General features: G+C 44.3%; 42 protein-coding genes and 2 pseudogenes. 25 read left to right on the top strand and 19 right to left on the bottom strand.

The window, feature by feature from the left end; translation table 11 throughout:
• The first annotated feature begins 88 nt into the window (after window positions 1-88).
• The 3 genes from ccoG to CTT30_RS00210 are packed head-to-tail and all read left to right on the top strand — an operon-like array spanning window position 89 to window position 3180.
• The gene (gene ccoG / locus CTT30_RS00220) at window positions 89-1507 is read left to right on the top strand and encodes a cytochrome c oxidase accessory protein CcoG (RefSeq protein ID WP_252035658.1); all 1419 of its coding nucleotides are present in this window, start codon (window positions 89-91) and stop codon (window positions 1505-1507) included.
• 53 nt (window positions 1508-1560) lie between these two features.
• The gene (locus CTT30_RS00215; protein WP_252035656.1) at window positions 1561-2547 is read left to right on the top strand and encodes a serine/threonine protein kinase; all 987 of its coding nucleotides are present in this window, start codon (window positions 1561-1563) and stop codon (window positions 2545-2547) included.
• A gap of 30 nt (window positions 2548-2577) precedes the next feature.
• Complete coding sequence (locus tag CTT30_RS00210; RefSeq protein WP_239838830.1) at window positions 2578-3180, top strand: thiol:disulfide interchange protein DsbA/DsbL; 603 nt, start codon at window positions 2578-2580, stop codon at window positions 3178-3180.
• Window positions 3181-3232: 52 nt separating this feature from the next.
• On the opposite strand, the gene yihG is transcribed toward CTT30_RS00210, so the two are convergent.
• The gene (yihG, locus tag CTT30_RS00205; RefSeq protein ID WP_252035653.1) at window positions 3233-4117 is read right to left on the bottom strand and encodes a 1-acylglycerol-3-phosphate O-acyltransferase, YihG family; all 885 of its coding nucleotides are present in this window, start codon (window positions 4115-4117) and stop codon (window positions 3233-3235) included.
• Between the two features lie 170 nt (window positions 4118-4287).
• On the opposite strand from yihG, the gene CTT30_RS00200 reads away from it, so the two are divergent.
• Window positions 4288-5274 carry a DUF2860 domain-containing protein gene (locus CTT30_RS00200; RefSeq protein WP_252035651.1) on the top strand — a complete coding sequence of 329 codons (987 nt, stop codon included), beginning with the start codon at window positions 4288-4290 and terminating at the stop codon, window positions 5272-5274.
• 31 nt (window positions 5275-5305) lie between these two features.
• Here CTT30_RS00200 and CTT30_RS00195 read toward each other — a convergent pair.
• A pseudogene (locus CTT30_RS00195) lies at window positions 5306-5920 on the bottom strand (magnesium chelatase subunit ChlI family protein); the annotation flags it as partial.
• Between the two features lie 585 nt (window positions 5921-6505).
• Between CTT30_RS00195 and CTT30_RS00190 the strand changes: the two are divergent.
• From CTT30_RS00190 to CTT30_RS00180, 3 genes are all read left to right on the top strand, one after another.
• The gene (locus CTT30_RS00190; protein ID WP_252035649.1) at window positions 6506-9487 is read left to right on the top strand and encodes an SIR2 family protein; all 2982 of its coding nucleotides are present in this window, start codon (window positions 6506-6508) and stop codon (window positions 9485-9487) included.
• A gap of 14 nt (window positions 9488-9501) precedes the next feature.
• The gene (locus CTT30_RS00185) at window positions 9502-10146 is read left to right on the top strand and encodes a hypothetical protein (RefSeq protein WP_252035647.1); all 645 of its coding nucleotides are present in this window, start codon (window positions 9502-9504) and stop codon (window positions 10144-10146) included.
• Window positions 10147-10648: 502 nt separating this feature from the next.
• The gene (locus CTT30_RS00180; protein ID WP_252035645.1) at window positions 10649-11638 is read left to right on the top strand and encodes a DUF4917 family protein; all 990 of its coding nucleotides are present in this window, start codon (window positions 10649-10651) and stop codon (window positions 11636-11638) included.
• A 42-nt stretch (window positions 11639-11680) separates the two neighbouring features.
• On the opposite strand, the gene CTT30_RS00175 is transcribed toward CTT30_RS00180, so the two are convergent.
• Entirely contained in the window at window positions 11681-12619 is a 939-nt protein-coding gene (locus CTT30_RS00175) for a hypothetical protein (protein WP_252035643.1), read from the bottom strand.
• Window positions 12620-13879: 1260 nt separating this feature from the next.
• On the opposite strand from CTT30_RS00175, the gene CTT30_RS00170 reads away from it, so the two are divergent.
• Genes CTT30_RS00170 through CTT30_RS00155 form a run of 4 tightly spaced genes read left to right on the top strand, consistent with a single transcriptional unit; the run spans window position 13880 to window position 18537 of the window.
• Window positions 13880-14338, top strand: coding sequence for a hypothetical protein (locus CTT30_RS00170; protein ID WP_252035641.1), 459 nt, complete (start codon window positions 13880-13882; stop codon window positions 14336-14338).
• Window positions 14339-14360: 22 nt separating this feature from the next.
• Window positions 14361-17189, top strand: coding sequence for a DUF4150 domain-containing protein (locus tag CTT30_RS00165; protein ID WP_252035639.1), 2829 nt, complete (start codon window positions 14361-14363; stop codon window positions 17187-17189).
• A gap of 2 nt (window positions 17190-17191) precedes the next feature.
• Complete coding sequence (locus tag CTT30_RS00160; RefSeq protein ID WP_252035637.1) at window positions 17192-17932, top strand: AHH domain-containing protein; 741 nt, start codon at window positions 17192-17194, stop codon at window positions 17930-17932.
• Window positions 17929-18537 (top strand): imm11 family protein, encoded by a 609-nt coding sequence (locus CTT30_RS00155; RefSeq protein ID WP_252035635.1) that lies wholly within the window; start codon window positions 17929-17931, stop codon window positions 18535-18537. Before CTT30_RS00160 ends, CTT30_RS00155 begins: the two co-directional genes overlap by 4 nt.
• Before the next feature lie 198 nt (window positions 18538-18735).
• Here the strand turns inward: CTT30_RS00155 and CTT30_RS00150 are convergent, their stop codons facing one another.
• Window positions 18736-18942, bottom strand: a complete 207-nt coding sequence (locus CTT30_RS00150) for a helix-turn-helix domain-containing protein (protein WP_252035633.1) — start codon at window positions 18940-18942, stop codon at window positions 18736-18738.
• Window positions 18943-19035: 93 nt separating this feature from the next.
• Between CTT30_RS00150 and CTT30_RS00145 the strand changes: the two genes are divergently transcribed.
• The 4 genes from CTT30_RS00145 to CTT30_RS00130 all read left to right on the top strand — a co-directional run bounded on the left by CTT30_RS00145 (window position 19036) and on the right by CTT30_RS00130 (window position 24913).
• A complete protein-coding gene (locus tag CTT30_RS00145; RefSeq protein ID WP_252035631.1) occupies window positions 19036-19584 on the top strand; it encodes a VspR family transcription factor in 549 nt (182 codons plus the stop codon).
• Complete coding sequence (locus tag CTT30_RS00140) at window positions 19578-20960, top strand: DEAD/DEAH box helicase (protein ID WP_252035630.1); 1383 nt, start codon at window positions 19578-19580, stop codon at window positions 20958-20960. The genes CTT30_RS00145 and CTT30_RS00140 overlap by 7 nt, the downstream gene beginning before the upstream one ends.
• Window positions 20961-21376: 416 nt before the next feature.
• Complete coding sequence (locus tag CTT30_RS00135) at window positions 21377-22357, top strand: AAA family ATPase (protein WP_252035628.1); 981 nt, start codon at window positions 21377-21379, stop codon at window positions 22355-22357.
• Window positions 22358-22369: 12 nt separating this feature from the next.
• Window positions 22370-24913 (top strand): S8 family peptidase, encoded by a 2544-nt coding sequence (locus CTT30_RS00130; protein WP_252035627.1) that lies wholly within the window; start codon window positions 22370-22372, stop codon window positions 24911-24913.
• Between the two features lie 292 nt (window positions 24914-25205).
• Here the strand turns inward: CTT30_RS00130 and CTT30_RS00125 are convergent, their stop codons facing one another.
• From CTT30_RS00125 to CTT30_RS00100, 6 genes and pseudogenes are all read right to left on the bottom strand, one after another.
• Entirely contained in the window at window positions 25206-26699 is a 1494-nt protein-coding gene (locus CTT30_RS00125; RefSeq protein WP_252035626.1) for a hypothetical protein, read from the bottom strand.
• Window positions 26700-26948: 249 nt separating this feature from the next.
• On the bottom strand, window positions 26949-28316 hold the full coding sequence (locus CTT30_RS00120; RefSeq protein ID WP_252036661.1) for a tyrosine-type recombinase/integrase: 1368 nt from the start codon (window positions 28314-28316) through the stop codon (window positions 26949-26951).
• The gene (locus CTT30_RS00115) at window positions 28316-28846 is read right to left on the bottom strand and encodes a hypothetical protein (protein ID WP_252035625.1); all 531 of its coding nucleotides are present in this window, start codon (window positions 28844-28846) and stop codon (window positions 28316-28318) included. Before CTT30_RS00115 ends, CTT30_RS00120 begins: the two co-directional genes overlap by 1 nt.
• An 11-nt stretch (window positions 28847-28857) precedes the next feature.
• Window positions 28858-31269 carry an integrase gene (locus CTT30_RS00110; RefSeq protein ID WP_252035624.1) on the bottom strand — a complete coding sequence of 804 codons (2412 nt, stop codon included), beginning with the start codon at window positions 31267-31269 and terminating at the stop codon, window positions 28858-28860.
• Window positions 31263-33605 (bottom strand): hypothetical protein, encoded by a 2343-nt coding sequence (locus CTT30_RS00105; protein WP_252035622.1) that lies wholly within the window; start codon window positions 33603-33605, stop codon window positions 31263-31265. Before CTT30_RS00105 ends, CTT30_RS00110 begins: the two co-directional genes overlap by 7 nt.
• 154 nt (window positions 33606-33759) lie before the next feature.
• Window positions 33760-34668 (bottom strand): annotated as a pseudogene (locus tag CTT30_RS00100) (YifB family Mg chelatase-like AAA ATPase); the annotation flags it as partial.
• Window positions 34669-35164: 496 nt separating this feature from the next.
• On the opposite strand from CTT30_RS00100, the gene ilvG reads away from it, so the two are divergent.
• The 6 genes from ilvG (at window position 35165) to acuI (ending at window position 42613) form a co-directional block, all read left to right on the top strand.
• The gene (gene ilvG / locus CTT30_RS00095) at window positions 35165-36811 is read left to right on the top strand and encodes an acetolactate synthase 2 catalytic subunit (RefSeq protein WP_252035621.1); all 1647 of its coding nucleotides are present in this window, start codon (window positions 35165-35167) and stop codon (window positions 36809-36811) included.
• Between the two features lies 1 nt (window position 36812).
• The gene (gene ilvM, locus CTT30_RS00090; RefSeq protein WP_008075516.1) at window positions 36813-37097 is read left to right on the top strand and encodes an acetolactate synthase 2 small subunit; all 285 of its coding nucleotides are present in this window, start codon (window positions 36813-36815) and stop codon (window positions 37095-37097) included.
• A 12-nt stretch (window positions 37098-37109) separates the two neighbouring features.
• Complete coding sequence (gene ilvE / locus CTT30_RS00085) at window positions 37110-38054, top strand: branched-chain-amino-acid transaminase (protein ID WP_239838825.1); 945 nt, start codon at window positions 37110-37112, stop codon at window positions 38052-38054.
• 13 nt (window positions 38055-38067) lie between these two features.
• A complete protein-coding gene (ilvD, locus tag CTT30_RS00080; protein WP_252035619.1) occupies window positions 38068-39909 on the top strand; it encodes a dihydroxy-acid dehydratase in 1842 nt (613 codons plus the stop codon).
• Window positions 39910-39912: 3 nt separating this feature from the next.
• Complete coding sequence (gene ilvA, locus CTT30_RS00075; RefSeq protein WP_252035618.1) at window positions 39913-41460, top strand: threonine ammonia-lyase, biosynthetic; 1548 nt, start codon at window positions 39913-39915, stop codon at window positions 41458-41460.
• A 172-nt stretch (window positions 41461-41632) separates the two neighbouring features.
• The gene (acuI, locus tag CTT30_RS00070) at window positions 41633-42613 is read left to right on the top strand and encodes an acrylyl-CoA reductase (NADPH) (RefSeq protein ID WP_095562062.1); all 981 of its coding nucleotides are present in this window, start codon (window positions 41633-41635) and stop codon (window positions 42611-42613) included.
• A gap of 62 nt (window positions 42614-42675) precedes the next feature.
• Here the strand turns inward: acuI and CTT30_RS00065 are convergent, their stop codons facing one another.
• Window positions 42676-43617, bottom strand: a complete 942-nt coding sequence (locus tag CTT30_RS00065; protein WP_252035616.1) for a LysR family transcriptional regulator — start codon at window positions 43615-43617, stop codon at window positions 42676-42678.
• A gap of 157 nt (window positions 43618-43774) precedes the next feature.
• On the bottom strand, window positions 43775-43960 hold the full coding sequence (locus CTT30_RS00060; protein ID WP_006957487.1) for a hypothetical protein: 186 nt from the start codon (window positions 43958-43960) through the stop codon (window positions 43775-43777).
• Window positions 43961-44095: 135 nt separating this feature from the next.
• On the opposite strand from CTT30_RS00060, the gene tusA reads away from it, so the two are divergent.
• Window positions 44096-44344 (top strand): sulfurtransferase TusA, encoded by a 249-nt coding sequence (gene tusA, locus CTT30_RS00055; RefSeq protein ID WP_038514221.1) that lies wholly within the window; start codon window positions 44096-44098, stop codon window positions 44342-44344.
• A 54-nt stretch (window positions 44345-44398) separates the two neighbouring features.
• Here the strand turns inward: tusA and CTT30_RS00050 are convergent, their stop codons facing one another.
• Together CTT30_RS00050 and CTT30_RS00045 are read right to left on the bottom strand one after the other, a co-directional pair.
• The gene (locus tag CTT30_RS00050) at window positions 44399-44659 is read right to left on the bottom strand and encodes a hypothetical protein (protein ID WP_045973962.1); all 261 of its coding nucleotides are present in this window, start codon (window positions 44657-44659) and stop codon (window positions 44399-44401) included.
• A gap of 208 nt (window positions 44660-44867) precedes the next feature.
• Complete coding sequence (locus CTT30_RS00045) at window positions 44868-45422, bottom strand: TMEM165/GDT1 family protein (protein WP_045973963.1); 555 nt, start codon at window positions 45420-45422, stop codon at window positions 44868-44870.
• Window positions 45423-45900: 478 nt separating this feature from the next.
• Between CTT30_RS00045 and glyQ the strand changes: the two genes are divergently transcribed.
• The 3 genes from glyQ to CTT30_RS00030 all read left to right on the top strand — a co-directional run bounded on the left by glyQ (window position 45901) and on the right by CTT30_RS00030 (window position 50383).
• Entirely contained in the window at window positions 45901-46824 is a 924-nt protein-coding gene (glyQ, locus tag CTT30_RS00040; RefSeq protein ID WP_006957480.1) for a glycine--tRNA ligase subunit alpha, read from the top strand.
• 2 nt (window positions 46825-46826) lie between these two features.
• Window positions 46827-48908, top strand: a complete 2082-nt coding sequence (gene glyS, locus CTT30_RS00035) for a glycine--tRNA ligase subunit beta (protein WP_252035615.1) — start codon at window positions 46827-46829, stop codon at window positions 48906-48908.
• A gap of 224 nt (window positions 48909-49132) precedes the next feature.
• Complete coding sequence (locus tag CTT30_RS00030; RefSeq protein ID WP_252035614.1) at window positions 49133-50383, top strand: valine--pyruvate transaminase; 1251 nt, start codon at window positions 49133-49135, stop codon at window positions 50381-50383.
• A gap of 93 nt (window positions 50384-50476) precedes the next feature.
• Here CTT30_RS00030 and CTT30_RS00025 read toward each other — a convergent pair whose 3' ends face one another.
• The 5 genes from CTT30_RS00025 to dnaA all read right to left on the bottom strand — a co-directional run bounded on the left by CTT30_RS00025 (window position 50477) and on the right by dnaA (window position 57501).
• Window positions 50477-50911 carry an Hsp20 family protein gene (locus tag CTT30_RS00025; RefSeq protein ID WP_252035613.1) on the bottom strand — a complete coding sequence of 145 codons (435 nt, stop codon included), beginning with the start codon at window positions 50909-50911 and terminating at the stop codon, window positions 50477-50479.
• Between the two features lie 497 nt (window positions 50912-51408).
• Window positions 51409-53826 carry a DNA topoisomerase (ATP-hydrolyzing) subunit B gene (gene gyrB, locus CTT30_RS00020; protein ID WP_239876662.1) on the bottom strand — a complete coding sequence of 806 codons (2418 nt, stop codon included), beginning with the start codon at window positions 53824-53826 and terminating at the stop codon, window positions 51409-51411.
• A 13-nt stretch (window positions 53827-53839) separates the two neighbouring features.
• Entirely contained in the window at window positions 53840-54922 is a 1083-nt protein-coding gene (gene recF, locus CTT30_RS00015) for a DNA replication/repair protein RecF (protein WP_252035612.1), read from the bottom strand.
• A 1-nt stretch (window position 54923) separates the two neighbouring features.
• Window positions 54924-56024 carry a DNA polymerase III subunit beta gene (gene dnaN, locus CTT30_RS00010; RefSeq protein WP_252035611.1) on the bottom strand — a complete coding sequence of 367 codons (1101 nt, stop codon included), beginning with the start codon at window positions 56022-56024 and terminating at the stop codon, window positions 54924-54926.
• A 70-nt stretch (window positions 56025-56094) separates the two neighbouring features.
• Window positions 56095-57501, bottom strand: a complete 1407-nt coding sequence (dnaA, locus tag CTT30_RS00005; protein ID WP_029235934.1) for a chromosomal replication initiator protein DnaA — start codon at window positions 57499-57501, stop codon at window positions 56095-56097.
• Between the last annotated feature and the right edge of the window lie 170 nt (window positions 57502-57671).

The following is a 57671-nucleotide window of genomic DNA, read 5'->3' as shown; positions in this document are numbered from 1 at the left end:
CCATAAGAAAAGACTAAAATATTAAAGAGCACAGTCGACAGAGCGAGATCACTCAGAAATCTCGCCTTTAGCCCAAGAAGGAAGCGTAATGAGTCAGGACAAAATTGAAATAAAAGACGTGACTCCTAAAACCTTTAACCCTAAGACACACAAAAACACAGGGGATAGGTTTAACCCAAGCAACCGCATCTACGTACGCGAGAGTAAGGGAACATTTCAGCAATTACGTCGTTATGGAGGTTGGTTCCTACTAGTCCTCTTTGCGATGGTGCCATGGATTCCTTACGGGGAACGCCAAGCGATCCTGCTCGACCTAGCGAATCAGCAATTTAATTTCTTTGGTACCACCCTTTACCCGCAAGATCTGACCTTGCTGGCACTGCTATTTATGATCTCCGCGTTCGGACTGTTCTTTCTCACCACATTTTTAGGCCGCGTTTGGTGTGGTTATCTCTGTCCGCAAACTGTCTGGACCTTCATGTATATCTGGTTTGAAGAGAAGCTGGAAGGTAGTGCCAATAAACGCCGCAAACAGGACTCAGGTAAACTCACCTCAAATCTCGCTATGCGCAAAGGGTTAAAGCACCTAGCATGGTGGGCCATTGCGCTAGCTACGGGCTTTACTTTTACTGGCTACTTTGTGCCGATCAAAGATCTCGTCCTCGGGTTCTTCACCTGGAACGCAGATTTCTGGCCCGTGTTCTGGGTACTCTTCTTCGCTGGTTGTACCTATGCCAATGCCGGTTGGATGCGCTCGATTATGTGTGTGCACATGTGCCCGTATGCGCGCTTCCAGTCTGCGATGTTTGACAAAGATACCTTTATCGTCGGCTACGACACAAAACGAGGAGAATCACGTGGACCTCGCCCACGCAAAACCGACCCAAAAGCCCTTGGTTTAGGCGACTGTATCGACTGCAACTTGTGTGTTCAGGTGTGTCCGACCGGTATCGATATTCGTGATGGTCTGCAATATGAGTGCATCAACTGTGGTGCCTGTATTGATGCCTGTGACAATACGATGGAGCGCATGGGTTATGAAAAAGGCCTGATCAGTTACACTACTGAACATCGTTTATCAGGAAAACACACCAAAGTCATGCGACCAAAGCTCCTTGGTTATGGCGCCGTGCTGCTAGTCATGATAGGTCTTTTCTTTGCGCAAATTGCTGCCGTCGACCCAGCAGGCCTAAGCGTACTGCGTGATCGCAACCAGCTGTTTCGTGTAAATGGTTCAGGTGAAATCGAAAACACCTACACACTGAAAATCATCAATAAAACTCAGCAGACCCAAGAATATAACTTAGGTGTCAAAGGGCTTACCGATGTCTCTTGGTACGGTAAGCAAACCGTTCATGTATCACCAGGTGAAGTATACAACCTACCAATGAGCTTAGGCGTCAATCCAGACAATCTCAACTCTCCTGTTGCGACAATTCAGTTTATACTGTCCGATAGCGAAGACTTTACAATTGAAGTAGAAAGCCGCTTTATTAAAAAGCTCTAACGGCACTCTACCTAAAATATGGAAAAGGGCTCAGCAATGAGCCCTTTTTATTTATGACCCAGCAAGCCTTTAACTTTGATGCTCTCACCCCTGACTTTATGTGGTATGCCTTGGAAAGCATCGGCATTCGCGCTGAATCCGGTTTTCTGCCACTCAACAGTTACGAAAACCGTGTTTATCAGTTTACCGATGAAAAGCGCCAACGCTATGTGGTGAAGTTCTACCGTCCAGAGCGCTGGAGCTCAGAACAAATCCAAGAAGAGCACGACTTTACACTGGAACTGATTGAAGCCGATATTCCTGTTGCCCCGCCAATTAAGATTAATAACCACACACTGCATCGCTATCAGGGCTACCTATTTGCTTTATTCGCCAGTGTCGGCGGGCGCCAGTTTGAAGTAGACAACCTAGAACAGCTCGAAGGTGTAGGGCGCTTTCTTGGTCGAATTCATAAGGTCGGCGCTCGAACTCCCTTTCAGCACCGACCTACTATCAGCCTCGAAGAATACCTGCATCAACCACGTAAGATTCTGCAGCAGTCATCGTTCATTCCATTTCATCTTGAGAACGCCTTTTTCAATGATCTGGACTTATTGATTGACTCACTACAACAGCACTGGGATGACTCAGCCAGTATTATTCGTCTTCATGGTGATTGTCATCCCGGTAACATTCTCTGGCGTGACGGCCCGATGTTTGTCGACCTTGATGACTCACGCAGTGGCCCAGCAATACAAGATCTGTGGATGCTACTCAGCGGGGAACGCGCAGACAAACTGATGCAGTTGGACATCATCTTAGAGGCCTATCAGGAATTTAATGACTTTAACACTAACGAATTGAAACTAATTGAACCTTTACGCGGTCTACGTATGGTGCATTATATGGCATGGTTGGCAAAAAGATGGCAGGATCCTGCTTTTCCTATCGCCTTCCCGTGGTTCGATGACCCAAAATATTGGGAAAGCCAAGTATTAGCTTTCAAAGAACAAATTTCGGCATTGAGTGAGCCACCACTCTCACTGATGCCACAGTGGTAAGAAGCCAAAATGACAAACATGGAGTCAATAATGAAAAAGCTGTTTGCACTTGTCGCAACTGTTATGCTGAGCCTTTCTGCTCATGCCGCTCAATTCAAAGAAGGTGAGCATTATCAAGTTCTTGATCTTGAGGCTTCAAAAAAGCCAACGGTAACCGAGTTCTTCTCTTTCTTTTGTCCGCACTGTAATACCTTTGAACCAATCATCCAGCAACTGAAAGCTCAGCTACCAGAAGGCGCTAAGTTCCAGAAAAACCACGTATCTTTCATGGGTGGCAGCATGGGCGAGTCGATGAGCAAAGCCTACGCGACCATGGTGGCACTGAAAGTGGAAGACAAAATGGTACCTGTGATGTTTAACCGCATCCACAACATGCGTAAAGCACCTAAAAATGACGAAGAGCTACGCCAGATTTTCTTAGATGAAGGCATTGAAGCGAAGAAATTTGACGGCGCATTCAAAGGCTTTGCGGTCGACTCTATGGTGCGTCGCTTCGATAAGCAGTTTAAGGACAGTGGTCTTTCCGGCGTTCCAGCGGTAGTCGTCAATAACAAGTACCTAGTGCAAGCACAGAGTATCGAAACGATTGATGAATACTTTGAACTGGTCAACTACTTACTAACTCAGAAGTAATACTTTGATTCTCACAGGGGGCCAAGGCTCCCTGCTTTTATATAGTTAGGCGCTACTTATCTTGATAAATCTCTTTTAGCAGTTCATCTTTTTCCTGCCATACCTTTCCCAACCACTGCTGAAACTGGCGCTTATAAGGCTTATCATTAAAGTAATCTCCACGTACACTGTCATCAACAGATAACACCTTAGTGCGCACAACAATCTTGGTCATTCGCCCCATCAGCATATCGCGAAAAGGTTTGTCGGTGTTTTCTGGGTATGCCAAGGTGACATCAATAATATTATCAAACTGCTCACCCATTGCCGCTAGTGTGTAGGCAATACCACCACTCTTAGGCTGCAGAAGATGTTGATAACCCGCCTTACTTTTTTTTTGCTTCTGCTCGGTAAAGCGTGTGCCTTCAACATAGTTCACCACCGTCGTCGGTGTATGTTGGAACTTGGCACAAGAGCGACGCGTGGTGGCTAAATCATGCCCCCTTTTTTCTGGATGGCGAATCAAGTACTCACGGGAATAGCGGCGCATAAATGGCATATCCAGCGCCCAACAAGCCATTCCTATAAATGGGACATACAGTAATTGTTGCTTAAGGAAAAACTTCGGCATAGGAATGCGGTCTTTAAACACGCAACACAATACAACGATATCAGTCCAGCTTAAGTGATTACTGATCAGTAAATACCAACCATCTTTTCTCAGGCTTTCACCACCTTCCACATCCCACTCAACATGATTGGATAAAGAAAGAATGCCTGAGTTGATGGTCGCCCATAACCACATTACTCGATTCGCCATTACGGTGCCTTTTGCTTGCCATTTACCGGTTGGTAATACGACTTTAATCAAAGCAATGGTACAAATAACGAGTGAACAGAAAGCTGAGTTAAGGATGACCAAAGCCACATTCAAAACAAGGAGTAGGTATGCAAACATAACGCTTTTAATGAGATCCCAGATAGAATTTATAACGTTTCATTTATGAATAATAAAACAGCGTGTAATTATACAAGGCCATAACCACATTGGAATCACTCTAATGATGGTCAGATTAGTTCGACAGCCACTTATTAAATGTCAAAAGGTTCATAACAAGGAGACCCTCAATGAAATCCAAACTCTCTCTAATAGCTCTGTCCCTCGTTGCTCTTCCAACGATGGCCCAGCTATCAGAACACGCAGGATTGAGTGGTGGAGTGTCACTCAGCGCTGGATTTGCCTCTACTACTTCAAACTTTAATACTGATGGCGACAAAACCATCAATGATGTGAATCAAACCGCATCTTCGGACAGTGGCTCTTTGGTGTTGCCATTGGGTAATCTCGCCTATACCTTTGGGACAAATTTAGACAAACAATTTTACGTTGGTATGGCCCGTGAAGATATTGCAGTCGGTACCCTAGCGTTAGAACTGGGTTATAAGCAGCAGCTCGCCTCTGGCATGGTGATTGATGCCTCTTTCCTGCCAACCATTATGTCGGGTGAAACTTGGTCTGATCCATTTTTAACTGGTCAGGAACGTCAAACCACAGACGAAACAGGCAATGCATTTCGTCTTAAGTTCAAAAACATTATGGGCTCTAACTTCAGTCTCGATACTGCGTACGCAACTCGCGATATTGAAGATGAGCAGTCTGGCGTTAGTGATACTTCATTAACCACCACTGAGCGAAATGCACTTCAGCGCGATGCGACATCGATTTACTTAAAAGGTGACTACCGTCTGCCACTGACCCGGACTTCTTTCTTACAACCATCGATTACTTACATCACAACGGATGCCAATGGTGATGCTAACTCTCTAGATTCAATAGGAGGTGAGCTAAGTTACTTCCATATTCTGAATCGCCATCAGTTAGCCTTAACGGCTGGATACACCAATCGCTCTTACGATGCGGAAAACCCAATATATAGTCAAACACGTGATGAAGATGAACTTAGCCTCTTCGCGGCCTATGAGTATCAAGACTTTATGGGCTGGAAAAACTGGTCTTTGATATCACTAGCTGGCTATTCCAAAACGGACGCCAACATCGACTTCTACGATGAAGATCAGTATCTAGTCTCTGTGGGGATGAGCTACCAGTTCTAAATACAGAGATAGCCCGCTTATGCGGGCTTTTTTATACCGCTTGCGCAGCCAGTTGTTTAAGCAGGCGATCCATCGCCCGATAACCTAAGGCTTCAGCAATATGATGCCGAGCAATCTGTGACTGACCATCTAAGTCCGCAATAGTGCGCGCGACTTTTATAATTCTATGGTAGGCCCGTATCGATAGCCCAAGCCGATGCAAAGCAGTTTCTAGAAACTGTGCGTCTTCCTTTTGAAGTGGGCAATAGTTTTCAATCTCACGGCTACCTAGCAACGCATTAACCTTATTCGAACGTTTCAGCATACAAACCCGAGCCTTAAGAACTCTCTGCCTGACGACTGCCGTTGGTTCTCCCCGATCACCGCCTTCGGCTAACGTTCCTTTAGGTAGAGCGGGAATTTCTAAAGACATGTCAAAGCGGTCCAATAAAGGACCAGATAGTCGACTCAGATAACGTAAAATGGTTTGTGGATTGACTCTCGACTGACTACCTTCATAGTAGCCCGTTGGGCTAGGGTTGAGAGCCCCTACCAGCTGGAAACGAGCAGGAAAACGAGTTTTACCCTGAGCGCGAGAAATGATGATCTCTCCAGACTCCAATGGCTCACGCAGCGAATCGAGTACTTTACGTTCGAACTCTGGCATATTCCTAATATCGAATCTAATCAAGAAATGTTGTCAATTAAAGGCTTGTAATATTGTCAGAGTTAGTGGAACGCATCACTTCAGGCGTTAGCGAAAAAGCAAGTTGTTAATTTTTGTATTTAGTCGAACAAGTACTTATACCACCTCTTCAATCTCGCTTCCTTATCTATCGCAATGAATGGATATTCATAAAAACGAATAAAACGTACCATCTTGATCACAGAGAGTTACTGTTCATCACAGCTTCATTCGCCTGTATTTGACCAAATATTGATGATGAATCAATATGTACCTAGTTGATTAATTGCCAAATTAAACCGTGTCTATTGACTTGGTGGCTATTCGCGTTGAGGAACAGGGTTGCCCCACACGAACCCATCTTTGGACATCCTACTCTTCATCAAATTTACCCACTCGTTATTGAAACAGTGAAATAGCACTAATCAAAAAGCTTGCATCATTAGAGTGAGCTACTGACTGAGCCAGTATCATGATGATGCTATAAATGAATTGCCAATAACTATGTATAACACCCAAAGAAATATAAATAACCACAAAACAAATTATCGGGAGCAATAGCAATACATGTCAATTAGCTTTTACGATGAACGTATCCTAAACATAAGAATCAAAAATAGTAGTAAGGGAGCTACTTTTTTGTTTGGTGCAGCACTAAGTCAAATAACTGATGGAGTCGGCATTCCAAATGTTGGAGACGTTCTTGAATTTATTGAAGAATATGCAATTGAGCAAGGGGTTGATGAGCTCTATTTCGAAGAAGCACAAGGCTTTTCAGAACAGGATAGATACCAACAAGCTTTTAGTCTAATAGCTGGGTTATGTGGTCAAGAGTCGGTAAATGAAATCATTAAACGAGTAGTGAAAAGTAATATCGACGAAAACGGCAGACATCGTATACCTAAAGCAATCAAAGACTTCGTTGCTAGTATCAAAAACGGTAATATCGTAGTGAACAACATCATTACAACCAACTTTGATACGCTACTTGAAGAGGAGTTCAGGAATCAAGAAATTCAGTTCAACTCTTTTAGCGTTGTGGCAGATACTCAGCTCCCAAACGATGTGAACGACAACATCAATATTTATCATTTGCATGGTAGCTGGGAGCGTGGCGACTCAATGCATACGACGAATCAATTGCAATCAAATAGAGACCGTATTGAAACATCATTGCAAAACCTAATTGGTAATCAAAGTTTGGTGGTTATGGGGTATGGTGGATGGGAAGATAGTTTTACTCGCTCTTTGGCATCCGCAGTTATCAACACTCAGTTGAACTACAACATCCTATGGTGTTTTTACGAAGGCAATAACGCAGTTATAGAACAAAGAGAAGCCCCGTTATTAAATAGTCTGAACGATGGTATGAGCCGAGGTCGAATACAGCTATTTAAGGGGATCGATTGCAATAAGGTGTTCGCGACCTTGGCACAGGTCAGTGCAATAAAAAAAAGACAAATTGAGCAACGTGACATCGAACAAAAACGTTTAGAAACGATTAACTACTACAGCATTCCAGAGCGACATTACAATAGCCAAATTCGTGGACGAACCAGAAACAAGTCAATACAAAAGTTGACAAAACACAACTCATTGTTCGTAAGGTCACCATTGGGGTTTGGTGTATATGACTTTATCTATTCGCTAATGAACGCAGTGTCAGGTAAAGACACTCACTGCGTTAGAGTGAACTGCTCAGAGGTGATTTCTCAAGCACAAATTGACCATCAAGTTCTTATGGATTCGGGTCAACCTCTGTCTCAGCTTTCTTACCTACTTAACCTACGTGAAGATGATGTCCATTTCATTATCTTCGATAAAATTCGTAGTGACATGGATGCGGAAGCTTTGATGTATTTGTTTAACCTTCCAAAGAATCTTAATGTTATACGCAAGAATGTATTTTTTATCTACACATCAAGCGTTGACATTAAACAGTTTGGTAAGGTGAAAGTTGAACTAAAAAAACTGGATAGGAATGATACTCAGCTTATTTTAGACAATCGATTTGACAAGCACTGCTTTACACATGCACAAATCTCTCAGATATACGAACACTCGGAAGGAGTGGTGGAGAAACTGGAACTAATAATGGACTACTTAAGTGTTAGCTCTGTTGAAGAAGTTCTTTCAGATGTCGAGATGTTCAATGATGCGTTTCACTCGGAGCACATTCCTAAAACCACGATGAATCAGATCAACTTGTTATTCGATGAACCGTCAAAAGAGCCAGTATTAAGATATCTCAAAATTCTTGCCGTTCTCAAGAATGGAGAAACGTTGACCAACATTCGTAAAGCTGAAATGGGAACAGGCCTGCATGCTAGGCATACAATGGAGCTCATTAGACTAGAACTTGCCACAACAGTGCAATTAGATAAGGACTCAAAGTTAGTCAAAATTAACCCTATTATCAAAGACTATATGCTGAGTAAAATGACACGTTCAGAGGTATTGAGAATATCAAACGAGTATTTGAATGTTACTCTCACCCGAACTAAAAGGGGTGTAAAGCTCAGCTCTATCAATCGAAAAATCTCACAGTCTGGGTACAATACTGAAGAAGATAATACCTGCACCCTGCTTCGCAACGCGTTCGAAGAGTGTCGAGATAATATTCGTAATGCTGAAATGACTGGAGAGCCAACAGAGCCGGCATTAAGAAGAATGAATAAGTTATGTTCTCTATGCGGAGCGTATGTGTATTTACTTAAAAGTACATCTCGCTTCACTGAAACAATTACAGCTGTAGATAGTTTATTGAGTGTGATTAAAGAGGTCGATAGTGACCAATTGCATCGCTATTATGCTCTAATGTCCAGTGCGTATAGAATGAAAGCCAACTATGATGAAGCAAAGAAGTATTTAGATTTATGCGAAGCGTTATGCCCAGAGTCGGATAAACGAACACAGGATATGATCTATAGAGAAAGGTTATACCTGCTTGAAAAAACGGACTTGGATATGGCAATTAAGCTCGCAAAATCGCGAAAAAATGACTTCCACAAGCAGTCTGTCGAGAACATTGTAACAGAGGCTCTACTTGCAAAGCGCAAACCATCTGACCTTCGTTTCCAAACCCTAGTTAAATTAGAGAAAAAAGCAAGAAAGTTCGGTCACTTCACAGCGGCAAATAACATTTTGTTCACTATTAATCGAGAACGTACACATAGTGAGAAGATTAATAATCTCAATAAAGCAATACAATCAGATCAAAGTGAGTATAACGTATGTCGCGCTAAGATATATAAACATCAAGCACATGTCGAAATGGGACTTTTTGAGCGCATTAAAGATAAAGATATAGGTGAACTTCTAAATATCTACGATTATCTATTCAGGCAAAATTTTGACTCACTTTTTAATCAATGCCACCAGTTACTTTGGGAAATAGCTGAACACAGGCAAATGCATGACGTGATTTTTTTGATATTTTTTAAAGGTACTATTGTATGGCGTTTAAATTCTGACAATGAAAATGAAGTGAAGTACGGTACAAAAATCAAAGAGATCCCTCAACCAAGGCTTCTGGAGTTTCAACCATAAAAAGTTAGGTAGAAATGACTAAAGAAGAACTTTACTTAATAGCCAAACTAACCAGAGCCAATACTGCTTCAAGAGCTTTTCTGGCGGCTGAAGATGTCCTTTTACATGGGCTAACTCAAACAGATGCGAGGCATAAGCACGATGTGTCTAAAAGTACTGTAAGTGATGCAGTTAAACGATACTCAGAAACATATAGTGAAATTTGCTCTGTCTATAAACTAGGCAATTCACTTGATAGTACGCCCCTAGAGGCGTACTATCATGATGATCGAACAAAACATAGACGGGAATATATGCTTAAAGATATTTTTTACGTGCATCCTAACAGTAATCGGGTCACTTCAGAAAAATATGGTGTTGTCTCACATAAGGGGATCGCCTACATCGCCATAATGGGTAATAAGATGTGCTCCCTATGGAACTCAGATGAAGCTAGGGATCTACTCCTTAATGAAGTGATACGCAGAGATTTGAGTTTAGTTACGCTCTCTAAGGTACAGCTACTAGTTTCGCTTGGCGAATTGACTCAGAAAAGAACACTACAGTTTGACTTATTTTGGCAGGAAAAGAGTAAACGCATCGTTCGAACGGACTTTGAGCAACGAATTACTCCCTCCCAAGAACTCTTGGACGTTGTAGCAAAAGAGTTTGAAGCTTAGTCAGAATATACACGGCACCTCTCAGTCCCATAAGTGCCTTCAACATAAGTAGCCACCTATAGAGCTTTGTAGTGCTGATCGAGACAGTTTTTAAACGGAGCGCAAGTGGCGTACAAGCAAGAAGTAACTGTCGGTGAACACCAAAGACTGAGAACATGGCGGAAAATTTCAAAACTATCACATTATGGAGCTTTTCTGTAGCTGCACGTCACAGCTACAGCTAGCTTCTGTTCTTGGCTCGTTTTTATCCAAGGCTTATCAGCGCAATATTAGCTAACAAAACCCTGCTCCATTGTTGGTTTCATATACATCCTATTAACACATATTTATCCTACAAAAGTTATCTGAATTACACGCATCTACGTCGACTGTTAGATGGTCGCTGTTGCTTAACACTGTCAGAGAGCATTACAGAACGTTTTTGTCTCTTGTGTGATTGCGTTATATAGACCGGATTGTTGTAAAAGAATAGAGTTGCATAAAACACACAAGAGATACGTCGGTGCCACTACAAACTTTTGAAGATACCCTAGAACAGTTAGAACTAGGGGAACAGCCATCAATACTACTTGCAAATGGTTTTTCTAGAGCATGGAGCAATAGAACATTTAACTATGAAAACTTGTTTGATGAAGCCAACTTTAGAGATAGCGACCGTGAGCTGAGAGAAGTGTTTGACCGTTTCGATACTTTTGACTTTGAAAAAGTGATGCATGCGCTTCAATCAGCAGAGCAAGTCTGCAAAACTTATGGCGTAAACAGGGGTATCATCGAACAGATTCAAGATGATCAAGAACAGTTAAAAGACTCGCTAATAGAGGTGATAGCTAATACCCACCCTCATCGACCTAGCTCGATTACTGATGATAGGTTTATCTCTACCAGAAGATTCCTTACCCGCTTTTCTAATATATTCTCTCTCAATTTCGACCTGCTTTTGTATTGGGCCGTAAACAAATGGAATCTACCTCCATTTAGACCAGATCGACGATGTGGAATGAAAGATGGCTTTAATGGGAATGAATGGCAAGAGCGCACGCAAAACTTACATTTTCTGCATGGTGGTCTCCACCTCTATAATAACGAGCAAGGTATTTATAAACGAGTCTACGACCAAGAGGATTGGGATGCGATCGTTGACCAAGTAAGGCGATGGCTAGATGCAGGAGAATTTCCCCTGTTTGTATCTGAACCCACTCATCAAAAGAAGCTCGAGAAAATTAAACATAGTCCATATCTAAATGCTTGCTATCAAGCATTAGGTGAGCTGCGAGGTACACTCTACATTCATGGTCATTCAATAGCAGAGAATGACCGTCATATATTCAACCAGATTAATAAAAGCAGAGTGAACAAGGTTTTCATCAGTATCTTCGGTGATAAAAATCAAGAATGGAACCGAGAGGCAATGGCGAATGCAGATAGATTTCTTGTCCGTGATATAGAAATAGAATTCTATGATGCAGCAACAGCACCAATTTGGCAGCAGTAAATAAACAAAGTGCCTCTGAACAGAGAGGCACTTTGTTTCTTGTTAGCGAATAGCCATTCCAATGATACTGCCCAACTGTGGCAACCAAGAATAGATGATATTGCCTGCAACCCCTTCAAGAGGTCCCTTTAGCAACGAGAGAAACTCAGCTGCTAGTTTCGGATTATCCATATGGAGCTGTTTAACTATTCGCTCTAATTCTTCTTTCTGAACATCCGCCGCACGCTCATCGAGCTTCTTTGCTAAACCTAACAACTCTAATTCAACAGCACTATTGCTACCATATTTATCTATCAGCTTAGACACCTGATCTTGAGCAACCCGATGTGAAGTTATGCTCTCACATAGCATGTGTTTAAGATCAGCAATCTGCTCTTCTAGGCTAAAGATTCGTTGGTCATAATTAGACTTGGTTAGCGCCAGAACACTCTGTTGGTGCTTCACTTCCATAGCTGCCATATCCAACTTATTTTGAAGCGACAGCAATTGAACTTGGTCTGTCATGAGTTGCTCTGGCTGACGAGTACCATTGAGGACTTCACCATACTCATTAAGTAAAGCTTCAACCTTCTGCTCAGTACCTGCATCAGACTTAATCCTAAGCCTAACTTTCTCACCATCTTGCTCAATGGAAACTTTGCTATTCGCTTCCGAGCACTTATGTTTAAGCACTTCACTAAAGTAAGAAAGCAGCCCCACACCGGCTTGTATCTGGTGAGGTTCAAATGTGATGGTTCTACGGATGACCTTATCTGAATCGATAACCTCAATATCAGAGTAACCATAAGAACAGCCTAGAATCAGAAAGCTATTTCCTTCAACAATATCAAGATACTGTATCCGCTGAACCACATAGTCGAAACTCATACGGAAAGAGCTGCTCTCTCCAATATCCAAGGGCATTATTAAAACAGGAATGAGGCCCAAAGAAGATGCTGATTTAGACCTAAACGTTACCCAACTATCTAAGCTTGTAGGCATATTCATTCCAATATCTATTGCAACCTCACCTTTCAAAGCTACCATCTGGATCATCTTCGGTTTAGATGGAACGGCTTTGAATTCCTTGAAACTAGCTGCTCCTCCTCCCGAATAGTTCCGACACCGCCACTCCATTTCGTGCAGTTTGTTTAAAACACAATCTCTCATGTTTATGATAGAGTCGACATCCCCCAAGTTAGCTAAAGCTACTTGCAACTCTGACAACTCGGTTGCGTTGTTTTCCCGCAACGCTTCCCAAGCACCACCGACATTAAAAACTTTATTAATATACAAGCGAATAAGCCAATTCAATTCATCCTTTCAAGCATGATAACCAACTGATTGAATAATTTGCTATCTAGTTCGGAATTATCAGCTCTGATTCACACTAAGATATGCTCTAAATTGATCTAAGCAATCCCCTATAAGCTTTTGTTTGCAAATGCGACTCTAGATAACAGACTGTTAGATCTTTAACCCTAAGGAGGTTTTGTCCAAAATTACTTAGGCTCAATCAGCTCCTGGTTGTTGATGGTTTCGAGTGGGGCATTACAAATTAAGCACATTAGTTTACATAGCAGCTGATATCCCGTTAAGAGAAGGCGATTAGTATTTAATTTAAATACTAAGGGTTAAATACTGAAGTGAGCTCGATGTTCAATAGAGACCAACACACTAAAATTGTTTACTGTATCTAGTGTCTTAACTCAACCTTACGGTTATTCAACCTAAACTCATAGATAGCTATTTCATCGATTGGAAATTGCAACGATACTGTACTTTTCGTTTGTTTAGGATGCTCAGATTAGCCTTGATACTCTCTTTCCTAGAATCACGTCAGAATCTAGTCCGTGAAATCAAGAACTATTTAGGTAATTGGGAGAACAACGTTAGTAATTATGCATGATAGTACCCTTGTTCCATCTTTGTTTTTGTATAGCCCAAAGCGATGTATCGGTCACATTGGCGGCTTCCCTTCTTCGAAATCTTTAATGTGGGACCTGAGCGGTAGTTGTATTAGGAGCCATTTTTCCAAATTCTTTGAGCTAGCTATCACATAATTGAGGTAGTGCCAACAGTCTGAAACCAGACAAACAAACTACCTAAAATTTCGAAATGATGGCGAAATCTACTTGTATGAATGCTAAGAGCTAATCATGTGCAATTCATATTGAAGGGAATCATATTTTTTTCAACATTACATAATCTTTCCCCTCATCAGTAAAATGATTTAATCATCTATTGTTATGTGATTTTTTAATGATACACGGATCTTTTACAGACTCCTTAACCTCAAAGCATAGTGTTCGTATTGGCTGGGTAAAAGAAGTACACCCTGAAAGCAATCGTGTAAAAGTCGATTTTTATGGGAATACCTACGGACAACCTGTCTGGGCAGCTTTAGGTCGTGGTTTCACTCGTTCAGAGATTCATTTGGCCATCGACAATCAGCTTGATTGCCGAATTGAGTTCGTCGGTGATGATATAGATGTGCCTGTACTAACAGACATTTACCTCTCGCTAGCTGAGCAACAAGAGTTTGTCATTAAAGCCAAACGTGTTGTTCTGGAAGGCAAAGAAGAAGTCACGATTAGATCTGGCGAGGTCGCAACTAAGTTCAGTGGCAATGATGGTCGCATTATGACGAAGGCGACACACATCTCAAGTCGTGCTGAAAAAGTTCACAAAATCCAAGGTTCAAAAATCACACTGAACTGACCGAGCTTAATAAGGAGTAAATATGTCAGTCACCATCAATGCGAACGGGCTGAGCATCGTTCACAAAGGCTCTGGCGGAGAGGCCAATGCCACGTTACCTGATGTGTGTCTTACAACCGTTGGTAATGCCGTAGTTCCTATCCCTTACGGAAACAACGCCAAGTCAGCGGATTTAGTGGAAGGTACCACGACCGTCACCGCAGATGGTGGCAACAGTATTGCTTTAAAGGGCAGTAAGTTTGCCAAGAGTACAGGCGATGCGGGTGGGGACAAGAAAGGCGTGGCATCGGGCACGATTGAATCCGAGGCTGAATTCATATCCGCGTCACCGAATGTCATCATCGAAGGGAAAGGTGTAGCAAGGCTTTCTGACCAAATGACGATGAACAAGGCCAACACTATGTGTCTAGGCGGAGTTCAAAACCCAGCCGTCACAGTCAATGAAGATGAAGAAGGGACTTACACCGTCTATGTTAAGGCCAGATACCCGGATGGCGTGCTTCTCATGAACGCCGACTTTGACATTACCGATGTCTCCGGGGGCGCTCTATCCCCCGGTCATTTTGATGACTCAGGCAAAAGCAAAGTGTCAGGCTTAAAACCCGGTCAAATCAAAATTCTTGCCAAAGAGAGCACCGATGAATTTGTGCCTAAAGTCGTTCGAATGAAAAACCCTCATCACCTTTCCACAGTGAGTGATGACGATTTCTTTGACCGAGCTGCGCAAGGACAACAAACTTTTTGGCACCCGACTCGTATCGCTCCGCCCGTTGAAGGCTGGGGTTTTATGGGACCAAGCCTCACCGCTGACCGATACTTTGCCGACATCGTGAAGTTAGAAGTCAAAACCCACTTCAGAAAACATCACCCAGAATTTCAGCTTGATGACTTTGCGGAATCAATCATTGCAGGCATAGAAAGCATGTCTGACGAGAGTATGGATAGCGTCATTTCATCTGGTTTGCCCATGGTGATGGAATCAGGAGAAATTCTTTCTGTCTTACTCAGATTACCCAAGCATGAAACCGTGGACCGCATGTTGGCCTACATGCGAGCTCGTGGTAAAGGTAACCCGCAAACCTACTTAAAACAATTCGACTGGAACGGCGCGCAAAAGACACTCGGTGACGAGCTGGAAGCGTTACTCAAGAAAATCAAAGGCCGAGTTGAGTCTCTCAGCGCGGAAGCAAACCGACTGAATTACATCTATCTGTCTTCGGATGTGTATGACACCCACGTCAGTACCATTAGCACCTATGCTAAAAAACTCACCGATAACCTGTCCAAAGCCTTTAAGCGTTTACAGTCAAAATCTGACCGACTATTGAGTGATGTATCGGGAGTGTCAGTCATTCAGGCGCCTGACAACGTCTACTCTGCGGAAGCGGGTAACATCGAAGTCGTGATCAACGCCATCTTAAAAATCGACTTGGAAGAACAAAAATGGGTCAAAGTGCAGCTCTTTTACGATGACCCATGGCAAACCCCTTTCCTTGCCGACAATCTGTGTATCAAGACCAATTCAATCGTCCATGCTGAGAAGGTCAACCTCAATAAGTCTGCCAATAAAAGTACAGAATCGGAGACCGCCATTCATGCTATAGAAACCAGTGAGAAGCAAGGCGGTGTCACAGCGTTCGATGACCTGAAGTCAAATACTGACGTGGTGACGGTAGAGATGGTCGGTGAGCCTGGTATAGAAAAACAGATTAAAGACTCCCAAGCGCTCATTGAGCGTCGCTTAGACAGCGTCTATGTTCAAGTCAGCAAAGCCATGCAGCCTTTTGCGTTACAGTGGCAAACACGTGGCATCGCTAGTTTGGCCGACGGTATTGATGACGGAATTGTCGATTGGGGCAAAGACTTCACAGACATGTTCAGCCAAGACTTCTGGAGTAGCTTTGGCAATACCGTTTGGGATGCTGGTGCGTCCGTGCTAGACACCGGCGCTGTCTACGCCTCTGAAGCGATCGACAATATACAGCAGTCCCTAGAAGAGCAAGTGAAAGCGGGGGCAGGATGGTATTTGTCGAATACGACGAAGCCTGTTGATGAACTGTCATTGGGTGATGTAGCTGACTTGTTTAGCAAAGCGATTGAAGACGGCGCGGAATCACTACGAGATATGATGTTAGACAATGGCGCTCGACTTAAAGAGAAGCTATTGGAGTTTTATGACGATGCTGAAGACGCGGTTGAACGTGCCCGACTGATTGCCAAGTATCACGAAGAGATCATTGCGCTGCCGAGATACATCGCGGAAAACGACGCAAAAGCACTGCAAACATTTATTGATACCGCACTCAAAGAAATTGCCCCGGATTGGGCGAAAGAAATCAACGACACTGGCGCTTTACCTAAAGCAATGGCAGTCATGCGTGACCCGTCATCGGCAATTACTTATAGCGCTTATGTTGTTCTTCTATTGGACGCTATCCCACCCAATTTCTATACCTACTACGGCGGTAAGCTAGGCATCTATGTCTTACTCGAAGTTATTCTGAATCTCATTTTAGGTTTCTTTACTCTTGGAGCGGGTGTTGCCGTTCGCACAACGGCAACGGCCGCTAGGCTCGTTGTTAAGGGTAAGCAAGCGAAGAAGCTTGTTGGGGCTCAAAAAGCCCTTGATACCTTTGGTGAGGCTTTGGATGAAATGGGCAAAATCATGGGTGACTTAGAAGGTTTAGCGGATAAGCTGGCGAAACGTAAGGGAGAGACGATACAAGGACGCCCTAACATGACTCTATCTAAGCAAGTGGAGAGCAAAAAACGAAAAGGAAAATGTACGGTGTGTAAGAGCAGTAAGCACCGAACACCAAAAGTTTATCGTGGTGAGCTGAAGAGGAAATAACAATGTCAGACACAATGGAATTAGAAGGGCTCATTAAAGGTAACATTACCAAAAAGCCTGAGCCTGGTGCGCCGGATTATCGTAAAGCATGGATTGCGAATGTTAACAAGTACAACGATAAAGTGAAGCCGCACCCTTTTTGCCATGGCATTCAAATGGATACACATCATCTTATCTCTGGTAAAGCACTCAGCGACATAGATAAGGATATGCAAGACGCTCTAATAGATAAGGGTTATAATATCAATAGCTTATCAAATCTTGTTGGTTTGCCTTCAAGTTACAAGGGCGCTTGCCATCTTGGAATTCAAGTACACAGAACACAGCATACATTTGGCAGTAACCAATTTTCAGAGACAAAAGCGTCCAATTACCACGATGAAGTCATAGACTATCTATTGGATATCGCAGAAGATATTTATCTTTGCAATGGCACCACGGAAGTTGTTGAGTCTAAAAGAGATATACATGACAAACATATGGACCCCATTAGCGAAAAATTGTTGAAGAGGGTTTTGAACTTCAGCTTGCCACTTACAAAGATTAGTGAGCATTTTAATAAAGAAAATAAGCCGTATATTGGATGTGCAAATAAAGGGAAAATAGGTGAATTATCAAAATCAATAACACCTTGTGAGAATAAGAAAAATGACCATTCAGGGGAGTGGGATGAATTTAAAAGTTACACTCCTGAAGTCCAGATAAGTTTTGGGACAAGTTGGTCACCAAAGAGGGAAATATGAATAACTACGAACAACAATACTACAAAGTGTTTGAAGTACCATTTCGAGAGACTTACCTTCATTTGAAGGCATCACAGGATACAGGTCGCCGTCGTTATAGCTTCACTAAATTAGATTTTGGCGATGGACCCATATTCTTTACGAATGCAGATAAAGGCGAAATGCCATTCATAGTCAGTGATTTTTTGCTCCATGGTTTTTTCCCTGTAGTTTCTAAGAAAATTGCCGAAATGATAACGCCTTATAACATTAATGGTTTTCAGTTGTTTCCAGCTGTGTTGATTGGTGATGATGAGAAGTGGCATGAAGATTTTTTCTTCTTTAATGCTTATGGCAACCTCGACTGTATAGACTTTGATAGCAGTGAAATACTCGATTATTCGCCTGAAGACAGTAGGCATGAAATCATCCGGTATAAATTTAAAAATGAAGTGTTAGATGCAATTCCATTAGAAAATCGTCTGATTGTACGCCCAAGTAAAGTTGCTGGCGGTGGTTTACTCATTCACGAAAGTATTGTGACCAAGCTTAGTAAGCATATCGACCCCAAAGCGTTTAAGTTCTTCAGACTGAGTGAATACAAATTAGGGGACAAATATAGTTAAAATTGCATTTTGGCAAGTTGGAGTCAGTTTGTTGAAACCATAGCTTTATAGGCGGCTTTTGAAGAAACCTAATCCGCTTGCTCAAATGTGCAGTGATTACTTGTCATCAAAAAATAGCGAAGGTGCTAGCTAAACTCGATATTGAAGCACTGCAGTTTGAAAAAAGAGATAGAGCCTCAGGTCGGGCTTTATTCAAAATCAAGGCAACAGTTCTCTTACATCACACTCTAGCACTGAAGCTAACATATACGCTTTTTCTAGTGTGATGTTGACCTCCCCTCGCTCTATCCGTCCAATGTAGCTTCTATCAATCTGTGCCATCAAAGCCAGCTTTTCCTGTGCAATAGATTTGCTTAAACGCATCTTACGCAGATTGTCTCCAAACCGTTTTGCTAAGTCTTTCATTTTATGTCGTTCTTAAAATCAAAGACTATCCGCTCTTGATGCGACCATATCCACGGACTATAATCCGCAACTTTCTGTTTTGATGGTGTCGTTATGACCGAAACCTATTATCGAATTAATCGTGATGTCTACAGGGCGATAACTCATCCTTCAATGAATAGCTTTCGCGTGACAGATGTTCGTAAACATATTCAGAGTTACTCTGATGCATATGGCAGCGTATCTAACGCTCGTCAATTTGTTGCAAGGCAGCTTGATAGACTTGAAAAGGCTGGATTTGTTGTTAGCCAAGGGGTTAGGCACAACAAGACTTACTCAAAAACAAGTGCCTTTAATGAGGTAAGGTTTGAGCTCAAAGAGAAGGGTTCAAAGGGTTCAAAATCAGCCACGACAAAGTGTCAGTCGATGCCTATTTATACCGCTCTACAACAAGAAAAATCTGACATTGAAGCTGAACTCACTATTACCTTGGAAGAGCTCAAAGAATACAAAATATTAATGAAGCGTTCGAATGAGCTGTGCAGACTACTCAATGAACCACACTTGAGCACAACTAAAAAAGCCGCATCACTTGTAGCAAAACTGAACGTTTGGTCAGAAGCACTTAAGCAATTGAGTAAAAGTGAGCCGATGCCATGTTAAGAGCATGGCAACAGCAATGCGTCAAGCTCGCGTACAATAAGTACAAAAGTGGTGGTTCTCATTTTTTGGCTCAGGCAACGCCAGGAGCTGGCAAAACAATTATGGCTGCTAGCCTAGCCAAGAAACTGCTAGATAAGGAGATGATAGACTTTATTGTCTGTTTCTCTCCTTCAAAAACCATTTCAAATGGAATCGAGAAAACATTCTCAAAATATTTGGAATGTAAGTTCAAGGGGCAAATTGGCGATAGGGGCATATCATTGACGTACCAGTCGCTTAGGTCGGTGAATACAGAGTTTTGGGACACACTCGCAAACTATCGAGTGCTTTGTGTTTTTGATGAGATTCATCATTGTGGTGGCGACAAAGACGACAACTACAATGCTTGGGGCTACCATACCTTGGCAATAGTCCAAAAGGCAGCAACCTATACACTTGCACTCACAGGAACACCTTGGCGTTCCAATCAGACTCCTGTGGTTCTCGCTACATACTCGGATCCAGATGGTCGAATAGTTTGTGATTACCAATATCCCCTTTCACAAGCAGTCCAAGATCAGGTGTGTCGACGCCCCAAGATTGCATTGATTGATTGTGAGAAGACCATTTTTTCCGATTCAAAAAACCACGAAGTGTTTAGCTCGATTCACGAGCTAGTATCTAGTGGTCATGTTGGTTATTCGGATGTAATCAAAAATATTGATGCGCTCAGCCACATTCTTGAAGAAAGTGTAAATCGATTAACTCTCATCCGAAAATCAAACAAACGTGCCGGTGGGCTAATCGTCGCTTCGTCTATAAAGCACGCAAACCAAATAGCTCAAATTCTGTCAGAGCGCTTCAATCAATCTGCGAATGTTGTTACCTATAAAACCCCAGACGCACAGTCTGTAATTCAGTGTTTTAGAAATAGCTCGCGCAGTTGGATTATTAGCGTAGGTATGATAAGTGAGGGCACAGATATTCCAAGGTTGCAGGTATGTTGTTACCTCTCAAACATTAAGACGGAATTATACTTCAGACAAGTACTAGGGCGGATCTTGCGAACCACTGCGGATAGCCACCAAGAAGCATGGCTGTATACGTTTGCTGAGGCAAAGTTACTTCAATTCGCTGAGCAAATCGAGATAGACATACCAGAGAGCTGTACTTGTATAAGTAAAAACACTCGGGGGAATCAAGAGCTAAGTGGACTCACAGAGAAAGACCCACGTTCAGATCCTAAAGGTGAAAAAGAACTAATGAACGAAACATTAGCATGGGAGACTTCAGCTAGAAATGAAACTCTCTTAAAAAGCGATAACAAGACCATGCCACAACACCTCTGCTTAGATGAGTTCAATCAAAGAGTGATAGAAGCCTTCCGCTGCATTTGACAATCAGGTACATGTGTAATGGTTTAGTAATATAGGGCAACTCTTTGCTCTTACACGAGCTTGTTTCCACAATACAAAACTCAATTGGGCTACCTTGTTACCCTATTCAGCTCAGGCCTCTTGCACAAACGTCAACGTGTTTACGTCCTGAGGTATGCTGGCTTAAGCACGCAATACAAAAATACCTAAAGCTTGTTACTCTTCTAAATACATTACAAATAGTCAGCTAGTGTTGATATACAAAAAGTAATGCGTAGCAAAATACAAGACCTACCCATACCACTGTGGATTCGAGGGGCAATGATATCCAGAATTTCTTTCTGTTGATGTGAGCCATAGTACTTCGGATCATAGAAGAAATTTCCGTTTCAATGTATGATTACACGGTAAACATTCACTTATTTTAGAAAGTATCCATGGCTAGCTCGACTCAAATTAAAGCTTTGATGCAATCGCACATCGATAAAGATGACGACAGATTTTTATCTGTCGCACTTCAGGTTGCCGCTCATGAAGCAAGAAATGGTCATGGAAAACTCGCGCAAGAGCTCAAGGGGTTAGTTGAGCAAGCAAAAAAGAATAGCGCTAAAAACCTACCTGTTTCGATTGCTAGCAGTGTTAAGGATACTTCGGGCCTATTAGCTACAACCCACCCACAACTACGCTTCTCTGACCTTATTGTCTCACTTTCTGTTAAAAGTAAGCTTGAAAGGTTGGTTAAAGAGCAAAAACACCTCATCACCTTAAAGAATCATGGTCTCTCCCCCCGTAGAAAGCTGCTACTGGCAGGTAAGCCAGGCACAGGAAAAACCTTTACTGCGTCCGTTTTGGCGGGCGAGCTAAACTTTCCGTTGTTTGAGGTTCGCCTTGATGCTGTTATTACAAAGTACCTCGGAGAATCTTCAGCTAAGCTACGCCAGATTTTTGATACTATTCGAGAGGTAAGAGGGGTTTACTTTTTTGACGAGTTTGATGCCTTAGGCTCTCATCGTGGCTCAAGTAATGACGTAGGGGAAGCTAGGCGTATTCTTAATAGCTTTTTGCAGATGATTGAACAAGATGACTCTAATAGTGTCATCGTTTGTGCTACGAACCATATTGAAGCACTAGACCACGCTCTTTTCCGCCGTTTTGATGATGTCATTAAATATCAACTTCCATCAGAAGAGGAAATTATCAAGCTTTTCAGAACGCGTTTGCATTCTTATGTCGCTAAGAATTTCTCTTGGAGGAAGCTTCCAGCAATTGCTGACGGGTTAAGTAATGCTGAAATTACATTAGCTGCAAATGATGCAATTAAAGAAATGCTTATTCATGACCACAACTCAATTACCATCACAATGCTTCAACAGGCAATTGAAGACAGAAAGAGTATTAGCCAGCACTTTATGGAGTAAGAAGGAACCTGAATGGCTCGCAACGAATTTGATAAACCCCACTTCTTTTTTAATTCTTCAGCTAGTTCTCATGAGTTTACCTCACCAAATCGAGGTGGTGGTGGGCCAGTAACCATTCCTGCTAAAGACAGAGCCATTCATAGCGCTCACCTACGCCAAAATATTCAATCTGTTGCGAGCGAATTTTCCGAGTTGAAACAATCTGTATCTTCTAATGAGTTGAGTATGGGGGTTGGTATTCAGGTTGAGTTTGAAAGTTTTCCTGATGTGGCGATGGCAGTAGAGAGTTTGGCGAATGACCCTCAGGGTATTGTGTTGCATAACGTCAAGACAGTAGAACTGGAAGAAGGCCACAAAACCACAATTGCCACTGCGTATGTTCCTGAAGGAAAACTGAGTTTTTACCAGAAGAAGCTCAATGAGTACGAGGAACGTAGGGTGCTATCTGGTGGAAGGGCTGGTGATCACCAGAAACTCATTGACTCAATAAAAAATATTAAGCGTGCCACTTTCTCTGCCATTTGGGCTGATGACGAAACATTGTTGCCTGAAGATAAGGATGAGAATGTATGGTGGGAAGTTTGGTTGGCTACACCTAGAAAGTCTCGCCAAACACACAATCACTACCAAGAAATCTTGGCTGACTTTACACACTTGGCAAGTATGGCTGAAATGGTTGTCTCAGAGCACAAGCTTCGATTCCCCGAACATACTGTCATTCAGTTGTATACAAACCAGAGAAAATTAGAAGAAAACGCCGCTTTATTGTTTCGAGTGGCTGAGATACGGTTCCCGAAAGTTACCGCTGAATTTTTTGCTGCAATGCCGAATGAGGAGCAGGAGGGGTGGACAGAAGAACTGCTACAGCGTCTTAACTCTAACACTTCCGATGAGTCACCTTATGTTTGTATTATAGATTCAGGTGTTAATGTTCAGCACCCATTGCTTGCTCCTTTTTCAACGCCATCTGACCAGAGAACTATAACAGAAGACAGCGACCCTACTGATGCTTTAGGTCATGGAACAGGAATGGCTGGCTTAGCTATTTGGGGAGATATGACCGAAAGGTTAAGCTCATCAGGAGTTGAGGTGGTTGGGCATCGATTAGAGTCGGTCAAAACCATGAGGTTTAATGGTGACAATGCTGACAAGCCTCTGGGTATCGTTACCACTAATGCGGTATCTGAAATGGAGATATACAAGCCTGAACGCTCTAGAGTTTTCTCGATGTCGCTGTCGTCAGGTATAGGTACAGATAGAGGGCGGCCGTCATCATGGTCTAGTGCAATGGATATGCTGGCAGTAGATTTTTCTGGAGAGGGCTTAACACCGCGCTTGTTCACAGTGTGTGCTGGTAATGCCCAGCTAGATGCCAATGTAGATTACCCTAATGCTAACTACTTGAGTAATGTTCATGACCCTGCTCAGGCTTGGAATGTTCTTACTGTTGGTGCTTTCACGGAAAAAGACCGGCTGTCTTTCTCTGCCGACTTAGTCCCTTTAGCTCCCAAAGGCGGGTTATCACCATATTCGACAACATCTCTAGGTTGGGATAAAAGTAACGCTCCATTCAAGCCAGAAGTCGTATTTGAGGGTGGAAATTTGGCGAAAGCAGAAGATGGATTTTGTGGTGATGAACCAGATCTTCATCTTTTAACGACGAACAGTGACTTCTCTCAAAGACAGTTTGCAACCACACACGCAACGAGTGCAGCTACTGCTTTGGCTGCTAGGTTCTCAGCGCAGATAAAAGCTCAATATAGTGATATTTGGCCAGAAACGGTTAGGGCTTTAACCGTGCATTCCGCAGATTGGACTGATGCAATGTATGCATTAATTTCTGCACGGCGAGGCGGCACCATTAGAAAAGCAGACATGGTGAAGTTGGTCAGAAAGGTAGGGTATGGTGTACCTAACCTTGAAAAAGCGTTAAGCAGTGCCGACAACTCGCTCTCGATGGTGATTCAAGATGAGTTACAGCCTTTTATTAAACCTCGTTCTAAAGATACAAGAACAAAAGATATGCACTTGCATAACCTGCCTTGGCCGCAAGAGGAACTGTTGAAAATTGGCGAAGCTGATGTTGAACTGACGGTTACACTCTCCTATTTTGTTGAACCTAACCCTTCAAGCCGCAATGTCTTAGATAAGTATAACTATGCTAGTCATCAGTTAAGGTTTGATGTGAAACACCACGGTGAATCTGATGCCCAATTTATGCGAAGAGTCAACGCACAAGCTGAGGGGGATAGGCCAGATGCAATCGAAGATAGTAATTGGCTCATAGGTAAACAGCAACGACATAAAGGCTCTATCCATAAAGATGTTTGGAGAGGCAGCGCTGCTGATTTGGCTGCTAGAGGTAAGATTGCAATATACCCTGCCAAGGGGTGGTGGAAAACTCGTAAAGCTCATGAGCGATATGATTCCAAAGCTCGATACGCGTTAGTGGTGTCATTATCTGTACCAGAAGTGGAAGTGGATTTGTATTCAGAAGTGCAAAGCATCATAGAAGCTGAAGTTGCCACACCTGCTTTGGTGGAAGTCTCTCATTAAGCGTATTAAACCAAGCGTGATGTTCCACTGAGCGTGATAACCGTTATAGTTAATTTAACACGGAAATGGCCAGAGCCGTCATAGACTGATTTTTGACTATAACTCGAATGTGCACCAAGACGTGTTTAGAACGCAACCATCATGAGATTTATCTGGGCAACAAGCTGTTGCCCAGCAGCCTGTTGGACAAACTCCAACCCCAATTTTGCAAGAGCCTCTTGCAAAAATCACTCTGAAGCACTTCTGCTCTAATGCAATTAACAGTCATAGAATCCATAACGCATGCCGTTAGTTACAGCGGCTCGTATTCTATTGAGTTTTGCATCTCTAAGATCATTCGATTAACTTTTATTTTCTTTTGAATACGTTCAGGCAAAAGAGAGGCATACTCTGCCGTATCTAGCTGTTTGAAATCTAGAGCAATACCGTTAATGATTTTGACATAATTATCACCGATTTCTTTAAGATCATTCAAACGATTTGTTTCCTTACTAATCGCCCTCTGCAAGTCTTGTTGTTTACTCCAAAGTCTATCTAAATTAACGCCACTCTCTAACTCAGCTTTCTTTTCCTCTAGACACTCCGTTTCTTGTTTCAGCCATTTGACACGGTTTTCTAACTCGGTCAACGCTTCATTTGATACACCTTTTCTAGCAAGTGCAGCTTCAAGCTCACTCGTGATTTTGTAATGTGCTCCATCCAATATTTGTTGCGCTGTTCTTTGAGCACTTTCAACCACTGATAACTCTTGCTTTAGAGCATTATCGGTAATCATTTGAGCATTCTTTCTAGCATCTTCTACTTCCGTAGCTAACTCAGCTAGAACGCTACCTCTAACTTCTATTCTGACCTTTTCACGTTGTTGTTCTGCTTCAACTCTCGCATTGTTAATGATTCTTCCCGCTTCTAATTTGCTAAGATAGATGGTTTGCTTGAGTTGTTCTAATTCTTGATTTAATGATGACTTCTCTTCTTCAAGCCGCAGTACCGCAACTTGAAGATCACTCGCTAGGGACTTTATCTGCTTATAGAGCTCTTTTTGCTCCCGCTCTTTTTCTTGCCACTTTTCAACTCTTTGTTTTATTCGGGCAACTTTTTCTTCAGCTTGTTCCTCACGCTCAGAAATGTTTCCAGTAATTCTTTGAACTTGTTTGCGATGCCTTGCTATCTTTCTCAACAACGTACTTCTTTCTTTGCTGATACTCATCGCAGCTTGCTGCTCAATAAAATCCCAGAATGGATTTAGAGGATTTAATGCTGTTATCTGAACTTTTACATTTTCATAGCTGCTCAGCAGCGAATCTGAGTCCAATCCAACTAGAAATAACTCAAGGGCACTCCTACCCTGCTTTCGAAAGTCAACTATTTTATCTGGTGGGGTTTCATGAGTATTAGTAACTTCCACGTAATACTCTTCCCTACCGATCTGGCAGACGATATCTGGAATCCTTCCGTCTCGATAGACTTCTAGACGAACATTTTTCACACCTACCATTTCACAATCACTAGAATCAAAAATGCCACTGGAATATGGATGAGGAATGAGCTTCTCCCGCTCGATGAACTCCTTTGCACTTAAATGCAACTGGGTTTCATACGAGTAGCGACATTCTGCGTTACTTTGATGGCGTAAGTAGCTAGCTATGCCTTTATTACTATGTGCGGCAACCATGAAGTCTCCACAGCAAGGACAGACAACGTCATCCTGAGTGCCACTTTCTAGCTCAACAACAGAAACAACTCTACTCTCACTTAGCTTCCACCCAAAAATAGAACGATTTCTCATGCACACCTCAACATTGGAAAAATAGTGATGGTTAAAAACACAAATATGGAACAAATCTCATATTAATTATCACAATATTATCAAGTCAAAGACAATGTGTGCTTGCTTCATGAGATCCTCATCATCAATGCCAGGCACCAAGTTAAGCGACTTTTCCATACTTCACTTAATTCATTACATATTAATGTTCTGATTTGCGGAACTAATTTCTGTCCAAAGACATGTTACATGACCGTTTGGTGATGGCTTTTACTGTGACGAAGATACAATGCTTTTATCTATATCAGATTGAAAAGCACCTAACAGTCTCTTCATCTCTCCGAGCGCTGCGGTAGGCGTTAACTCCTTCCTTGCTATCTGTTCTTCTAACAACTCAATCTGACGCTTTGCCAAGTCAACACTCGACTTAAGAGATACTGCATTATAAACCTCTGTGTAGCCGTGAATATCTGCAAATGCGAGGTCAATATAAGTATCTAAAGAGCTAAGATTTGTATGGCCTGTCCACTGCTGAAGTTGCATTTTAAACGTTTGTGTGTGCAGTAAATGCTTTCGGAAATCATCTTTATCATTCACTTCTTTAGAAGCAAGAATAAGCTCTTTGAGCTTATCTGTAATGAATGCATGCCTCCAAAGGTGCGGGTGCAATTCTCCCTCGATACCTAGCTCTTTTTTCCATAAGTTCATGTACGTTGTCCATGAATCGGCGGATAGGCGTAGACCTGTTTTTAAGCTGATAAACAGGTAATCATGTTGGACTTTTTTCTTCCTTACGACTTTCTTGCGAACTTTGATGTAATCTGCAATCACTGATAATAATAGGTGTGGAACTGGTATCTTTCGAGTTGTGTTCTCATCTTTACGTTTTAAAGTAGTAAGCGTGAGCATACCGGTACGCCTTGCTTCCTCGTAATCGGTCATTTTAATCAAATGAAGCTCAGACACTCGACCACCTAACTGCTCCATTGCAGTATATAGCGCCATGTCCCTTCTACGTTTATCTTTGTTTTCCTGAGTCTTTATATGCTCCCATACACGTAAAGCATCATCAGAAGAAACAGGGTGGCGTTTCTTAATCTCATCTTTCGTTGGTATAGCAGGGTGCGTAATTTTAGAGCCTTCAATGAAACCTTTGTAACCTTCCTGTTTGCGTCTGTAATACTTCTCTAGTATCTGAATTGAGTTACCTTTATCTTTGCCAATAAAAGCACTCAAATCATGAAACTCTTGGATAAACTGCAAAAAAACCAAACAGGTATGTGCAATCTTTATAACGGAGTTATTCTTACGCTTTAGTTCGCCAAGTTGCGTTCTCTCTGCCTGTAGTGATTGAACGAAAAGAGTGAATGTTGCATTAGTAAGTTGACTAAACCGGCTCAATAGTGGCTGTTTTTCAATAAAGTGAACCAAGTGGATGATGTCGTAGGCATAACCTCGAATAGTGTCACTTTTTAAGTTTCTCGCCATCAAACTGTTGATGTAGGCATTGGCTTCATAACAAGGAGTATGATTACTGTAGGTTACGAAAGGAATGTCCAGAGGCTTACGAAAGACAAGCTTGCCATCAAACCCAAGATGACTCCATTGCTCAAAGCCTTTAAGCTTACGAACAGCCATCATACCTCTCCATTCAAAGTGAAATTCATCTGCGCTTCAACCTTCCGATTGTGCTCTCGATAAAGCTCCCGTCGCTCTTCTACTGTTCCCTCATGATTCGCTAGTTGTTTTAACCTAGAGCGTAGCTCTGAGACCATAACTGTCAGTAGAGAATTGCTACGCTGTGCTGCATCCACCTCTGATTCAAGCTTTGCAACTTTGAACTTTAGGCCCACTACGGTTTGCTTGTTGCCTTTGGAAGCTTTCTCATCAAGATGTGTAGCCTCTATTGCCAGTTTTGCATTAATACGAAGCTCATCTAACGATAAGAAACCTCTCTCTAGAAGTGCTTCTGAGATGCTTTTTACCGTGTTTAATGAGCATGATGTGATATTACGCTCTTCATTCTGATATTTAGATAAGCCAGATTGTGATTTAAGAGCCTTTATAAGCTCTTCATCATCTTTAAATTCAGTGGGAGATGTGATTATTTCCCTTAACAGCTTTTCTGTTTCAAGTATCTTAGTTTGGTTTTTTTCTAAAACTTTCATCGTCCCAATCCTCAATCAAGGTCTTTGATCTTTAAAATTAGATTAAAGGTTTGAGTTGTATTTCCATCAGTATCTTCGATGGTAAAGAACTCAGGCTCAAGCGTGATTCGACCCTCTTCTAAAAGCTGAATAACCTCTGTTTCAATATCCTGCTCTTTTTGAAGCTGGCTTATATGAGGGACGGTTAGATAAGACTCATCATCGTAATCTTCTGCCGCTTCACTCAGTGACTCTATAGTGATTGGTGTTGAGCTATCATCTGTCAGGCGCTCTGCAATGATTTTACGAACCTCTTCGATCCCTTCGAGCTTCGCTAGTTCAGAAGAGGAATCGACCACACCACGAACAATTACACTGGCTTTAGCTCCGTTTAGTACAGCCCCTGTTTCCGATTCGGAGATATAGTGGTATAGATGTTCCATATCTGAATGTCCGAGAATCCAGCGCAGGGCGTCCATACCATCAGTACCCTTAGACCAGAAAAACGCCATAGCAAAGAAGCGTCTCAATTGGTGCTGACGAACATAATTACGGCGGTACTCACCGTTGTCGTACTCTACCAAGTCCGTTTCCATGTAATCACACAAATAATCAAGGTGCGCATTATAAGTCTTGTGATTAATCTCATTTAACTGAGTAACCATTGAATTAAGTTTGTTAAACAGAGATAACTTTCCTTTGCATAGATTCAACTCACTTGCTTTGATGTTAAATTGCTCCAGTTGCCAAATGAACCTTGCGATAGATAAGGGAATTGGTCTTTCTATTGTTGCGTTTATCCCTTTTGATCCAGTTTTTTTTACCTTAATTATCAGGTTGTACTCTGTTTTTACACCTTCTTCTGAAAAGGGATTAACACTAGGTGATAAATTGCCATGTGGCTTCAACTTGATTAACTCATCTTGTCTTCGTGCCATGATTGCCCCCACCAAGACCTGTATTGCGCCTTGAAGCACAGAGAACAAATCAAACAGGCTCTCATTAGCTCGAATCTTTTCGTGTCGATTTTCAGTACTTTTAGCAAAGCCTTGAACCTGTTTTATTCCTTTTTTCAAGTATTCACTACTCAGGCAATTGATCGCCTCCGTTTGAAACCAGTAACCTCGCTCTGTAGCAGACATATCTCGATGCAATTCTTCGTTCCAAGCTTTGGAGTATTCAGATGGACGGAGTGTGTTGGAATTATCTTCAACAGATTTGTTTCTTGCTTTAGACAGCAGCGTTAATGTTTCATCCAGTAAAGTAACATTACCTTCCTTTGTAGGTAGATGCTCTTTGACAAACTCATAGCACTGACGAATTAAATTAAACACAAAGGTAGGCGACAAGGTGCGGGTGCGCCCTGCTCTTTTTAAGCTAACTAACTGGTTAATGTGACCTGAACTGATACGCTCGGACAAGATTGGAGGACTTGCCGCATCTTTACGCTCAAGGTTGGTATAAATCAATTGAATTGCTTCAATGTAGCTCGAGATAGCTCGTTGGTTCGTGCCTGTTGAGATGTCTCTACTCTCAACTGCACGATACTCTGAGTTTCGCTTTAGCGCTTTGAGATGAAGCTCTGCGTAGTTGGGGAGGTTAATGTCGTGATAAAGCATCTTACCTTTAAATAACAGCTCACCCAGTATAGCACTGCTGCCAGTGTATTTTATGCTTTCTCTAGCGTGATAATAGCCTTGTTCAAAGAGCCAAGCGCACGCCTTTTCTCTCTCTACTAGAAATAAGAAACTTTCATCTTGCGCAATGTCTTGTGTAACGTAGGGGAACTTCTCTTTAAACGTTTGTGCGTCTGCATCAGAAACACTCTTAGAAGCGTTATCAAGTAATACCTGAGTGCGCTTATCCATCTCATACACACCTTGAAAACTTCCGTGTTTGGCGTATTTCGTCAAGATGTTCAGCCAGAAGTCATCATTCACATTCAGAAAGTAGTATTTTGCTAGCTTCAATTCTTCCGAGTGCAGCAAGATAGCATTGATGAGAGCGATAACTTTGTTAACTTTATGATAAGCCGTTATTGGACTAATAATCTTCCCACCATTTTCAAGTGGATTATCTGCTGCCGTAATCCAGTATTTAAAGCTGTTTAATAACTTTTGATGCTTTATGTCGGTGAGTTTCTTTCCGTCATCCAAGTAAACCGTGTCCCAATGTATCGTTTTTGGGGTTTTGCCAAATGTTAGTACCCATTTGTTTGCAGGAAAACTAGATTCTAACCATTCGGGTTGTCTGTCATCGTAACCGTAGATGCCTGTATGGAAGTTCGTAATGATATCTAAAGCTCGATAGTCATCATTTGATACTGAGAAATTGATAATTTCTTCAAGAATCTCGGCCCTTAGACCGTTCAAAAGCGAATGGTCTAGCACGATGCTCTCAATAAGGTTAGCTGTGGAGGAGTTGTCGATAGTAACACTTAACATAGCAGCACTCCCTTGATCGAGTCAGTGTCTAGTTTGTTATTGCTTGCAATATCAAGCATTCCCATTAAATCATCATCAGCATTATGCTTACCTGAAGTCAGGGTATCTAAAACAAACACTGCTGATTGATACCAGTGAGCCACAATATCTAAAAAAGATTCCTCATCATCACTTCTCTCAACAACAAGGCGTATTGCCATTAATAACTGCAAAAGAGGTGTCGAGATGGTGTATGTCAACTGGTCAAATTCTAATGATTCAGAACTTTCACTGTCAGTAGTTTGCTGAGTAAAACCATGATCGAAATACTCAGTAATATTACTTATGCCGTGGTTACTTAAAAACTCTTCGATATCTTGAGCATTCATATTCACAGCATCAAGTCGATGCACTGAATCTTTCATTGCTTCAAGTAAAATAGCGTTCTGAAACTGGCGTATCCAACGTGCATTAAAGAAATCCATGAGTGGTTTAGGAAGATAAGAGGTCAGTAGGTTTGCATCTTTCTTTTCATGTCCAAGCGCCTCGGCAACGGCATCCATTGAGCGTGTTTCCAAATAAATTTGAAAGCCTCTGTGTCGTCTGATTGAGCGTAGTGAATGAATATCAGAAATGGCTTTAGCATCTTTCAAGGTGATATCGCTGCTCTTATCAAAGAGTGATTTGTCTTTAAGCCAATCATAAAAGTCAATTGCCGAATGAAGAGTGGCATTGAGGCTACTTGGGTGCATCGCATTGGTAATGGTTGCAGTCAAAATCATCTTTCGCCAATTCACATCCCCTTTTTGCTTCAGGTATTCACGGCTCATACGAGTATGCTGTATCAGGAACTCCACTATAGATTTAGAAAACTCATTGAGCACTACTTCTTGCTGCGCATTGGTCGCTCCTTTGCGTGATTTGCAACTGACCGCAATGTGCTGGTTACCAACTTGCTTATAGCCCACCATATTGCCATTTACATCAAATAAGTCCCACTTTGCTAACCAAGAGGGTGTGATTCGAGGATGCTCCATCACAAGAAGCGTCAAAAGAACATTCAGTGTTGATTTGGTTGGGAGATTTAACTCGGTGTTGAGTTGCTTAGCATTACAGCTAAACCCTAAAAATGATAAATAATAAGTGTCTTTTGCAGCGATGCCGTGTGCATAAAAGGTTGCTACTGTATTGTCTAGCTTGTCTGTACCGACAAAGTTATTATATTCTTGGGTGCTGTTGTTACTGCTATCCAGTGGTTTGACGGAGCCTGTGCTCTGAAAAGCCTTATTTCTATCCTCTCGCTCTAAAAACTCTTCAAATTTCAAGAGACACACATGCTTGATATGCGCCATGTCTCTCTCTACACGTTGTTGAATAATTGAAACAGCCTCTTCGCCTTTAATTTTGAGCGGGATGTTAGCAAACCATCGAAGGTTTTCTGACTGCGTAGCATTTCCGCCGATTGAAAAGGTGGGCGCTGCATCTTTTGGGTCTTTCCAGGCTGGAACAATGAATGGTTTGTGGGGCTCAGCAAAAACACCCTTGTTGATAAAACACTCTGTATAATAGTTAATGGAATCTCGCCACTTATCATGAAAATTCTTTGGGCAGTTCTGAGCAGCTTGAGAGCGCACAAATAGCACTTTAAACACCTTGTGGAAGAATGGCTGCACATGATTACGACTTAGAAGGGCTTCTATTGTTAGTCTATCTCGGTCGTCATAAACAGTGGAGAAACCCACAAAAAGGTTTCTGAGTTCTTTTAACGCCTGATGCAGAGATGTGGATTTTTGTGTAAAAGCATAGTTTTTAAGAGCAAGATGAACCTTGTTTGTAAACGCTTCACCAAAATTAACATAAAGCGTATCAAGATAAGCCTCATATTCTTTGCCTTCTTTTGATAGCACCTGCCAACCTTCAAGGTAGTCAGCTTTTGATTTATCTATATTGAGCTTTCGAAACTGAGCCAGACAACTCGAAGCGTCTTCTGTGATTGTAACGCTCGAAAGCTTTATTTCATTCAAGGTTAAATGCTTATCTTGCGCAATGTAATGGAAGAGGCCTTTGAGTCGATTGCCGAAGTTATATCTGCGTTTGATAGTGATATCATCACAGCTATAAACAAAGCCAATTAACGACTGGAGGTGTGCATTAAGTGAGCTTGAATCATTCAGTATCCCCTGTGCACTGTAATTGCTTTGACCAACCAAATAGCAGTAAGCCGCATAAATATTCAATACCGCCTGTATAGAACGTGGGTGGACTGAAGATTCAGCAGCAAGTGTTAGGTAGTTAGTGTATTTCGCTGACAGTGCAGTTTTTAATAAAGAAAGCTCATTTAATGTTTTTACATTCATAACCAAATTTCATAAATTGACAACTAACAAGAACCATAATTGTCAATGTGATTATTATCAATGTTATTTTAGAGTATTAAATGGAATTTAAATCATTAATATTCAAAAACTTAACAGTATTTTGAGATTTTTTAATTATTGGGGTTAATAGCCTTTCATCAAGAAAGAGTAAGCCATTGTGTGCCAAAGAAATTTCACCCGGTCTTGGAATCGATCCTCCACCCACTAAAGCAGCCATAGAGCTTGAATGATGTGGGGCACGAAAGGGGCGCTGCTTCCAATTGAGTGCATTAATCTCTTGTTGAGTCAATGACGCCACGGACGCCGTTTCCATTGCTTCATCGTCACTCATTTCTGGTAATAAATCGCACAAGCGCGAGGCAAGCATGGTTTTCCCCGTCCCGGGCGGCCCCAAAAACAACAAGTTATGGTTCCCTGCCGCAGCAATTTCCAACGCTCGCTTGCCTTGCTGCTGACCAATGATGTCCTGTAAATCACGGCCATTCTCCACCGCTCGATACAGGTTTTGCGTTTGGTGCAGGCTAAGTTTTTGTTGGCCACAAAGATCAGCACACACTTCCAGCAAGCTATGAGCAGATTTATGCTGTTCTTCGCCCACTAAGGCAGCTTGATCTCCATTGTAATGCGGCACGACCAAGCTTCGCTGTGCTTTGTTGGCTGCGAGCGCCGCAGGCAATACCCCCTTAACTCCGCGCAGCTCACCCGACAGCGCTAGCTCACCAACAAATTCTTTTTCCGCCAATTTATCTATTGGGATCTGCTCTGAAGCAGCGAGAATGCCAAGTGCAATCGGCAAATCAAAGCGCCCTCCCTCCTTGGGCAGATCGGCGGGTGCAAGATTGACCGTGATGCGCTTAGCTGGGAACTCAAATCGAGAGTTAATGATCGCGCTGCGCACTCGGTCACGTGATTCTTTGACTGTGGTTTCCGGTAATCCCACCAGAGTGAAACCCGGCATGCCATTACTGATATGCACCTCCACCGTCACCGGGGGCGCTTCAACCCCAACTGATGCCCGACTGTAAATAATGGCTAAGCCCATAAATTCTCCCACATGGCCACTTAATATTTATCTGTTTGATAACACGTCAACTTTTTAACAATCTTGTTATATAGCTTGGGGAGATGATGAGAGAATGTGAAAAAAGAATGACTTTTTGCTTGTCATGTAACGGAATTCTATGTTACCACTAGTGACGCAAACAATTTCGTACCATATTACGTAAGCACAACATAAAAAGAATATGAATTTTAACGTCCGCATTAACGCACTGATTGTCCTGATTATCGTGGTCATTATTGATTCCGCGCGGGGGCTGGTGGGCGAAAAATAAACACCAAATTCAAAAAAACCCCCGCACTGAGAAGTCCGGGGGTTTTTTTCAACTTAAACGCTGAGAATCAGCGAAAGAATAAACACTGACAAAAGTCAGGTAGACACAAAATAAAAAGCTCAGCCGCGAGCGGGCAGGAAGAATGGGAGCGCACATGACGTGCACAACACAACATTGCTACTTAGGTAGCCAAGGAGGCTTACGATGACAGGTGCTGAATTAGTCGTAGCCGCATTAAAGCAACAGGGCATTAAAACCGTATTCGGCTATCCGGGCGGTGCTATCATGCCAATTTATGACGCCCTATATGACGGTGGCGTCGAACACATTCTCTGCCGTCACGAACAAGGCGCAGCCATGGCCGCTATCGGTATGGCACGTGCGACTCAAGATGTCGCAGTCTGTATGGCGACATCCGGTCCCGGTGCCACTAACCTAGTAACCGGTTTGGCCGATGCGTTTATGGATTCGATCCCAATGGTGGCAATCACAGGCCAGGTCGCCAGTTCCCACATCGGAACAGACGCTTTTCAGGAAATGGACGTGATAGGAATGTCACTATCCTGTACCAAGCACAGCTACCTAGTAACAGAAATTGAAGACCTGGCCCCAACATTAGCCGAAGCGTTTGAAGTCGCTAAAACGGGTCGCCCTGGCCCAGTGATTGTTGATATCGCTAAAGATGTTCAGCTCGCACAATCCCCCACTCATATTTTACCGCCTTTCACACCACCAGCTACTCCTGTTCCCCAAGCAGAAGCCGTTTCTGCCGCTCAGGAGCTTCTTTCACAGAGTACCCGCCCGGTATTCTATGTTGGCGGTGGCGTGCAACTGGGTAAAGCCACTGATACTGTCCGTCAATTCCTGCGTCTCAATCCAATGCCTTCGGTCAGCACCTTGAAAGGCTTAGGCACTATTGAGCGTCATGATCCACATTATCTTGGCATGCTGGGCATGCACGGCACTAAAGCCGCAAACTTAGTCGTTCAGGAATGTGACCTACTGATTGCGGTCGGCGCACGATTTGATGACCGAGTAACAGGCAAACTGGAAACGTTCGCTCCACATGCGCGCGTTATCCATATCGATATCGATGCCGCTGAGATCAACAAGCTGCGTCACGCCCATGCACCACTGCGCGGTGATATCAATACCCTTCTTCCTCAGTTAGAACTAACACAAGACATCACACCTTGGGTCAAACACAGTGAAAGCCTACGCAGCGGTTTTAAGTGGCGTTATGATCACCCGGGTGATCTGATTTTCGCCCCAGGCTTACTGAAGCAACTGTCTGATATGATGCCTGACAGCTCAATGGTTTCAACCGATGTCGGACAGCACCAGATGTGGGCCGCACAGCATATCCAACCACGTGATCCACAAAACTTCATAACCTCGGCTGGTCTCGGCACTATGGGCTTTGGTCTTCCTGCCGCGATGGGGGCTGCAGTCGCACGCCCAGATGATCAGTCTATCCTTATTACAGGTGACGGTTCTTTCATGATGAACATTCAGGAACTGGGCACACTAAAGCGTCGCCAAATTCCGGTAAAAATCGTTCTATTGAATAACCAGCGCTTAGGTATGGTACGTCAATGGCAGTCACTGTTCTTCGATGGCCGCCACAGTGAAACTATTTTGGATGACAACCCGGATTTCGTCACCCTAGCGAAGGCGTTTGATATCCCTGGAAAAACGATCACAAGAAAAGAAGAAGTCGAGCCGGCGATTCAGGAAATGCTGGAGAGTAAGACTTCTTACTTACTTCACGTACTGATCGACGAAGAAGAAAACGTGTGGCCACTGGTACCGCCTGGTGCTTCTAACAATGACATGCTGGAGAACACTTAAGATGGAAAGATATCTAATCGATATTAAAGCAGACGACAAACCTGTACTGCTAGAGCGTGTTCTTCGTGTGGTTCGCCACCGTGGTTTCATTGTTAAGCAAGTTGCAGGCACGCAAAACCATGAGAGTAAAATTGCCAGTGTAGAGATCATTGTCGACAGCGATCGTCCAATCTCCTTCCTGACCAATCAGATTGAAAAGCTCTGGGATGTGCGCACGGTTGAGGTAACACAAATCGCCCGCGACGAACTACCGAATAACAACCTACAACAAAAAATTTGTGCATAAAGGAAGGCAACAATGGCTACTAAAACAGCAGATTACATTTGGTTTAATGGCAAGCTAGTACCTTGGGAAGAAGCGAATGTTCATGTACTGACTCATGCGATGCACTACGGTACTTCAGTGTTTGAAGGTGTGCGCTGCTACAACACGCCTAAAGGACCAATTATCTTCCGCCACCGTGAGCATGCAAAAAGACTCAAAGATTCCGCCAAAATCTACCGTTTCCCTATCCCTTACTCTGTGGATGAAATCATGGAAGCGACGCGCGAAACACTGCGCGAGAACAAACTCGATAGCGCTTATATTCGTCCGCTAGGTTTTGTCGGCAATGTTGGCCTCGGTGTATGTCCACCGCAGGGCACCGAAATGGATCTGATCATCGCCGCTTTCCCATGGGGCTCTTACCTAGGTGAAGAAGCCTTGGAGAAAGGGGTCGATGCAATGATTTCCAGCTGGAACCGTGCAGCGCCAAACACCATTCCAACCGCAGCGAAAGCTGGCGGTAACTACCTATCTTCATTGCTGGTTGGCGGTGAAGCACGTCGTCATGGCTACGATGAAGGTATTGCATTAAGTGTTGATGGTTATTTGTCTGAAGGCGCAGGTGAGAACATCTTTGTGATTAAAGATGGAGTAATCACCACGCCACCAGCAACTAGCGCCATCCTTCCGGGCATCACTCGTGATTCGATCATGACTATCGCTCGTGACAAAGGTTACCAAGTACGCGAAGCAAATATTGCTCGTGAAGCACTTTACCTGGCAGACGAAGTATTTATGACAGGTACTGCAGCAGAGGTCGTTCCTGTTGCAACCATAGATAAAATTGACGTAGGCAGCGGTAAACGCGGCCCTATCACCAAAGAGCTGCAAGAAGCTTACTTTGGACTATTCAACGGCACCACTGAAGATAAGTGGGGCTGGTTAGATTACGTTTACCCAGCAGACGCGGCAAAATAAAGGAAGTAGTAAGATGCCTAAATACAGATCAGCAACCACCACTCACGGTCGTAACATGGCGGGTGCTCGTGCACTGTGGCGTGCAACTGGCGTAAAAGATGAAGATTTTGGTAAGCCAATCATCGCAGTCGTGAACTCATTCACTCAGTTTGTACCGGGCCACGTTCACCTTAAAGATATGGGCCAACTGGTCGCCGGTGAAATCGAAAAAGCAGGCGGTATCGCCAAAGAATTCAACACCATCGCGGTCGATGATGGTATCGCAATGGGTCACGGTGGCATGCTTTATTCACTGCCATCTCGTGAGCTTATCGCTGACTCAGTAGAGTACATGGTGAATGCTCACTGTGCTGATGCCATGGTATGTATCTCCAACTGTGACAAAATCACTCCGGGAATGCTGATGGCGTCAATGCGCCTTAACATCCCAGTAATCTTTGTATCTGGCGGTCCAATGGAAGCGGGTAAAACTAAGCTTTCTGACCAAATCATCAAGCTAGACTTGGTTGATGCGATGATCCAAGGTGCAGACCCGAAAGTTTCAGATGAGCAAAGTGAACAGATCGAACGCAGTGCGTGTCCAACATGTGGTTCATGTTCAGGTATGTTCACAGCGAACTCAATGAACTGCCTGACTGAAGCGCTTGGTCTTTCTCAGCCAGGTAACGGTTCAATGCTAGCGACACACGCAGACCGCGAAGAACTATTTATCAACGCGGGTAAACGTATCGTTGAACTGACACGCCGTTACTACGAGCAAGATGACGAATCGGCGCTACCGCGCAATATCGCCACTTTTGATGCATTCGAAAACGCAATGGCGCTTGATATCGCGATGGGCGGCTCAACTAATACTATTCTTCACCTGCTCGCTGCTGCGCAAGAAGGTGAGATTGACTTCAATATGGAAGATATCGATCGCTTATCTCGCAAAGTGCCTCACCTATGTAAAGTGGCGCCATCTACTCAGAAATATCACATGGAAGACGTACACCGCGCGGGTGGTGTTATGGCTATCCTCGGTGAGCTAGACCGCGCAGGTTTGCTTCACAATGATGCGCGCACCGTACTCGGCCTTTCAATGAAAGAGCAGCTAGCACAATACGACATCATCCAAACGGAAGATGCAGATGTATTGAAGTTCTTCCGCGCAGGCCCTGCAGGCATTCGTACTACCAAAGCTTTCTCACAAGATTGTCGTTGGGATCGTCTTGATTATGACCGCGCTGATGGTTGTATCCGTTCAATCGATCACGCGTTCTCTCAAGAAGGTGGCCTAGCTGTTCTGTCAGGCAACATCGCTCTTGATGGCTGTATTGTGAAAACAGCTGGCGTTGATGAGAGCATTCATAAATTCACTGGTCCTGCTGTAGTGTTTGAAAGCCAGGAAGACGCGGTTGAAGGCATCTTAGGCGGCAAAGTCAAAGCAGGCGATGTAGTAGTAATCCGCTATGAAGGTCCTAAAGGGGGCCCGGGTATGCAGGAAATGCTTTACCCAACCACTTACCTGAAATCAATGGGGCTTGGTAAAGAGTGTGCTCTGCTGACGGATGGTCGCTTCTCTGGCGGTACGTCTGGCCTGTCCATTGGTCACGCTTCACCTGAAGCGGCGAATGGTGGCGCGATTGGTCTGGTGAAACAGGGCGATATGATCGCGATTGATATTCCAAACCGTTCTATTTCTCTAGAAGTCTCAGAGCAGGAACTTGCTGAGCGCCGTGTAAAACAAGACGAACTAGGCTGGAAACCTGTCGATCGTCAACGCGAAGTTTCTTTTGCACTCAAAGCGTATGCAAGTATGGCAACCAGTGCTGACAAAGGGGCGGTACGAGACAAATCTAAGCTAGAGGACTAGCTTATGTCTGATTCTCTCTTTTCAGGGAAAGCTCTACAGACTGGCGCAGACTATCTGCGCCATATCTTAAGAGCCCCGGTTTATGAAGCCGCAACGGTGACGCCTCTGCAGGAGATGCCACGCCTGAGTGAACGAATTGGCAACAAGGTGCAAATCAAGCGCGAAGATCGCCAACCTGTTCATTCATTCAAACTACGTGGTGCCTACAATATGGTTGCCAGTTTGTCTGAAGCGCAAAAAGCAGCTGGCGTGATTGCAGCCTCAGCGGGTAATCATGCCCAAGGCATGGCGCTTTCTGGTACTAAGCTTGGTATCAAAACCACAATTGTGATGCCAAAAACCACACCTGACATTAAAGTCGAAGCGGTTCGTGGTTTTGGCGGTCACGTGGTACTGCACGGCAATAACTTTGATGAAGCCAAAGCCGAAGCAGAGCGTTTATCTGAACAGCATGGCTATACGTTTGTGCCTCCTTTTGATCACCCATTAGTGATCGCGGGCCAAGGCACTATTGGTATGGAGATGCTGCAACAGAATGGCCATCTCGATCATATCTTCGTCCCAGTTGGTGGCGGAGGTTTAGCGGCAGGTGTGGCAGTGCTGGTCAAACAGCTGATGCCAGAAATCAAAGTCATTGCAGTTGAGCCTGAAGATTCAGCGTGTCTTAAAGCCGCTTTAGATGCTGGTGAGCCCGTCGTTCTCGATCAGGTCAGCATGTTTGCTGATGGCGTCGCGGTAAAACGCATCGGTGAAGAAACCTTCCGCCTGTGTCAAAAATACCTTGATGGGCACATTACCGTTTCCAGCGATGAGATTTGCGCCGCAGTCAAAGACATCTTTGAAGATACGCGTGCTATCGCAGAGCCTTCTGGCGCGCTAGCATTAGCTGGTTTGAAGAAGTACGCTGAGCAAAACGAGCTTAAGAACAGCAACCTAGGTACTGTTCTATCGGGTGCAAACACGAACTTCCACGGTCTGCGCTACGTCTCTGAGCGTTGTGAACTGGGTGAAAAACGTGAAGGCCTGCTGGCAGTCACGATTCCAGAACGCCAAGGCGCTTTCTTTGAGTTCTGTAACCTGATTGGTGGCCGAGCGGTCACTGAGTTCAACTACCGCTACAACGATGACGATTTGGCCAACATTTTTGTTGGTGTCCGTCTACAAGGTGGGCAGGAAGAGCTGGAACACATCATTCACGATCTGCGTGAAGGTGGTTACCCTGTGGTCGACTTGTCAGACGACGAAATGGCCAAACTGCACATTCGTTACATGATTGGTGGTAAACCATCGAAGCAGCTTAAAGAACGCCTATACAGCTTTGAATTCCCAGAGTACCCAGGTGCATTGCTGAAATTCCTCAGCACATTAGGTACACATTGGAACATCAGTCTGTTCAACTATCGCAACCATGGTGCCGACTATGGTCGAGTACTGTGTGGTTTTGAACTGGATGAAGCCGACTTATCGCGCTTTTCCGCCCATTTGCGAGAGCTGGGCTATCAATGCAAAGACGAAACCAACAACCCGTCATATCAGTTTTTCCTTTCTTAATCATCAAAAGGCCAGTCACATGACTGGCTTTTTCTTTGCTGCCCAATACGACCTCCCACAATGCACTGTATGCATGTATATAATGCTAAAGTTTCATTTTAGTCATAGTGACTTTCAGTCTACACTCAATATCAGTTTTTAAATGTTTGCTACCGCGTAGTGGAGACCATCTATGTTTAACGCACTGATTCTAAACCAAGAAGAAAAACGCACCATCGCCTCTGTAGAACAAATCGACGAAGCACAGTTACCACAAGGCGACGTACTGATCGATGTCGATTACTCATCACTCAACTACAAAGATGGTCTGGCGATCACTGGCAAAGGTAAGATCATCCGCAACTTCCCTATGGTACCGGGCATCGATATGGCAGGCACCGTTGCTCACTCAGATGATGAACGTTACCAAGTCGGCGATAAAGTCGTATTAACTGGCTGGGGTGTGGGTGAGAATCACTGGGGTGGTATGGCTCAACGTGCGCGCCTAAAAGCAGACTGGTTGGTACCACTGCCAAAAGGGATCGACAGCAAAAAGGCCATGATGGTTGGCACCGCTGGCTTTACTGCCATGCTGTGTGTTCAAGCGCTTATCGACGCTGGTGTCAAACCTGAGTCAGGTGAAATTCTGGTCACAGGCGCCAGTGGTGGTGTGGGTTCAGTAGCGGTAACGCTATTGGCAACGCTCGGCTACAAAGTAGCAGCAGTGACTGGCCGCATTGAACAAAATGGTCCTCTCCTAGAAAAGCTAGGCGCAAGTCGCATCATTGATCGTGTCGAGTTTGAAGAACCCGCACGCCCACTGGAAAAACAAGTTTGGGCTGGCGCCGTTGATACCGTGGGCAGCAAAGTACTGGCTAAAGTACTGGCGCAAATGGATTACAACAGCGCAGTAGCTGCATGTGGTTTGGCTGGTGGCTTTGACCTACCAACAACCGTGATGCCTTTTATTCTGCGTAATGTTCGCTTGCAAGGCGTAGACTCAGTGATGTGCCCAACAGAGAAGCGTATCGCCGCTTGGGAAAAGCTGGTTGAACTACTACCTGACAGCTACTTTGAGCAAGCCTGTACTGAAGTAGCTCTTGCCGATGCACCAAAGTACGCAGAAGACATCACTAACGGTCAAGTAACAGGTCGCGTTGTGATTAAGCTGTAATTCTACGATTCAAAGTAAAAGAGCCAGCATTGCTGGCTCTTTTTGTATCGATCGAAATCGTGTTAATCCAATCCCATATCTGCGATACGTTTGGCAATCAAACGGCTACACTCTTCTCTCACCACAGATCGCAGCCATTCCTGTGCCGGTGAGTGCTCGCAACGTGCATGCCAGATCATCGAATAATCAAACGGCGTGAATTGGAACGGCAAAGGTTTAACCGCCAAGTCGTAACGCTCTGCAACCAGATAAGCTAAATCCGCTGGCACCGTAATAATCAGCGGCATGGTATCCACAATGGCCAATGCCGCTTCCAGATGATAAGCCCGCAGCACCATTTTTCGTTTTGGCTGATCGACCAGAGCCTGCTCAATTAACGTTTTGACGCCATCACTGATGGCGATCATCGCATGTGGATAGGTAAGGTAATCCTTTAAACTGAGTGATATGTTGGCCAACGGGTGCTGTTTAGATAAAAGGCATAAAACCCCTACACGCCCAAGAATTTCACTGCGTAGTGGATCTACTGGGCCAATGGGTCGGCATATGGCTAAATCCGCTCCCTCATACGTCAACTGATCAGCTAATCGGTCATGTTGCAGAGGCAGAAAGTTAATCGACACATTAGGCGCTTCCTGATAAATACGCGGCAAAGCAAAGGGCAGAATAGTCTGCATCGCATAGTCAGTGGTGGCGATATTGAAGGTGTTCTCAAAGCTTTGCGGTTCAGTTTGAATCGGAGACAACACCTGACGCAGCGACTCCAACGGCTCTCCCAGTGCTTTGTCGACCTCGAGCGCTTTTTCGGTTGGAATCAGATGCTGCCCCTGACGTGTAAACAAGGGGTCACCCAGCATATCACGCAGCCGACCTAACACTCGGCTCATCGCAGACTGGCTAAGATTAAGCCGATGTGCTGCTTTACTCACGCTGCACTCTTCGATTAAAACCCGCAACGCCACCAGCAAATTCAGATCACGGCGATAGATGTCTTCTAATTCCACAAATAGCCACTTAAAATGAAGGGTATATTTATTGAATTGTACTCTTTAGATAAAAAAAATCCCGCCTTTCAGCGGGGAAGCCCAAGAAAAATGGGGATAGTGTCGGAATGTAATTGAGCGTAGTTACAATTGAGAATGGTTGTTGGAAGTTCAACCATCAATTTTCTTGCTCTTCAGATGCGCTCGGCCAGCGATGCATCTCGAGCCAAATCCCTACAACCGTCGCAACCATGCCGAGCAAAGGCATAAACGACGATTCTGCTGGTGTACGTAAAACAAGTGCGCAAAAAGAAATAAAGCACAGCACGGAATAGATGGTTAGACGATCTAAAGCTGTCAACATCAGCGCTCCTTGTTTTAAATGTTACCAACTTGTTAACTAAGTTAAAACAATTTGATCGCTTTGCCAAGGGGTTATTGAATATTTTTTCTTCACCAGTATTATCTACCCCCTATTGAGGTAACCAAAGATATGACCATGACAATCAATTCAGAACAGGCGACCCAAACTTTAGAGGCAGAAGGACTGCGCTGCCCAGAGCCCGTGATGATGGTCAGGAAGACAATCCGTAACATGCAAGAGGGTGAGATTCTGCTGGTAAAAGCCGATGATCCATCCACCACACGTGACATTCCGAGCTTCTGCCGCTTTATGGATCACCAGCTAATTGCGGCTCAAACTGAAGAACTGCCTTATCAGTATCTGATCAAGAAAGGAATGGATTAGCGTTAACGCTAAACTCATTGAAATGAAAAACGGCTGCCTGGAGCAGCCGTTTGTTTATTCGTCATATTCAATGGTGTGGACTTCAGATTGTAATTTTCTCAGCTGTTTTCGCATTGCCCGCATTTCTTCATGCATGGGGATAATGTGCGCGACTCGAATCCAGGCCTCAACCGTCAATGCGGTCAACACAAATGAACCTGCAACAATCGGTAGCCACATGTCGGTCAGTACCATTGCCAGTAAACACAGTACCAAGCCGAAAGTGAATAGATAACTCTGACTTTTTGGGGTCATCCCCATATAACGTGTAAGCATAATGTTGCCCTCTCGCTATACTCTAGGTGTTTGAAGAAAAAACAGAATTCTTCTGACCTTGAGTAACATCATTCACACCGTTAAGTTAGCATGACAAGTACGACACTAATATGTCAACGATCACGCCCTTACACGAATTTAGCACAGAGTTTGATCTATCGCATTTCTCCACCAGATATCCGATTTTTACCACACTTTAGCGACATTTCTACAAGAATGCTGCACCTACCGCTAGAGCGATAAATAGCAGAGCGGTCAGCTTACGAATCAGGTTGAGCGGCATTTTATCAGCCGACAATTTACCAATCAAAACCACGGGAACATTGGCTGCCAGCATACCCAACGTAGTACCTATAATCACCAACGTCAGCGCGTCGGCAAACTGAGCCCCTAAGATAGAGGTAGCAATCTGAGTTTTGTCACCAATTTCAGCGATAAAGAACGCGATGAAGCTGGCAACAAACGGTCCTCGGTTGGAAATTTCATCGTCATCATCCAACTTATCTGGGATTAGCACCCAACCCGCCATAGCGAGAAAACTTGCCACCACGACCCACTTAAGCACCTCTGGTGATAAATAGTCGGCCACAACCACGCCTAACCAAGCCGCAAGGGCGTGATTGGCAATAGTAGCGAAGAAAATGGCGGCGATAATCGGTATCGGTTTTCGATAACGACTGGCCAACAGTAAAGACAATAGCTGGGTTTTGTCACCAATTTCGGCTAAAGCGACAGTGGTAATTGAAATAGCTAAAACGCTCACGACATGCTCATTGAGGCAGGGATAATTATTTTAAACCTAAGACAAACCTCGTGCCCCACCCCGGTTCACGATGTTTATCTAAGGTCTTGCTAAACCCATCAGGCGATGAGTTTCGAGCGCCATGGTGATTGTGCACCAATTATGTTGACGAACGAACCAAACAATCAGGCTGATTGTGTTGGTAAGCTACTCCCCAAAGATGGACGCAATTCTATCCAGCTCTATGTCATTTCTCAAGTAACAAAGTGGTCAAAAACTTCCTTTTAGGAAAATTTGGACGAATAAGCCATTAAAAATCCATTAAAGGAGAATTCTGACTAGGAATTAATCAAGATTAGCCCTACTCCCCTACGCAATATCTGGGTATACTTGATTGTTATTTTCATTATATTAATGTGCTGAAAGTGATAGAAATCGCCATGACTACGGCGAAGATTTGATCAATAACAGCAACAGAAGAATCGCGCGAACCTGACTTATGCAAAAATACGATATCAAAACCTTCCAGGGAATGATCCTCGCGCTGCAGGATTATTGGGCTCAAAATGGTTGTACCATTGTTCAACCGCTAGATATGGAAGTGGGTGCGGGTACCTCTCACCCAATGACTTGTCTACGAGCGCTTGGCCCAGAGCCAATGTCTACAGCTTACGTACAACCTTCACGTCGTCCGACCGATGGCCGTTACGGTGAAAACCCTAACCGTCTTCAGCACTACTACCAATTCCAAGTAGCGCTAAAACCATCGCCAGACAATATTCAGGAGCTGTACCTAGGTTCTCTAGAAGTACTTGGTGTCGATCCTCTGGTTCACGACATTCGTTTCGTCGAAGATAACTGGGAAAACCCAACATTAGGCGCATGGGGCCTAGGCTGGGAAGTGTGGCTAAACGGCATGGAAGTGACTCAGTTTACGTACTTCCAGCAGGTTGGTGGCCTTGAGTGTAAACCAGTAACCGGTGAAATCACTTACGGTATCGAACGTCTCGCTATGTACATCCAAGAAGTAGACTCGGTTTACGATCTCGTATGGAACATCGCCCCAGACGGCAGCAAAGTCACTTATGGTGACATTTTCCACCAGAACGAAGTGGAACAGTCAACGTACAACTTCGAGCACGCAGACGTCGATTTCCTATTCACTTTCTTCGACCAATGTGAAAAAGAAACCAAAGAGCTACTTGAGCTTGAGAAGCCACTGCCGCTTCCAGCTTACGAGCGCATTCTTAAAGCGGGTCATGCATTCAACATTCTTGATGCACGCAAAGCTATCTCGGTAACAGAACGCCAGCGTTACATCCTTCGTATCCGCAACCTGACTAAATCGGTTGCAGAAGCGTACTACGCATCACGTGAAGCTCTTGGCTTCCCAATGTGTAAGAAAGAAGGCGAGGAGAAGTAATCATGGCAAAAGAATTTCTAATTGAACTGGGTACGGAAGAGCTACCACCAACGCAACTTCGCACTCTAGCGGAAGCGTTCGCAGCTAACTTCGAAGCGGAACTTAAAGGTGCAGACCTAGCACACGAAGGCGTGAAATGGTACGCCGCTCCTCGTCGTCTAGCACTTAAAGTTGCTGCATTGGCTGAAGGCCAAGCGGACAAAGTGGTTGAAAAGCGTGGCCCTGCAGTTTCTGTCGCATTCGATGCTGACGGTAACGCAACGAAAGCGGCTCAAGGTTGGGCGCGTGGTAACGGCATCACTGTTGAGCAAGCTGACCGTCTCGTCACAGACAAAGGCGAATGGCTTCTTTTCAAACAGGAAGTGAAAGGCCAAGCAACGTCTGAAATCGTTGTCGACCTAGCAGCTAAAGCACTGGGTAACCTGCCTATCGCTAAGCCAATGCGCTGGGGTAACAAGACAACTCAGTTTATCCGCCCAGTTAAAACACTCACTATGCTAATGGGCTCTGACCTTATCGAAGGTGAAATCCTAGGCGTAGCATCAGATCGCACTATCCGTGGTCACCGCTTCATGGGTGAGCAAGAATTCACGATTGAATCTGCAGAGCAATACCCAGCGATCCTAGAAGAGCGCGGTAAAGTGATGGCAGATTACGAAGCGCGTAAAGCCATCATCCTTGCAGATTCACAAAAAGCAGCGGCTGCCGTTGGTGGTGTTGCTGATCTCGAAGATGACCTAGTTGAAGAAGTGACTTCTTTGGTTGAATGGCCAGTGGTACTGACGGCGAAGTTCGAAGAAGAGTTCCTAAAGGTGCCTTCTGAAGCGCTGGTTTACACCATGAAAGGTGACCAAAAGTACTTCCCCGTCTATTCACACGAGAACGGTGACGCAAACAAGAAGCTACTACCAAACTTCATCTTTGTTTCTAACATCGAATCGAAAGAACCTCGTTATGTTATCGAAGGTAACGAGAAGGTAGTACGTCCACGTCTAGCGGATGCAGAGTTCTTCTTTAACACTGACCGTAAGCGTCCTCTTATCGACCGCCTGCCTGAACTAGAGCAAGCGATCTTCCAGAAGCAGCTTGGTACTATCAAAGACAAGACAGACCGTATCACAGAGCTTGCTGGCTACATCGCTGAGCAAATCGACGCTGACGTTGAGAAATCTAAGCGCGCAGGCCTACTGGCTAAGTGTGACCTAATGACATCTATGGTATTCGAATTTACCGATACTCAAGGTGTAATGGGCATGCACTATGCGACTCATGATGGTGAAGACGAGCAAGTTGCACTGGCACTTTACGAGCAGTACATGCCTCGTTTCGCCGGTGACGAACTGCCAAGCACTGGCATCTCATCTGCGGTAGCAATGGCTGACAAGCTAGATACGATCGTCGGCATCTTCGGTATTGGCCAAGCGCCTAAGGGTTCTGACCCATTCGCACTTCGCCGTGCATCACTAGGTGTGCTGCGTATCATCGTAGAAAACGGCTACAACCTAGACCTAACAGATTTGATTGCTAAGGCAAAATCTCTGTTTGGTGACCGTTTGACCAACGACAACGTAGAAGCTGACGTTATCGACTTTATGCTAGGTCGTTTCCGCGCATGGTACCAAGATGCAGGTTTCAGCGTGGATATCATCCAAGCGGTACTGGCGAATCGTCCAACTAAGCCAGCTGACTTTGACCAACGTGTTAAAGCGGTTTCTCACTTCCGTGAACTGGAAGCGGCAGAAGCACTTGCTGCGGCGAACAAACGTGTAGGCAACATCCTAGCCAAGTTCGATGGTGAGCTAGCAGCAGACATCGATCTATCGCTTCTACAAGAAGACGCAGAGAAAGCACTGGCAGAAAGCGTTGAAGTAATGACAGAAGCGCTAGAGCCAGCGTTCGCAACAGGTAACTACCAACAAGCGCTAAGCAAGCTTGCAGACCTGCGTGAGCCAGTCGATTCATTCTTCGACAACGTCATGGTAATGGCAGATGACGAAGCATTGAAAAAGAACCGTCTAACGCTACTGAACAACCTGCGTAACCTATTCCTACAGATCGCGGATATTTCACTTCTACAGAAGTAATATCTCGAACAATATAGGTTCTACGAAGCCCAACTCCTCGGAGTTGGGCTTTGTTTTTATCAGTGACGGAATTTTGTGCTTTGCCTCGTAATCACATTAAGGTATGTTCAGGGATTACCCGATTATCCATAGACCACTACGCTCAAGGTGAGTCTTGGAATTACTAGCTTCGACTAGTAACTATTACACTTAAAGCAATCACAATGAATTAGGTATAACTACAAATGCAATTCTCTAAGTTTGGTGAAAAATTCAATCAGTATTCCGGTATCACGCGTTTAATGGATGACTTAAACGACGGCCTGCGCACGCCAGGTGCGATCATGCTCGGAGGTGGTAACCCAGCCGCTATTCCAGCCATGCTTGAATACTTTCGCCAAGCCAGTGAGGAGATGCTCGCCAACGGGGACCTCGTAGCCGCCATGGCCAACTATGATGGCCCGCAAGGCAAAGACGCGTTTGTAAAAGCTCTGGCTAAGTTATTAAAAGACACTTATGGTTGGAACATATCAGAAAAAAACATCAGCTTGACCAACGGCAGTCAGAGCGGCTTCTTTTATCTGTTCAACCTGCTGGCGGGTAAGCAGCCAGATGGCTCGCATAAGAAAATCTTGCTGCCTTTAGCGCCTGAATACATTGGCTACGGCGATGCAGGCGTTGATGAAGATATTTTTGTCTCCTACCACCCAGAAATTGAAATGCTCGACAATGGCCTGTTTAAATACCATGTCGACTTCGAACAGCTCAAAGTCGATGACTCGGTTGCCGCCATTTGTGCATCACGCCCAACCAACCCTACCGGCAACGTGCTCACTGATGAAGAGATCCATAAGCTGGATAAACTGGCGCGTGAAAACAACATTCCACTTATCATCGACAATGCCTATGGTCTGCCATTCCCGAATATCATCTTTGAAGATGTTCAGCCATTCTGGAACGAAAACACCATCCTATGTATGAGCCTGTCTAAACTCGGCCTTCCGGGTGTACGCTGCGGGATTGTGATTGCCAGTGAAGAAGTGACTCAGGCTATGACCAATATGAACGGCATCATCAGCTTGGCTCCAGGAAGCCTTGGTCCTGCGTTGGGTCATCATATGATTAAGAATGATGACCTACTGAATCTCAGCACCAATGTTATCAAGCCGTTTTATAAGCAAAAATCTCAGCGAGCGGTCGAACTGCTGCAAACCGCCATCACTGACTCACGTTTTCGCATTCACAAACCAGAAGGGGCTATCTTCTTATGGCTTTGGTTTGATGAGCTGCCAATCACCACTATGGAGTTATACCAAAGACTGAAAGCACGCGGCGTGTTAATCGTGCCAGGCGAGTACTTCTTTATTGGTCAGGAAGATGACTGGGAGCACGCACACCAGTGCCTGCGCATGAACTACGTTCAAGAAGACGAAATGATGCAGAAAGGTATCAATATTATTGCTGAAGAAGTCAAAAAAGCTTATCAAGAAGCCTAAGTTAACGGCTTCGGTTAGATCAAAAAAGAGCACCTAGATGGTGCTCTTTCACTCTAACTTTCAACACATACGCTCATCGGAGCGATAGATATTTTAGCCTTCTAACAGTTTACTCCCATTAATGGAAATTTTGCGTGGTTGCATCGCTTCTGGGATTTCGCGTTCTAGGTCAATGTGTAGCAGACCATTTTCCATGCTTGCACCGATAACTTTTACATAATCTGCTAGCTGGAATTTACGCTCGAAATCGCGCTCTGCGATACCTTGATACACGTATTGCTTCTCTTCTTCTGTTTTACGTTCACCCTTAACGATCAGCATGTTCTCTTTTTGAGTCAGATCGAGCTGTTCTTCAGCGAAACCTGCCACCGCCATGGTAATACGGTAGTGATTCTCATCTTTTTGCTCGATGTTGTAAGGAGGGTAACCGCCAGAAGAATTTTTCGATGTATTCGCTTCCATCATGTTGAATAGACGATCGAAGCCGATTGCGTTGCGGTAAAGTGGAGTGAAATCTACAGTTCTCATAATGCTATCCTCATAGTAAGCAATAGTCTTAGTCGTGAGTTTGCGCGGTTCGATTTTGTATTCGAACCTTGCCGACTAAGGGATTCATCCACTACTCCTCGGGTTTTATTAACTCTGGGAGCTAGTGTCGAATCAAGTTCAATGGTGTGCCTCTAAGATCATCCTCTCCTGAGCGATACCTTATCAGCGGTTAGTGAGGTTTGTTTCTTCTCTCTTGAGCAAGACAGCGTCCCTCTTCACAATTAGATATGTGGATAGCTCAAATTAGTTTCAAGGGATTATTTTCAATTATTTCGCAAAACCAATATTTTTCAATACCTTACAGGCATAAAAAAGCACCACCAATAGGCAGTGCTTTAAATACAATGAAGCTATCAATTTAATTGCTTCGAGGCTAAGTTAGTTCGCATTAGTTCAAGTGAAACGCACGCAGCATACAAGTGTATGTGAGTACGCCGAACGCAGAAATCATGCGAAATAACGACGCATCGTAGTGATTAAACGTCTAGGTTAGCTACTTTCAATGCATTCTCTTCGATAAAGTTACGACGAGGTTCTACTTGGTCACCCATTAATGTCGTAAACAGTTGGTCTGCACCAACGGCATCTTCAATCGTTACCTGCATCATACGGCGCGTTTCTGGGTCCATTGTGGTTTCCCAAAGCTGCTCAGGGTTCATCTCTCCCAGACCTTTGTAGCGCTGTAAGCTAAGACCACGACGAGACTCTTTGATAAGCCACTCAAGCGCATCAACAAAGCTTGTTACTGGTTGAGTGCGTTCACCACGCTTGATATAAGCACCTTCCTCGAGAAGACCATTAAGCGCTTCAGATAGATCGGCCAGTTTGCCATATTCTTTCGAATTAATCAGATCAATACTTAGTGCATACTCATGCGTCACACCATGAGTGCGTACGACAATCTTTGGTAGGTTTAAACCAAGCTCTGCATGCTGTTCAACTTCAAAGCTGTACTGACTTGCGCCCACTTCTTTTGCGTTTAACTGCTCAACAAGCTGCTTAGTCCACGCTTCTACTGCTGCCGCATCGTGGCACTGCTCTGCTGTTAGGCGAGGCGTATAGATGAGTTCATGCACTAGCGCACGCGGATAACGACGACTCATGCGATCCACCAGCTTAATGCCCGCATTATACTGCTGAACCAACTTTTCTAACGCTTCACCTGCTAGCGCTGGCGCTTCTGCATTTACGTGCAAAGATGCGTTATCAAGTGCTAAGGACACTTGGTATTGGTTCATTGCATCTTCATCTTTGATGTACTGCTCTTGTTTGCCTTTCTTCACTTTGTAAAGTGGCGGCTGAGCGATGTATACGTAGCCACGCTCGATCAGCTCAGGCATTTGACGGTAGAAGAAGGTCAACAGTAACGTACGAATATGTGAACCATCGACATCGGCATCGGTCATGATGATGATGTTGTGGTAGCGTAATTTATCTGGATTGTACTCGTCACGGCCGATACCACAACCAAGTGCGGTGATAAGTGTCGCTACTTCTTGCGAAGACAACATCTTATCGAAGCGTGCTTTCTCTACGTTGAGGATTTTACCTTTCAGTGGAAGAATCGCTTGGTTCTTACGGTTACGGCCTTGTTTTGCGGAGCCGCCTGCCGAGTCACCCTCCACTATGTACAGTTCAGAGAGCGCAGGATCTTTTTCCTGACAGTCAGCCAGTTTACCTGGCAGGCCTGCTAGATCTAGCGCGCCTTTACGACGCGTCATCTCACGCGCTTTACGTGCGGCATCACGAGCACGCGCAGCATCAATGATTTTAGTACAAACCGTTTTCGCTTCTGCTGGGTGTTCGATTAAAAACTCAGACAGTTTTTCACCCATTGCAGATTCAACCGCAGATTTCACTTCAGAAGAAACCAGTTTGTCTTTGGTTTGGCTTGAGAATTTAGGATCTGGCACCTTGACAGAAATAACTGCAGTTAGACCTTCACGCGCATCATCACCTGAAGTGGCGGTTTTTGCTTTTTTCGAGAAGCCTTCTTTGTCCATGAACGAGTTCAGTGTACGTGTTAACGCCGCACGGAAACCTGCTAGGTGAGTACCACCATCACGCTGAGGGATGTTGTTAGTGAAACAGTAGATGTTTTCTTGGTAGCCATCGTTCCACTGCATAGCCACTTCGACGGCAATACCATCTTCACGTTCAGCGTTGAAGTGGAATACTTTCTCAATAATCGGCGTCTTGTTAGTGTTTAAGTGATCAACAAACGCCTGAATACCACCTTCGTACATGAAGTGATCTTGTTTGTCTTCTTCACGCTCATCGCGCAACTTGATAGACACACCCGAGTTTAGGAAAGAAAGCTCACGTAGACGCTTAGCCAGAATGTCGTAATGGAATTCTGTGTTTGAGAAGGTTTCTTCACTAGGCCAGAAACGAATCTCTGTTCCTGTTTTGTCCGTTTCACCAATAACAGCAAGTGGCGCTTGCGGTTCACCATGATGATAGGTTTGCGTATGGATTTGGCCACCGCGGTGAATGGTCAGAGTCACTTGTTTGGATAATGCGTTGACTACCGATACACCAACACCATGCAGACCGCCTGATACCTTGTAAGAGTTATCATCAAACTTACCACCAGCATGCAGTACCGTCATGATCACTTCGGCTGCTGATACGTTCTCTTCTGGGTGCATTTCGGTCGGGATACCACGACCGTCATCGCGAACGGATACTGAACTGTCCTCATGAATAGTCACAACGATGTCTTTACAGTGACCCGCTAACGCTTCATCAATTGAGTTATCCACCACCTCGAAAACCATGTGGTGCAGACCGGTACCATCATCCGTGTCGCCGATGTACATACCAGGACGCTTACGTACCGCGTCCAGACCTTTTAGTACTTTAATACTCGATGAATCGTAATTTTCAGACATGAGTTATCTTCCACTATATATTTTGCTCTATTGTGCCATGTTCCACATGGAACATCTTACCATTTTCATCTGCCATATCAGCAATTTGGCTTTGCGTAATAGAACTTACAAAAACTTGTGCCCTCGTCTCTTTTAAGCAATCTGCAAGACGCTCACGACGTTGGCTATCTAATTCCGATGCAAAGTCATCAATTAAGTAAATACACTGCTTACCTGTTACTTTGGTCAAGTGCTGTCCCTGTGCAACTCGCAAGGCACAGACCATCAATTTAAGTTGGCCACGAGACAACACATCCTCAACAGGTGTACCATTTACTTTGATTTTTAAATCTGCCTTATTTGGGCCACTAAAGGTGTACCCCAGAGCCTGATCCCGTTCAAAATTCTTCTCAAGAATGTCTTGATAAGGGGTCTCTTTGTCCCAGCCTCGGTAGTACTTCAGCTGGATATCAAATTCGGGGAGAAATGTCTGACAGATTTCCTTGGCTTTCTCGGTCATCTGCACGACATATGTGGCTCGCCACTGGCTGATGTGTTCAGCCAACCTTGCCATCTCCTGATCCCAATACGACAGCTCACGATAGCTGGTGGCTGTTTTTAACAACGCGTTGCGCTGCTTGTTCAGACGCTTAAACCGCCCCCAAGCATCATAGAAAGCAGACTCGGTGTGAAACACGCCCCAGTCGATAAATGCCCGACGATGCTTTGGGCCGTCCGTCAGTAAATCAAACCCTTCCGGATGAATCAATTGCAGTGGCAGAACCTGCGCCAATTGAGCCAGTTTTTGTCCGGACTGACCGCCTATTTTAACCTCTGTTGAGCCATCACGCTGCTTATTAATGCCAATTGGTAGCTCAAATTGATCCGAGTTCAAAAAACGACCGTGGACAAACAGCTCATCACAGCCATTTTGAATAACACGACCAGTCAAAGAGCTTTTAAACGAGCGACCATGCCCCAGCAAATAGATGGCTTCCAGAACACTGGTTTTACCACTACCATTGGGCCCAATAAGAAAGTTAAAGCCTGCAGACAGGTTAATGTCACAGGCTTCAATGTTTCTAAATTGCTTAATGATAAGACGAGAAAGCGGCATGCTAGAGTCGAATTGGCATCACCACGTACATCGCGCTGTCGTCATCGACATTTTCGATCATAGCGCTGGCATTGGCATCCGACATAGAGATACGAACTTTGTTACAGCGAAGCGTGTTGAGCACATCCAGTACATAGCTGACGTTAAAACCAATCTCAATCGGCTCACCCTCAAAGCTCACATCCAGCATCTCTTCCGCTTCTTCCTGCTCCGGGTTATTGGCGGTAATACGCATTTCAGTATCCGCTAAGTTGACGCGTACCCCACGGAATTTTTCATTCGACAAGATAGCAGCACGCGAGAACGCCTGACGCAGCTCTTCACATTCCGCTTCAAGCGTTTTGGTCGTTGATTGCGGCATCACACGGCGATAATCCGGGAAACGGCCATCCACCAGTTTAGAGGTGAAGACAAAGTTGTTTACTTCTGCACGCACGTTTGAGCTGCCTATTTGTAATGTCACCGGTTGCTCAGGCGCATCCAACAACTTAACCAACTCCAACACCCCTTTACGTGGCACAATGATTTGCTGCTGAGCAAACTCCGACCCAAGTTGAGCCTGAGAGACGGCCATACGGTGTCCATCAGTGGCAACACTGCGCAGTGTCGTACCATCAATTTCAAACAACATACCGTTGAGGTAGTAACGTACATCCTGATTGGCCATCGAGAATTGAGTTTTCTCAATCAATCCGCGCAACTCACCTTGCGTTAGTGAAACTTCGACTTCACTCTGCCAATCTTCAATGTTCGGGAAATCGTTAGCAGGTAAGGTCGAGAGTGAGAACCGACTACGTCCAGAACGAACTTGAACACGATCGCCTTCAAGAACAAAGGTAATGACCGAATCGTCAGGTAATCCACGGCAGATATCTAAAAATTTACGCGAGGGAACCGTCACACTGCCCGCTTCAAAGTCGCCTTCTAAAGCGACACGGCTGATAAGCTCGACTTCCAGATCTGTTGCCGTCATTGACAGCATATTGTCTTCAACTTTCAGTAACAGGTTGCCCAGAATAGGAAGAGTTGGACGACCACCTAATGCGCCAGACACTTGCTGCAGCGGTTTAAGTAAGTGGTTACGTTCAATGGAAAATTTCATAGTACGCTCTTATCAGAATTCGTTTAGCTTAATACGGTATTATTCTATTTAATGCTTAGAATACTGTGATTTATGAAGAAAGGGTACGAATCAGGTTAGAATAATCTTCCTTGATGTCATGGCTCTCTTCGCGCAATTGTTCAATCTTACGACAAGCATGAAGAACAGTAGTATGGTCTCGACCACCAAAAGCATCACCAATTTCAGGCAAGCTGTGGTTGGTCAGCTCTTTAGCTAACGCCATCGCTAGCTGACGCGGACGCGCAACCGAGCGCGAGCGGCGCTTAGACAGCAAATCGGCAACTTTAATCTTGTAGTATTCCGCCACCGTCTTTTGAATATTATCGATCGTCACCAACTTTTCTTGCAGAGCCAGCAAGTCGCGCAGAGCTTCACGGACAAAGTCGATAGTAATTGGGCGACCAGTAAAGTTGGCATTGGCAATCACGCGGTTCAACGCGCCTTCCAGCTCACGAACATTCGAGCGCAGTCGCTTGGCGATAAAAAACGCCACTTCATCGGCAAGGTGGATTTGGTGATCTTCGGCTTTTTTCATCAAGATCGCGACACGGGTTTCCAACTCAGGCGGTTCGATCGCCACAGTTAACCCCCAACCAAAGCGGGATTTTAAGCGATCCTCTACGCCACTGATCTCTTTTGGATAGCGGTCTGAGGTTAAAATGATCTGTTGATTGCCTTCTAAAAGCGCATTGAAGGTATGGAAGAATTCTTCCTGAGAGCGCTCTTTATTGGCAAAGAATTGGATGTCATCGATCAGCAAAGCGTCAACACTGCGGTAGTAACGTTTAAACTCTTCAATCGCGTTGTTTTGCAGCGCTTTTACCATATCCTGAACGAATCGTTCAGAGTGCATGTAGACCACTTTAGCATTCGGCTTGTTATCCACAATCGCATTGCCCACCGCGTGCAACAAATGCGTTTTACCTAGACCCGTACCGCCATATAAGAATAAGGGGTTGTATGCTGCGCCTGGATTGTCAGCAACCTGACGAGCGGCCGCTAAACCGAGTTGGTTGGATTTACCTTCAACGAAGTTGTTGAACTTGTGCTTGATGTTGACATTTGAGCGGTGGTTGATTTCCGCCACCTGCTGCTCATCATCATCCCAAGTTTTATGCACAGGCTTACGCGCTTGAAGCTGAGCAGGTGCCGAAGACTCTGCCGCAACATCAGCGGGCGTGCGCTTCGGCGCAGGCTTAGGGGCAGAGACAGGACGGCTCCCCACTTCAAAACGTAAACTCGGAATATCGTTACCACAGTATTCCTGCAACAAACGATTAATGCTGTTGAGGTAGCGGTCGCGAACCCAATCCATAACAAAACGGTTAGGTGCGAACAAAGTGAGAGTATTGTCATTGAGCTCCGCTTGTAACGGACGTACCCACATACTGAATTCTGTAGCTGGTAGCTCTTCTTGAAGCTGCTGCATACATTGCAACCAAAGCGAAGATGACACGGTGCCCCCACTCAAAGTTAATGATCGAAAAAGATTGGCAATTTTACCTGTTGATAACCAAGATCGCCAGCAAATGATCGACGATCCAGTGAATAAGATCTAAGTTATTCACAATATTTTCGTCATTATTCTCGGGATCAACACAAGCTGCCCTATTCTTACTCACATAA

Origin of the sequence: Vibrio coralliilyticus, from assembly GCF_024449095.1 — a bacterium.
Taxonomy (GTDB): Bacteria; Pseudomonadota; Gammaproteobacteria; order Enterobacterales; family Vibrionaceae; genus Vibrio; species Vibrio coralliilyticus_A.
Note: the sequence above shows the minus strand (reverse complement) of the source record. Positions and strands in the feature narration are given on the sequence as shown.

Bases quoted from the DNA above. Each gene is read 5' to 3' on its own strand.
- ccoG (WP_252035658.1), top strand. From the start codon at position 89: ATGAGTCAGGACAAAATTGAAATAAAAGACGTGACTCCTAAAACCTTT.
- CTT30_RS00215 (WP_252035656.1), top strand. From the start codon at position 1,561: ATGACCCAGCAAGCCTTTAACTTTGATGCTCTCACCCCTGACTTTATG.
- CTT30_RS00210 (WP_239838830.1), top strand. From the start codon at position 2,578: ATGAAAAAGCTGTTTGCACTTGTCGCAACTGTTATGCTGAGCCTTTCT.
- yihG (WP_252035653.1), bottom strand. From the start codon at position 4,117: ATGTTTGCATACCTACTCCTTGTTTTGAATGTGGCTTTGGTCATCCTT.
- CTT30_RS00200 (WP_252035651.1), top strand. From the start codon at position 4,288: ATGAAATCCAAACTCTCTCTAATAGCTCTGTCCCTCGTTGCTCTTCCA.
- CTT30_RS00190 (WP_252035649.1), top strand. From the start codon at position 6,506: ATGTCAATTAGCTTTTACGATGAACGTATCCTAAACATAAGAATCAAA.
- CTT30_RS00185 (WP_252035647.1), top strand. From the start codon at position 9,502: ATGACTAAAGAAGAACTTTACTTAATAGCCAAACTAACCAGAGCCAAT.
- CTT30_RS00175 (WP_252035643.1), bottom strand. From the start codon at position 12,619: ATGCCTACAAGCTTAGATAGTTGGGTAACGTTTAGGTCTAAATCAGCA.
- CTT30_RS00170 (WP_252035641.1), top strand. From the start codon at position 13,880: ATGATACACGGATCTTTTACAGACTCCTTAACCTCAAAGCATAGTGTT.
- CTT30_RS00165 (WP_252035639.1), top strand. From the start codon at position 14,361: ATGTCAGTCACCATCAATGCGAACGGGCTGAGCATCGTTCACAAAGGC.
- CTT30_RS00160 (WP_252035637.1), top strand. From the start codon at position 17,192: ATGTCAGACACAATGGAATTAGAAGGGCTCATTAAAGGTAACATTACC.
- CTT30_RS00155 (WP_252035635.1), top strand. From the start codon at position 17,929: ATGAATAACTACGAACAACAATACTACAAAGTGTTTGAAGTACCATTT.
- CTT30_RS00150 (WP_252035633.1), bottom strand. From the start codon at position 18,942: ATGAAAGACTTAGCAAAACGGTTTGGAGACAATCTGCGTAAGATGCGT.
- CTT30_RS00145 (WP_252035631.1), top strand. From the start codon at position 19,036: ATGACCGAAACCTATTATCGAATTAATCGTGATGTCTACAGGGCGATA.
- CTT30_RS00140 (WP_252035630.1), top strand. From the start codon at position 19,578: ATGTTAAGAGCATGGCAACAGCAATGCGTCAAGCTCGCGTACAATAAG.
- CTT30_RS00135 (WP_252035628.1), top strand. From the start codon at position 21,377: ATGGCTAGCTCGACTCAAATTAAAGCTTTGATGCAATCGCACATCGAT.
- CTT30_RS00130 (WP_252035627.1), top strand. From the start codon at position 22,370: ATGGCTCGCAACGAATTTGATAAACCCCACTTCTTTTTTAATTCTTCA.
- CTT30_RS00125 (WP_252035626.1), bottom strand. From the start codon at position 26,699: ATGAGAAATCGTTCTATTTTTGGGTGGAAGCTAAGTGAGAGTAGAGTT.
- CTT30_RS00120 (WP_252036661.1), bottom strand. From the start codon at position 28,316: ATGGCTGTTCGTAAGCTTAAAGGCTTTGAGCAATGGAGTCATCTTGGG.
- CTT30_RS00115 (WP_252035625.1), bottom strand. From the start codon at position 28,846: ATGAAAGTTTTAGAAAAAAACCAAACTAAGATACTTGAAACAGAAAAG.
- CTT30_RS00110 (WP_252035624.1), bottom strand. From the start codon at position 31,269: ATGTTAAGTGTTACTATCGACAACTCCTCCACAGCTAACCTTATTGAG.
- CTT30_RS00105 (WP_252035622.1), bottom strand. From the start codon at position 33,605: ATGAATGTAAAAACATTAAATGAGCTTTCTTTATTAAAAACTGCACTG.
- ilvG (WP_252035621.1), top strand. From the start codon at position 35,165: ATGACAGGTGCTGAATTAGTCGTAGCCGCATTAAAGCAACAGGGCATT.
- ilvM (WP_008075516.1), top strand. From the start codon at position 36,813: ATGGAAAGATATCTAATCGATATTAAAGCAGACGACAAACCTGTACTG.
- ilvE (WP_239838825.1), top strand. From the start codon at position 37,110: ATGGCTACTAAAACAGCAGATTACATTTGGTTTAATGGCAAGCTAGTA.
- ilvD (WP_252035619.1), top strand. From the start codon at position 38,068: ATGCCTAAATACAGATCAGCAACCACCACTCACGGTCGTAACATGGCG.
- ilvA (WP_252035618.1), top strand. From the start codon at position 39,913: ATGTCTGATTCTCTCTTTTCAGGGAAAGCTCTACAGACTGGCGCAGAC.
- acuI (WP_095562062.1), top strand. From the start codon at position 41,633: ATGTTTAACGCACTGATTCTAAACCAAGAAGAAAAACGCACCATCGCC.
- CTT30_RS00060 (WP_006957487.1), bottom strand. From the start codon at position 43,960: ATGTTGACAGCTTTAGATCGTCTAACCATCTATTCCGTGCTGTGCTTT.
- tusA (WP_038514221.1), top strand. From the start codon at position 44,096: ATGACAATCAATTCAGAACAGGCGACCCAAACTTTAGAGGCAGAAGGA.
- CTT30_RS00050 (WP_045973962.1), bottom strand. From the start codon at position 44,659: ATGCTTACACGTTATATGGGGATGACCCCAAAAAGTCAGAGTTATCTA.
- glyQ (WP_006957480.1), top strand. From the start codon at position 45,901: ATGCAAAAATACGATATCAAAACCTTCCAGGGAATGATCCTCGCGCTG.
- glyS (WP_252035615.1), top strand. From the start codon at position 46,827: ATGGCAAAAGAATTTCTAATTGAACTGGGTACGGAAGAGCTACCACCA.
- CTT30_RS00030 (WP_252035614.1), top strand. From the start codon at position 49,133: ATGCAATTCTCTAAGTTTGGTGAAAAATTCAATCAGTATTCCGGTATC.
- CTT30_RS00025 (WP_252035613.1), bottom strand. From the start codon at position 50,911: ATGAGAACTGTAGATTTCACTCCACTTTACCGCAACGCAATCGGCTTC.
- gyrB (WP_239876662.1), bottom strand. From the start codon at position 53,826: ATGTCTGAAAATTACGATTCATCGAGTATTAAAGTACTAAAAGGTCTG.
- recF (WP_252035612.1), bottom strand. From the start codon at position 54,922: ATGCCGCTTTCTCGTCTTATCATTAAGCAATTTAGAAACATTGAAGCC.
- dnaN (WP_252035611.1), bottom strand. From the start codon at position 56,024: ATGAAATTTTCCATTGAACGTAACCACTTACTTAAACCGCTGCAGCAA.